Source organism: Aeromonas sp. HMWF017, assembly GCF_003061465.1.
Taxonomy (GTDB): Bacteria; Pseudomonadota; Gammaproteobacteria; order Enterobacterales; family Aeromonadaceae; genus Aeromonas; species Aeromonas veronii.
Genome location: NZ_QAJD01000135.1, coordinates 1 through 40,675, shown reverse-complemented (window position 1 = coordinate 40,675; position 40,675 = coordinate 1). Strand labels below are relative to the sequence as shown.

Genomic DNA, 40,675 nt, shown 5'->3' with positions numbered 1-40,675 from the left:
TTTCCCCATCCCATCCTGCTTATCCAGCATATGCCAGCCACTTTTACTGCCGCGTTTGCTGCTCGTCTCAACGGGTTATGCCAGATTGGCGTCAAGGAAGCGGAAGATGGCGATGTGCTTAAACCAGGGCATGCCTATCTTGCTCCAGGTGGCAAACAGATGCTGCTGGAAGGTCGTGGTGCAGGGGCCCGCATTCGCATCGTGGATGGCAACGACAAGGTAAATTACAAGCCTTGTGTGGACATCACCTTTGCCTCTGCGGCCAAAACCTATGCCGACAAGGTACTGGCGATTGTGCTGACCGGTATGGGCGCAGATGGCCGTGATGGCGCCAGACTGCTGAAAGAGCAGGGATCAACCATCTGGGCTCAGGATGAGGCTTCCTGCGTGGTATATGGTATGCCGCAAGCAGTAGCCAAAGCGGGGATTGCCAGCGAATCACTCCCTCTGGACAAGGTGGCCCAGCGTATTCTGGTTGAGTTGGGGCGCTAATTATGGGCTTGCTCGGTCTGCTCCTGGCATTGGGGGCTATTGCCATTGCGCAACTGTGGCATGGCGGCTCCCTGTTGACGCTGGTGGACGGCCCCGCTTTTTTGATCGTGCTGGGTGGTACCGTTGGTGCCGTCACGTTGCAGACTCCAGCCAAGTACATCCTGCTGGCGTTGCGCCAGCTATTATGGATTTTTACCCCTCCCCACCAAGATCTTGCGACGCAGGCCGAACGATTGCAGTCATGGGCCGTCTTTGCGCGCCAGCAAGGGCTGCTTGCCCTTGAAAATCAGGCCGAGCAGGAGGAAGACAACTTTACCCGTCAAGGGCTCGGCATGATTGTCGATGGGGTCTCCACAGAGGATATCCGTATGCTGCTGGAAGCGGACATCGATATCGAGCAGGAGCGCAATGAACATGCCGCCAGGGTATTTGAAGCCATGGGGGGGTACAGTCCGACCATCGGGATCATCGGTGCCGTGCTGGGCCTGATCCAGGCCATGTTTCATCTCGAAGACCCGTCAGCACTGGGGGCGGGGATCGCAGTGGCATTTGTGGCAACCATCTATGGAGTGGGGTTTGCCAACCTCATCTACCTGCCTATCGCCAACCGGCTACGTGCATTTCACTATCACTACGCACTCTTTCAGGAGATGACCCTGGAAGGGCTGCTGGCTATCGCCCATGGTGAAAACGGCTTGCAGGTTGAACGCCGGCTCAGGGCCTATTTGAAAGGAGAGTAGCCATGCGCAAGCGCTATCGGTTGCACTTGCAGGGTCGCGAGCATCTTGACCGCTGGCTGGTCTCCTATGCCGATTATATGACGCTGATCTTTGCATTGTTCGTGGTGCTCTACTCTGTTGCGCTGGTGAACAAGGACAAGTATCGCGCGGTGATTGATGGTATGAGCCAGGCGTTCAGTGTCATGCAGTCTGGCGGCAATGGCTTGCTTGAAGGGCAGGGTAATTCCCTGCTGGATAACCCGGTATCTGCCTCTCCATCGTTGCTGGAAAGCCCAGCATCCCTCTCTCCTTCACTTGCTCCTATTTCTGGTGTGCCAGTGCTGCAAGATGGCGCGACACTTGCAAAACTCGATATGCAGTTGCAGCAGAGCATGGGCTCGCTGGTGGATGCCGGTATCGTCAAACTGACGCAAGATGAGAATTGGCTGACGGTTGAACTCAGTTCCGGCTTGTTGTTTGGCAGCGGCAGTGCCTTTTTGGGACCAAACGCTGCACCGGTCATTAATACTCTTTCAAGTATTCTCAAACCGGTCGATAACTATGTAAGGGTTCGGGGTTATACCGATAACCAACAGATAAATAATGAAATTTATCGTTCTAACTGGGCGCTTTCTGCTGCTCGGGCCGAAGCGGTACTCAATGGCTTGATTGCTGATGGGATCGCCCCCCAGCGTCTGGCGTTCGAGGCATATGGCGAGTTTTCCCCCTTTGCTGACAACAGCAGCGAGCAGGGCAGACTGCAGAATCGCAAGGTTGTGGTCGCTATCTCCAAATTTGCTTGGGTGCCGCCGGCACCTGTGGTTGCAACACCGACGGTAGTTGCTGAACCGGTTCCTGCTGTACAGCAGGCGGTGGATGCAGGAGAGATAAAGGTGATCACCTTGCCCGGTGGTGGCATACGCATAACAACAAGGCAGGATTGATACAGTGATTGTTTGGACGGTTGCCAACCAGAAAGGTGGTGTGGGTAAAACCACCACAGTGGTCTCGCTTGCGGGGATCCTGGCCCAGCGTGGCCAGCGGGTGCTGTTGATTGATACCGACCCCCATGCTTCGCTGACTGCATATCTTGATTTTGATTCAGATCGCCTGGATGGAACCCTCTATGAGTTGTTTCAAGCTGTCAAACCGACAGCCGAGCTTGTCAATAAACTGACGCTCAAGACCAAGTTCGAAAATATCAACTTACTGCCAGCATCTATTACTTTGGCGACCCTTGATCGGGTGATGGGCAATCGTGAGGGGATGGGACTGGTACTGAAGCGGGCACTGCTGCGCATTCAGGATCAATATGATTACGTGCTGATCGATTGCCCGCCAGTGCTGGGGGTGATGATGGTCAACGCGCTGGCTGCCTGCGATCGCATTCTGGTGCCTGTCCAGACCGAATTTCTGGCCCTCAAGGGGTTGGAGCGGATGATGAAAACATTCGAGATCATGCAGCGTTCCAAGCGTGACAAGTTCCGCTATACCGTGATCCCGACCATGTTCGACAAGCGCACCCGTGCCTCTCTGATGACCTTGAAGTCGATCAAGGATCAATATGGGGATTCAGTATGGAATGCGGTGATCCCTATTGATACCAAGTTTCGGGATGCCAGCTTGCTGCATATCCCCCCGTCTATCTATTCTCCCGGGAGTCGTGGAACCTATGCATATGAAACGCTGCTCAATCATCTTGATGCCCTTGAGCGGCAACGGGTTCATGAGGTGACGGCATGAGAGATACCATTCAAGTTCGGGCGATGGATGACTATTTCCACTCACTGCTGCTCGATGAGCCACTGGTGCTGGATGAGGTGGAAGAGGTTCAATCTGCCCCTGTTTTACAGTTGCAACGTCAGCCCCAAAGCGTCCCTGAGGTAGTCGCCGCACCTTACCTTGAAAGCGATCCACGGCTTGCCCAGCTCGGTGAGCTATTGGCTCAGGTGGGACAAGTCCAGTTTGAGAATGACGCCTTCACCCAGGAAGCGACTCTCACCGCTCCGCTGGAGATTGTGGCGGAGGATTCACTGCTGCCGGTGGAGCCTGAATGGCCTGCGGAGGTTCTGCTTCCCGAGGTTGCGGAGCCCCATACTACTATCCTGACCGAAACGGCGCTGGAGGTTGCTCCGGTAGAGGCCTGTGAACCTGTTGCCTGGGAAAATATTGATACCGGTAAAGAGTTTCAGGCCCTTTTCTTTGAAGTCGCGGGCGTGACGTTTGCGGTGCCGTTGACCGAGCTGGGTGGTATTCATCAGCTGGGTGAAATCACCTCCCTGTTTGGCCAGCCTGGCTGGTACAAGGGGATCATGACCTCTCGCGAGCAGAAGATGAATGTGGTCGATACTGCCCAGTGGGTCATGCCGGGTCAGCATCTCGAGATGGATGATTACAAGTATCTGATTATGCTTGGTGAATCGCCGTGGGGATTAGCCTGCCATCATCTCAAAGGGACTGAATTGTTACACCGTGACCAAGTGAAATGGCGCCATCAGGAGGGCAAGCGCCCCTGGTTGGCGGGCATGGTCAAAGAAAAAATGTGTGCCCTGTTACACGTCCGCGAACTGCTCCTGTTGCTGGAGCGTGGGGTTAACATAGAAGGTCGCTGATAACTTCTGCAATCGAGCTGTTTTATTGCTAGTTTTAGCAGTAGACGTTTTCATAAAAGGAATAAAAACATGACAGAAAAGCGCAATATTGCACAGAATCTGGCCGAAGATGAAGTGCTGCAATGGGTAACCTTCCAACTGGAAAACGAAACCTACGGCATCAATGTGATGCAGGTTCAGGAGGTGTTGCGCTACACCGAAATTGCACCGGTGCCGGGTGCGCCTGAGTACGTACTGGGGATCATCAACCTGCGTGGCAATGTGGTGACTGTCATCGATACCCGTTCCCGCTTCGGTCTGCCTTCCGGTGATGTGAGTGAAAACTCCAGGATCGTGATCATCGAGGCCGAGAAGCAGGTGATTGGCATCATGGTCGACAGCGTGGCAGAAGTGGTTTATCTGCGCTCTTCCGAAATCGATGCGGCACCTGCGGTCGGTACAGAAGAGAGCGCCAAGTTTATTCAGGGGGTGAGCAACCGTGATGGGCAACTGCTGATCCTGGTTGACTTGAACAAGCTGCTCTCCGATGAAGAGTGGGAAGATATCGGTTCCCTCTGATAAGTAAGGTGATGTTTTGATAATCGAGATGGTTGCCTTGGGGATGTCCCTGATTGCCTTGGCGTTTGCCTCTTATATCTGGTTCAAGAGCAAGCGCAGCAAGCAGGAGTCCGAGGCCAGTGTGGCAACCCTGCAAGGTCAGTTGGAAAGCTTGCGCAAGCAGATGATGGAACTCCATACCGGCGCTATTGGCATGGGGCAGCGTCTGCAGTCGGTGGAAGGGGCGATGCAGCAGGTCAATGAGCGCCAGCAAGAGCTGACCATGCAGGACCCCGAACGCAGGCTCTACAGCCGAGCGGCAAAGATGGTCGAACTAGGCGCCGATCTTGATGAAGTCATGAGTGAGTGCGAGTTGCCAAAGGCAGAGGCTGAGCTCTTGATATCGTTGCGAAAAGGTCGCTCTTGATGATTCAGGAAGGCAATTGCCTTCCTGAATTTTATGTCGTGCAGCCGCTTGCCCCCCAGCTGCGTTGAGCGGATGGTTTCTACCGCATTTTCTTTGTGATACCGGTCGCCAGTCAGTTCAATTGTTGCATCTTTGAAAAGACGTATTCCAATACTGTGTTAAGATGCAGACCGCTTCATTTTCTCTGAAAAAATCCCCATGCTGCTTCAAGTTAACAATCTGAGCTGCGTGCGCGAAGATCGCACTCTGTTTGAACTCTTCTCTTTCTCTGTTGCGCCCGGCGATCTGGTGCAAATTGAAGGGCCCAACGGGGTCGGCAAGACCAGCCTGTTGCGGCTGTTGATCGGGCTGTCGCAACCGTTTGCCGGTGAGGTGTGCTGGAATGGGGAGAATATTCGTCACTGTCGTGATGAGTATCATGCCAATCTGCTCTATCTCGGCCATCAGCCCGGTGTCAAAGCGGCGCTGACCCCTTTTGAAAACCTGAAATTCTACCAGCAGTTACATCACCCGCAGCAAACAGAGACTGACTTGTGGCAGATATTGGCCCGGGTAGGGCTGGCTGGATTTGAAGAGAACCCGACCGGGCAACTTTCTGCCGGTCAGCAACGCCGGGTGGCCCTGGCCAGACTATGGCTGTCACAGAAACCGGCACTCTGGATCCTCGATGAGCCCTTTACCGCCATCGACAAGCAAGGGGTCAAGGTGCTCGAGCAGCTTTTTCTGGCCCACGCCGAACGGGGCGGCATGGTGATCCTCACCACCCATCAGGATCTGACCCTGATGCAGGGACGGCTGAAGACTATCTCGTTGACCCCCTTCGCCTCGACATTGCAGGAGTAACGCCATGTTGCGCGCTGTTATGCATCTTATTCACCGTGAACTGCTGATGGCTCTGCGCCAGCGTTCCGATATTCTCAATCCGCTCTGGTTTTTCCTCATCGTCATCACCCTGTTTCCGTTAGGCATTGGCCCGGAGCCCAAACTGCTGGCCCGTATTGCCCCGGGGATTATCTGGGTGGCAGCGCTATTGGCGGCCATGTTGTCGCTGGAGCGACTGTTTCGCGACGACTTTGCCGATGGCGCGCTGGAGCAGATGATGCTGATGCCGCACCCGCTGGGCTTGCTGGCGCTGGCGAAAGTGGTCGCTCACTGGCTGCTGACAGGCTTGCCGCTGCTGCTGATCTCTCCTTTGCTGGCGATTTTGCTGTCGCTGGATATGAACACTTATCTGGCTGTCGTCGCGACGCTGGCACTTGGCACTCCTGTATTGAGTCTGCTCGGCGCGGTCGGGGTCGCGTTGACGGTGGGATTGCGCAAAGGCGGGGTTCTGCTCAGTCTGCTGATCCTGCCGCTCTATATTCCGGTACTGATTTTTGCCACCTCAGCCATCGATGCCGCGGGGATGAGCTTGCCCTATGGCGGGCAGCTTGCCATTCTGGCCGCCATGCTGGTGGGGGCTTTGACACTGACGCCGCTGGCTGTGTCGGCGGCGTTGCGGGTCAGCCTCAACTGATGGCCGTGAGCTGAACCGGATTTGGCTCCGAACGGAGTCTTTTTGCAAAAAATAATGTTGCGATGGATCAAGGAGAGTGCCGCTTATTGCTTTCGGGGTATTTGATGCTGCCCTGTGGTCGGTATGGTAGGCCTCGCCAAACGATTAATAACAAAAAGGTTTTGTGAGCTATGTGGAAATGGTTGCACCCTTATGCCAAACCGGAGCATGCCTATCAGCTGGCAGGCACGCTGTTGCCCTGGTTTGCGGTGATTAGTCTGCTCTCGTTTGTGATCGGTACTGTCTGGGGCCTCGCGTTTGCGCCAGCAGATTACCAGCAGGGAGATTCGTTCCGGATCATCTATATCCACGTGCCTTCCGCCATTCTCTCCATGGGGGCCTACTCCACCATGGCGGTGGCCGCCTTTATCGGCCTGGTGTGGCAATTGCGGATGGCGGACATGACGGTTGCAGCCATTGCGCCGGTCGGCGCCGTATTTACCTTTATTGCCCTCTTTACCGGTGCCGCCTGGGGCAAGCCGATGTGGGGAACCTGGTGGGTGTGGGATGCGCGGCTCACCTCTGAGCTGATACTTCTGTTTCTCTACCTCGGCGTGATAGCCCTCTACAACGCCTTCAGCGACAAGGTGGTCGCTGGCCGTGCGGCCGGCATTCTGGCACTGGTTGGGGTGATCAACCTGCCCATCATTCACTACTCGGTGGAGTGGTGGAACACCTTGCATCAGGGGGCCACCATCACCAAATTTGACAAACCCTCCATTTCACCCGAGATGCTCTGGCCGCTGCTGATCATGATCCTGGCGTTTGCCGCATTTCTCGGGGCCCTGACCCTGATGCGTTTTCGCAATGAACTCCTGATGCGGGAGTGGCATCGCCCCTGGGTCAAAGAGATTGCAGAGCAGGAGAAGTAAGCATGCACTTTGCCTCTTTCAGTGATTTTATGGCGATGGGCGGTTACGCCTTCTATGTCTGGCTCTCTTTTGGCCTGACGCTGGTGTGTCTGGTCGGCATCATCATTTCTACCCGCATGAAAACCCGCAGCCTGCTCGCCGAGTTGCGCAGCAAACAGGCGCGTGAGGCCCGTCGCAAGGCGGCCCAGCAGATGGAGAACACCCTATGAACCCGAGACGCAAAAAACGCCTCACCATCATTCTGGCCATCACCCTGGGTCTGGCGACCGTAAGCGGGCTGGTGCTCTACGCCCTCAGTCAGAATATCGACCTCTTCTATACCCCGAGCGAGCTGGTGGAGGGGAAGGGGCCGGACAAGGTCAAGCCGGAAGAGGGGCAGCGCCTGCGCATCGGTGGGTTGGTCGTGCCGGGATCGGTACAGCGGGATCCCCAGAGCCTCAAGGTTGCCTTCAAGCTGGTGGATAACGGCGGTCATCTGGTGAAGGTCGAGTTTGACGGCATCCTGCCGGATCTGTTCCGTGAAGGGCAGGGGATTGTTGCCCAGGGCACCCTCAAGGATGCCACGACCGTAGAGGCGTTCGAGGTGCTGGCCAAGCACGATGAGAACTATATGCCGCCGGAAGTGGCCGATGCCACCAACGGCATGCACTTCAAGCCGGAGTATACCGAGGCGCAGTTGAAGGGAGCCAAGCAGTGATCCCTCTGGTGTTTGCCTTTTCCGCTTTGCCTGCCGTGCGTGGTGCGGCTGTTGTCACCGTTCAATTGAAAGGAATGCCTTCATGATCCCGGAATTAGGTCAGTTTGCGCTGATCCTGGCCTTTGCCACCGCCCTGCTGCTGGGCAGCTACCCGCTGCTTGGTGCCAGCTGGGGGCGTCTTGGCATGATGTCGGCGGCCCGCCCGCTCGCCTATGCCCAGTTTTTGTTGCTGCTGCTGTCGTTTCTCTGCCTGACCTGGGCCTTTATCGACAACGATTTCACCGTGCAGTATGTGGCCACTAACTCCAACAGCCTGCTGCCGCTCGCCTATCGCATTTCCGCCGTATGGGGCGCCCACGAAGGTTCCTTGCTGCTGTGGGTACTGACCCTGGGTGGCTGGACTGCGGCGGTGGCCATGTTCAGTCGCCGTCTGCCGCTCGATGCTGTCGCGCGGGTACTCGGCGTGTTGGGGCTGATCTCGGTCGGCTTCACTGCCTTCGTGCTGTTCACCTCCGATCCCTTCACCCGCACCTTGCCCTATTTCCCGGTAGATGGTCGTGACCTCAATCCGCTGCTGCAGGATCCGGGTCTTATCTTCCATCCGCCGATGCTCTACATGGGTTATGTGGGTTTCTCGGTGGCGTTTGCTTTTGCCATTGCTTCGCTGATGACCGGCCGTCTCGATGCGACCTGGGCTCGCTGGTCGCGCCCCTGGACCATGGCTGCCTGGGTATTCCTGACCCTCGGCATCGTGCTCGGCTCCTGGTGGGCCTACTACGAGCTCGGTTGGGGCGGCTGGTGGTTCTGGGATCCGGTAGAAAACGCCTCGTTTATGCCTTGGCTGGCGGGTACCGCTCTGCTGCACTCGCTGGCGGTGAGCGAGAAGCGCGCCACCTTCAAGGCGTGGACCGTGCTGCTGGCCCTGTCAGCCTTCTCGTTGAGCCTGCTGGGTACCTTCCTGGTGCGCTCCGGCGTGCTGGTGTCGGTCCATGCGTTTGCCTCCGACCCGACCCGCGGTCTGTTTATTCTCGGCTTCCTGCTGGCGGTGATCGGTTCATCCTTGCTGCTGTTTGCCTTTAAAGGCTCGCAGGTGAAGAGCCACGGCAAACACGAGCTGTGGAGCCGCGAGACCCTGCTGCTTTGCAACAACATCATGCTGGTTGCAGGTCTGCTGACCGTGCTGCTCGGTACCTTGCTGCCGCTGGTGCACAAGGAGCTGGGGCTGGGGAGCATTTCCATCGGTACTCCCTTCTTCAACCACATCTACAGCTGGCTGATCATCCCGTTTGCCCTGCTGCTGGGGATTGGCCCGCTGTTTCGCTGGCGTCGTCAGAAGCTGGGGGAACTCAAAAGCAAGGTGGTCGTGGCACTGGTGCTGAGTCTGGCCGCAGCCTTGCTGTTGCCGCTGCTCTTTGCCGAAACCTTCAAGCCATGGGCGGCGGTCGGGATTGGGCTGGGTGCCTGGATCATCGTCACCAGCGTGCAGGAGACCTGGGCGCGAGCGACCCACAAGCACAGCTTTGCAGTCGGTGTGCGCAAGCTTGGCAACAGCCACTGGGCCATGATCCTCGGCCATGTGGGGTTGGCAGTCAGCATCATAGGTATCGCCTGCACCCAGAACTACAGCATCGAGAAGGATCTGCGGATGCAGGCGGGTGATCGGGTGCACTTTGCCGATTACGAGTTCGTCTTTGCCGGGATCAAGGAGAAGAACGGCCCCAACTACGATGGCTTCAAGGGCGTGCTGGAAGTGCACCGCAATGGCGAGCAGGTCGCCCTGCTCAAGCCCGAGAAGCGGATGTACAAGGTGAGCCGGATGCCGATGACCGAAGCGGCCATCGATGCCGGTATCACCCGCGATCTATATGCGGCGCTGGGGGAACAGCTCGACAACGGAGCCTGGGCGGTGCGGATCTACTACAAGCCGTTCGTGCGCTGGATCTGGTTCGGCGGCGTCTTTATGGCCATTGGTGGCGTGCTGGCGATGCTGGACAAGCGTTACCGTTTCGGCCGTCGTGAGGAGGAGGCCAAGGCATGAACAAAAAGACCTGGTTGTTTTTAATCCCCTTTATCGTCTTTTTGCTGGGGGCGGTGTTCCTGTTCAAGGGACTTTACTCCGATCCGACCAAACTCGAATCGGTGATGGTGGGCAAAGAGGTGCCGGTGTTCACCCTGCAGGACATTTACGATCTAGGCAAACAGCACGATCGCACCATCCTGACCGGTCGCCCCATGTTGCTCAACGTCTGGGCCACCTGGTGCCCGACCTGCTATGGCGAGCACACCTACCTCAAACAGCTGGCGGGGCAGGGTATTCCCATCATCGGCATGAACTACAAGGATGAGCGCGACAAGGCGATCAAATGGCTGGCGGAGCTAGGCAACCCCTATCAGGTCAACCTCTATGATCCGGACGGCATGCTGGGGCTGGACCTCGGGGTATATGGCGCGCCGGAGACCTTCTTTATCGACAGCAAGGGGATCATCCGGTATCGCCACGTGGGGGATATCAACCCCGAGAACTGGGCGTCGACCCTCAAACCCATCTTTGATGCCATGAAGTGAGGGGAGTCTTGATGAGAGTATTTATTGCTTCCCTGCTGCTGTTGCTGGGATGGGTGGTGCAAGCGCCGGCCATGGCCGCTATCGATGTCTACACCTTCGACAACGACAATCAGGAGCAGGTCTTTCGCGAACTGACCAAGGAGCTGCGTTGCCCCAAGTGTCAGAACCAGGATATCGCCGACTCCAATGCGGGGCTGGCCAAGGACTTGCGCGACAAGACCTACCAGATGGTGCGCGAGGGTAAGGATAAAGAGGAGATCGTGGATTACATGGTGGCCCGCTACGGCAACTTTATCCTCTATAACCCGCCCCTGATGGCCTCCACCCTGATCCTCTGGCTCGGCCCGCTGCTGGTGATCCTGATCGGTGGCGCCGTGGTCGTGATGCGCAGCCGCCGACCCCCTGCGGTGAAAAAACAACTGGATAACGCCTTGAGCGAGGAGGAGCAGCGCCGACTGGCCGAGCTGCTCAAAGAGGAAGAGAAACAATGACCGCTTTTTGGATAGTTATTGCGGGCTTGCTGGTGCTGGTGAGTCTGGCGCTCGTCGTGCCGCTGTGGCGTGGTGAAGGCAAACAGAGCATCAGTCGCTCGGCGCTCAACAAACAGCTCTATCGCCAGCGGCTGCTGGAGATTGGCGAAGAGCGCGAGCAGGGTGTCCTGGCTGAGGAGTCCGACTCGCTGGTCGAGCTGCAACGAAGTCTCTTGGATGATATCCCTGATGTGGAGCAGACTGCCCGCAGTGGCAAGAGTCTGATCTGGATCCCGGGTGTGCTGGTGCTGTTGGTGGTGAGTCTGGGGCTCTACTACAAGTTGGGCTCCTGGCAAGAGGTGAGTCGCTGGCAAGATGCCAGCAGCCGTCTTGGCGAGCTGAGCAACCGCATTCTGGTGGAACGCGATGCCCAGGTGACCGAGCAGGATCTGCTGGACTTCACCCTGGCACTGCGTACCCGCCTCAAGGATGAACCGAATGACTACCGCGGCTGGTTGCTGCTGGGACGCTTGGCGCTGGATGGCAATGATCCCGAGATGGCCAGCGAGGCACTGGAGCGGGCCTACACGCTTGCTCCCCAGAAGTCGCTGGTGGCGGTGCCCTACGCGCAGGCGCTGATGATGACGGGGGATGAGGCGCAAGCGGATGCCCTGTTGCAAGCTGCTATCGCGCAGGATCCGGACAATATCGAGGCGCGCTCTGTCTATGCCTTTATGGCGCTGCAAAAAGAGGACTTCCAGACCGCGCTGGCTCGCTGGCAGGCGATGTTGCCACTGATGGAGAAAGGTACCCCCCGTTACGTGATGGTCGAGCGCTCCATGGAGTATGCCCGCGCGCAGCTCAAGCAGCGCGGCATCGAGGTGACGAATTCAGGCGCAGCCAAAGCGGGCGCAGTTGAGGGACAACCGCTCGCGGTGAAGGAGGGGGAATTCCCCATCCACGTCACGTTGGCGGCGGGCATTCAGATGCCGGAAGATGCCCATCTCTTCGTCTTTGCTGTGGTGCCCAACGGGCCGCCCATGCCCATCGCCGTGAAGCGTATCGCAGGGCCAACCCTGCCTGTTACCCTGTCACTCGGGGATGGCGATGCTATGATGGAAGGCAGCAAGCTGGCGGCCTATCCGGAGCTGCAGTTCAAGGCGCGTCTCTCGCGCGGTGGCAATGTGATGAACAAGGAAGGAGCCTTCGAAGGAGTATCCGTGCCGGTCAAGACGGCAGAGATCCCTGCTGCTCCGATTGACATCCGCATCGATCACGCCCTCTAATATGCCTTTGGATAACCCGGCCCCTGGATGGGGGCCGGGTTATCTATACTTCTGATAAATCAAAATAAAACGTCAGGACAATCATATGTATCTTCGTTCAGGAGCCATACTGGCAGCCCTCTTGCTGGCTGGCTGTGCCGGGGGCCCGCCCAAGCCTGGCCCAGAGAGCCTGGATCTCAATTCCGGCATGAATAATCCGGGTGCCACCAGTACGGCGGCCGATCCGCGCGACCCCTTCCAGGGGGCCAACCGGGCCATGTGGGCGGTCAACTATGATGTGCTGGAACCCTATGTGGCACGTCCTGTGGTACATGCCTATGCCCGCTACATTCCGGTAGGGGTGAAGGATGGCATTGCCAACTTTGTTGCCAACTTTGATGAGCCAAGCAGCATGGTGAACCATCTGATCACCGGTGATTTGAAGGGGGCGGGCACCAACCTAGGGCGCTTTACCCTCAACACCACGGTCGGTCTGCTGGGTATCTTCGATGTGGCCAAACATGCCGGCCTCGAGCGCAACAAGCTGGAGATGGACACAGTGCTGGGCAGGGCCGATATCGGTAATGGTGCCTACATCATGGTGCCTGTCTACGGCCCGACTACCACCCGGGAGCTGGTTGGTGATGCGATTGACAGCTTCTACTTCCCCTATGCCCTGTTAACCTTCCCGATGAAGGTTGCACACTGGGCACTGGATGGCTTGGGCACACGTGCCAAGCTTATCGATCAGGAGCGGATCATCGACAACTCCCTCGATCCTTATGCGCTGACCAAGGACTTCTACCTGCAATATAACCAGGGCAAGGTGACGGGCAAGCAGACCGAGCTGAAAGCGTCTCAGCAAGAGCAGGCCGACGATGCCAATCTGGATGAATATATGGACGAGCTGGACCAGTAAGCGGGTCATCTCGATATGTAAAAGGCGCCTGCGGGCGCCTTATTCATTTTCGCAGCCATATCGAGATAAAAAAACGCCCCGCAGTGCGGGGCGTTTTGGCAAGCGAGGCTGATTAGGCAGCCAAATTCTTGGCCACGAATTCCCAGTTAACCAGAGCCCAGAAGGTTTCCATGTACTTCGGACGCAGGTTGCGGAAGTCGATGTAGTAGGCGTGCTCCCACAGGTCAACGGTCAGCAGCGGGGTGGTACCGGCTTCAGTCAGCGGGCAGCCTGCGTTGGAGGTGTTGACGATAGCCAGAGAGCCGTCAGCTTTCTTCACCAGCCAAGTCCAGCTGGAACCGAAGTTGCCGATGGCTGATTTGGTGAAGGCATCTTTGAACTCGGCGAAGGAGCCGAATGCCTTGTTGATGGCCTCAGCCAGGGCGCCAGTTGGCTCGCCACCGCCATTCGGGGAGAGGCAGTGCCAGTAGAAGGTGTGGTTCCAGATCTGGGCGGCGTTGTTGAAGATGCCGCCGTTGGAGGTCTTGATGATCTCTTCCAGAGACTTGCCTTCAAACTCGGTACCCGGCACCAGATTGTTCAGGTTGACCACGTAGGTGTTGTGGTGCTTGCCGTGGTGATATTCCAGAGTTTCCTGGGAGATGTGCGGTTCCAGAGCGTTGATTGCATAGGGCAGAGCGGGAAGTTCGAATGCCATTTTCTACTCTCCATTGGCTGGACCGTGCGAAGGCGACGGTTGCAAGACATTGCGTACTCTTTTCTATATGTGAAAAGAGTTGTTTTTAAAATGATGGGGCTGGGTAGCCCAAAGCCAAGGGATTGTAGCAGTATCAAAGATGGCCTAACAACTCTTGATTGGCGCCATGATCGCGATCAATCCTGTGTGGGTTCTTTGCGCAATTCGAGCCGGGTCACCCCTTTGTCAGTTTGTGCTCGGGCAAGATTGCAGTAGAATGGCCGCCGAAATCGCTCTAGTGAGGCACCTATGGAAACTATTGAAAAGATCAAGCAGCAGCTGGCTGACAACCCCATCATCATCTACATGAAGGGCTCCCCCAAGCTACCCAGCTGTGGCTTCTCTGCCCAGGCCTCCCAGGCTCTGATGTCCTGCGGCGAGCCGTTTGCCTACGTTGATATCCTGCAAAATCCGGATATCCGCGCCGAATTGCCAAAATTCGCCAACTGGCCGACCTTCCCCCAACTGTGGGTTGAAGGTGAGCTGATCGGTGGCTGTGACATCATGATCGAGATGTTCCAGGCCGGCGAGTTGCAGGCTCTGATCAAAGAGACTGCTGCCAAGTACAAGAAAGATGATGCTGCAGCCGAGTAATCGGTTCTGTGTTGTCGAGAGGGAGCTATATAGGCTCCCTTTTTTATTGTCCCGGTTCTGGCAGGCAAGCAACTGATTGCCGGTTGCAAAAAGCAACGCAATTGCCCTGAAAAATCTAATCTTTACGGCTTTGTTTTGGAGTTGTTAATTATATTGTTTGCCAATATATGATTACTTTTTTTAATCCATTTGGATTCAAGTGTTGCTGCCATCACATTTTTTGATAATTTCACCGTAACGCAGTCTCTTTGTAGATTTTTTTGTGTTTATGCTCACATTAATTGCAAGTGATAGAACCTAGTATCGCTTCGCCCTGTGAAATAAAACCCTACAAATTAATAAATAAAAAGAGATTTGCGATGAAGATGTATAGCAATCTGCCCATTGGTCTTCATGATATTACTGAAGCCAAAAAAAGACTGACCAATCATATATACAAGACCGCGCAACTACCCTCTAACTACATCAGCGAACGTTGCCATGGCGAGGTTTACCTCAAGCTTGAAAACATGCAACGTACAGGCTCTTTTAAAATTCGTGGTGCCTTCAACAAACTCAGTTCATTAAGTCTGGAAGACCGACAAAAAGGTGTTGTCGCCTGCTCGGCGGGCAATCATGCCCAAGGTGTATCACTCTCCAGTGCCATGCTGGGAATTGATGCCAAGGTGGTCATGCCTTGTTGTGCCCCCAAATCAAAAATTGCTGCAACCAGTGACTATTCAGCCAAAGTGATCCTCCATGGAAATAGCTTCAATGACACCATTGCCAAAGTCAGCGAAATCGTGGAGATGGAAGGCCGCGTATTTATCCCCCCCTTTGACGATGCAAAAGTGATTGCCGGCCAGGGCACCATTGGCCTGGAAATTATCGAAGATTTGTATGATGTCGATAACATCATAGTACCGATCGGTGGCGGTGGTTTGATTGCCGGTGTTGCCATGGCTATCAAATCTATTAATCCGACCATCAAGGTGATTGGTGTGCAATCCGAGAATGTGCACGGTATGGCGGCCTCTTTCTATGCCGGTACCATGACCAATCACAGAACCAGCAGCACGCTGGCCGATGGCTGTGATGTGGCAAGACCCGGTTCACTGACCTTCGAAATCGTCAAACAATTGGTGGATGATATTGTACTGGTCACCGAGGAGGATATTCGTCATAGCATGGTTGACCTTATTCAACGCAACAAGGTGATTACCGAAGGGGCGGGAGCTCTGGCCTCGGCAGCGCTGCTCAGCGGCAAGCTGAAACATTATGTCGAAGGTAAAAAGACCGTCAGCATTATTTCGGGTGGCAATATTGATCTGACCCGGATCGCCGAAATTATCGAACAGAACAATATTCGTCAATTTAGCCTGTAAGGAATGCAGTCATGATATTAGACAGTGTTGTCACCGGCAGTAAAGAGAATACGCGTGCATGGCGTAAATCGGATACCACATGGGGATTAGGTCTGTTCGGTACTGCTATCGGGGCGGGGGTCTTGTTCTTTCCAATCCGGGCCGGATATGGTGGCCTGATCCCAATATTAATCATGCTGGTGCTGGCTTACCCCATTGCATTTTATTGTCACAGGGCGTTGGCCAGATTATGTCTTTCCGGCAGTAATCCTTCAGCCAATATCACCGAAACCGTCGAAGAGCATTTTGGCAAGATGGGTGGAGTGGTAATTACCTTCCTCTATTTCTTTGCCATCTGCCCACTGCTGTGGATATATGGTGTGACGATCACCAATACCTTTATGGCATTTTGGGAGCATCAACTACAGTTGGTTCCGCTTAATCGAGGTGTGGTTGCACTGGCATTGTTGATGTTGATGGCATTCGTGATCTACTTCGGTAAAGATCTGATGGTCAAGGTGATGAGCTATCTGGTCTTTCCCTTTATTGCCAGTCTGATCGTTATCTCTCTCTCCCTCGTCCCGTACTGGAACAGTGCCGTCTTTGATCAGGTCAATCTGAGCGAGATATCGATGTTTGGTCACGATGGTATTCTGGTCACCGTCTGGCTGGGGATCTCCATCATGGTCTTCTCCTTCAACTTCTCGCCGATTGTCTCCTCTTTCATTGTCTCCAAACGGGAAGAGTATGAGCAGGAGTTCGGTCGTGATTTTACCGAAAAGCGCTGCTCGAAGATTATCTCCGGTGCCAGCATGCTGATGGTGGCCGTGGTGATGTTCTTTGCCTTCAGCTGCCTCTTTACCCTGTCACCGCAAAATATGGCGGAAGCCAAAGCCCAGAATATTCCGGTGCTCTCCTATCTGGCCAACCACTTCTCCTCAATGACGGGCAGCAAGTCTGCGTTTGCCACCACTCTGGAGTATGCGGCGTCCATCATTGCGCTGGTTGCCATCTTCAAATCCTTCTTCGGCCACTATCTGGGGACGCTGGAAGGGTTGAATGGTCTTATCCTCCGCTTTGGCTATCAGGGCGACAAAAGCAAGGTTTCCAGTAAAAAACTCAATATGGTCAGTATGTTGTTCATCATGGGCTCCACCTGGCTGGTCGCTTATGTGAACCCCAACATCCTCGACCTGATTGAGGCAATGGGGGCGCCAATCATCGCTTCCCTGCTCTGTCTGCTGCCTATGTATGCGGTGAGCAAGACACCGGCACTGGCAAAATATAAAGGTCAGGCCAGCAACCTGTTTGTCACCATCATCGGTGTGCTGACCATCCTGAATATAGTTTCCAAGCTGTTCTGAAAAGCTTTTCTGCAAGTCATCAGCCATTCAGGCCCCCCTGGCGGGGTCTGCATGGCGCAGTCAGAAGTGCGCAATAACCTGTTCTTGGTTGGCCACAATTATGTGGGCCCAGGGCAAGGCTATCCGTGATTTGGCCACCACACTCAGTGGTAAATATGTTCTGACTGCAGTGACTCGACATCATAAATATCGAGGCGATGTAATGAAGTTTGATTCGTTGATTCTGGTTATCAATTGCGGCTCTTCGTCGGTCAAATTCTCGGTACTGGACAGTAAAACCTGCGAGGTGGTGATATTCGGTATGGCTGATGGTATTGAGACAGCCCATCCCCAATTGCAAGTGGGTAAAGAGCCCGCAATGTCATTACCTGAAAATAACCACACCTGTGCATTGGCTGCCATCGCGGCGGAGTTGAAAAAACGGGATCTGCTGGATGCCATTGCACTGGTTGGTCATCGAATTGCTCATGGTGGTAGTGAATTTAGTGAAGCCGTGATCATTGATGAACATGTATTGGCCAAAATCAAGCAGGTGTCACCTTTGGCTCCCCTGCACAATCACGCCAATTTATGTGGCGTGATGGCCGCCCGCCAGCTATTTCCCAACCAGCCCCAAATTGCGGTATTTGATACCGGCTTTCACCAGACCCTGAAGCCGGAAGCTTATATCTATGGGCTGCCTTACCAATATTTGCAGGATTACGGCGTGCGCCGCTATGGCTTCCATGGCACCTCCCATCGCTATGTGGCCGAGCAGGCCTGCGTATTTATGGGGCTGGATGAGCAGCATGCCGGTCTGGTTATCGCCCATCTGGGCAATGGCGCCTCTATTTGCGCGGTACAGGATGGCAAGAGCGTTGATACCTCGATGGGGATGACGCCGCTGGAAGGGTTGATCATGGGCAGCCGAAGCGGCGATATCGATTTTGGCGCGCTGGCCTATATCGCCAGCAAGACGGGTCAATCCATCGAGGATATCGAGCGGGTATTGAACAAGCAGTCCGGTCTGCTGGGTATTTCGGGGCTCTCCTCCGATATGCGGGTATTGGAAGCTGCCTATCACGAAGGACATCCCGGGGCAAAATTGGCCATTCACGTTTTTGTCCATCGTATTGCCCGCCATATCGGCGGTCATGCCACCTCATTGCGCCGGCTGGATGCCGTTATTTTCACCGGCGGGATCGGCGAGAACTCGGCCTTTATCAGAAAGCTGGTATGCGAACGACTTCAGGTATTTGGCGTAGCGATCAGCGAGCCGTTTAACCAGCGTCCCAATAGCGAGGGCTGCCGGGTAATTTCGGCGGCAGAATCCATGGTACTGGCGGCGGTTATTCCCACCAATGAAGAGAAAATGATCGCGCTGGATGCCATTCGTCTTGGGCAGCAGATTCGTCAGGCCGAGTGCGTCTGACATATTCCACTGTAGTGTCATGAGTAGTGAATGAGGTTTATTTGATGAAAGTTGATATGCAATTGGATCAGGATAAATTCCGCCTGGCATGGCAAGGGTTTGCCGGTGAAAACTGGAAGCACGAGATCAACGTCCGTGATTTTATCCAGCAGAACTACACCCCCTATGAAGGTGACGAACAGTTTTTAGCGGATGCCACAGAAGCGACCACCACTTTGTGGAACAAGGTGATGGAGGGGATCCGTATCGAGAACGCTACCCACGCACCGGTCGATTTTGATACCAATATTGCCACGACCATTACTGCCCACGGGCCGGGTTATATCGAGCAAGGGCTGGAAAAGATTGTTGGCCTGCAAACCGACAAGCCCCTTAAAAGAGCACTGCACCCATTTGGCGGCGTAAATATGATCCGCAGCTCTTTTGAAGCATATGGCCGGGAGATGGATCCCGAATTTGAATATACCTTCAGCGAATTGCGCAAAACCCATAACCAGGGCGTGTTCGACGTCTACTCTCCCGAGATGTTGCGCTGCCGAAAATCAGGGATTTTGACCGGTTTGCCGGATGGTTACGGCCGTGGTCGCATTATCGGAGATTATCGTCGGATCGCGCTTTATGGCATAGATTATCTTATCCGTGAGCGGGAGCAGCAGTTCGCCGATCTGCAACCGGCGCTCGAGCGTGGAGAGCAGCTGGAGCAGGTGATCCGTCAGCGCGAGGAGCTGGCAGAGCACAAGCGGGCACTGGTGCAGATCAAGCAGATGGCTGCCAACTACGGCTTCGATATCTCAGGGCCAGCACGCACGGCGCAGCAGGCAGTGCAGTGGCTCTACTTTGCCTATCTGGCAGCGGTGAAGTCGCAAAATGGCGGGGCCATGTCCCTCGGTCGTACCGCCACCTTCCTCGACATCTATATCGAGCGGGATCTTAAGGCGGGGCTTATCAGCGAGCAGGATGCCCAGGAGCTGGTTGATCACTTCATCATGAAGATCCGCATGGTACGTTTCCTGCGTACCCCCGAGTTTGACTCCCTCTTCTCCGGCGACCCCATTTGGGCCACCGAGGTGATTGGTGGCATGGGGCTGGATGGTCGTACTCTGGTGACCAAAAACTCCTTCCGTTACCTCCACACCCTCAAGACCATGGGGCCGGCGCCCGAGCCCAACCTCACCATCCTTTGGGCGGAAGGATTGCCGCGGGCCTTCAAGACCTATGCGGCCCGCGTCTCCATCGATACCTCATCCCTGCAGTATGAAAACGATGACCTGATGCGCACCGACTTCGAGAGCGATGACTACGCCATCGCCTGCTGCGTGAGCCCCATGGTGATCGGCAAGCAGATGCAGTTCTTCGGTGCACGCGCCAACCTGGCCAAGACCCTGCTCTATTGCATCAACGGCGGGGTGGACGAGAAGCTGAAGATCCAGGTTGGTCCGAAAGTGGCGCCCATCATGGACGAGGTGCTGGATTACGAGACCGTCATGGCCAGCCTCGACAGCTTTATGGATTGGCTGGCGGTGCAGTACATTAGCGCGCTCAACCTTATTCACTACATGCACGACAAGTACAGCTACGAGGCTTCCCTGATGGCGCTGCACGATCGCGACGTCTATCGCACCATGGCCTGCGGCATTGCCGGTCTGTCGGTGGCGGTCGATTCGCTGGCGGCCATCAAGTACGCCAGGGTCAAGCCGGTGCGCGATGCTGACGGGCTGGCGGTCGATTTCGTGATTGAGGGGGAGTATCCCCAGTACGGCAACAACGACGAGCGAGCCGACTCCATCGCCTGCGATCTGGTCGAGCGCTTCATGAAGAAGATCCAGGCGCTGCCGACCTACCGCAATGCGGTACCGACCCAGTCGATCCTGACCATCACCTCCAACGTGGTGTATGGCCAGAAGACTGGCAACACCCCTGATGGCCGCCGCGCCGGTGCCCCGTTTGCACCGGGAGCCAACCCGATGCACGGTCGGGATCGCAAGGGGGCGGTTGCTTCGCTCGCCTCGGTAGCCAAGCTGCCGTTCAAATACGCCAAGGACGGGATCTCCTACACCTTCTCCATCGTGCCGGGGGCGCTCGGCAAGGAGCCGGCCAATCGTGAGAACAATCTGGTGGGGTTGATGGATGGCTACTTCCACCATGAGCGGGATGTAGAAGGGGGTCAGCACCTCAACGTCAACGTGATGAATCGCGAGATGCTGCTGGATGCCATCGAGAATCCGGACAAGTACCCCAGCCTGACCATCCGGGTCTCCGGTTATGCGGTGCGCTTCAACGCCCTGACCTGCGAGCAGCAGCAGGACGTCATCTCCAGAACCTTCACCAACATGATGTAACTCTCATGCCCGGAGTGAGCAGGTTTGCTCCGGGCCTACTTTTTGTTTGTCAGCACGAGGAAGTAACAGATGCGACAGGTTATCACTACCAAGGCGGCGCCGGGCGCCATCGGCCCCTATGTGCAGGCCACCCGGATTGGCAACATCCTCTACACCTCCGGTCAGATCCCGCTGGACCCGGTGAGCGGCGACGTTGCGGAAGGGATCGAAGCGCAGACCCTGCGCTCCCTGCAAAACGTACAGGCGATTGTCGAGGCGGCAGGCGGCGAGGTGCGCAACATCTTCAAGACCACGGTGTTTGTCTCGGATCTGAACGACTTTGCTGCGGTGAATCAGGTCTACAACGACTTCTTCACCGAGCACGATGCCATGTATCCGGCTCGCTCCTGCGTAGAAGTGGCCCGCTTGCCGAAGGATGTGAAGATCGAGATAGAGGCGATTGCTGCGCTGGAGTCCTGACGCGGCGATCCTTATCAATAAAAAGAGCGGCAGCCCGAGGGCTGCCGCTCTTTTTTCATCAAACCCGCCGTGCGCGCTAAGGGCGCAAGGAGTGGGTCACGCTGGATCAGGCGATCCGTTCGATACGAGCCATGTAGAAGCCGTCGAAGCCGGTCTCGGACGGGCTCACGGTGTGATCGTCACGCAGACGGAAGTTTTCGTTGGCGGTGAGGAACTTGTCCACCTGCTGGCGGTTCTCCTCGGGCAGGATGGAGCAGGTTGCATAGACCAGCAGGCCGCCGACTTTCACCATCTGGCTGTAACGCTGCAGGATCTCTTCTTGCAGCGCGACCAGCACCGGCAGACGCTCGGCGGTATCACGCCACTTGGCATCCGGATTGCGCTTGAGGACGCCCAGACCGGAGCAGGGCACGTCCAGCAGTACACGGTCGGCGCTCTCTTTGAGGCGCTTGACGGTCTTGCTGCTGGTGATGACCCGGGTCTCCACGTTGTGGGCACCGGCGCGACGGGCGCGTTGCTTGAGGTTCTCCAGCTTCCACTCTTCCACATCCATTGCCAGCAAACGGCCTTTGCCTTGCATCATGGCGGCGATATGCAGGGTCTTGCCACCGGCACCGGCGCAGGCGTCTATAACGCGCATGCCTGGGGCAACCTCAAGGGCTGCCGCAACCAGCTGGGAGCCTGCGTCCTGCTGTTCGAAGCAACCATCGGCAAAGGCCTTGGTACGGAACAGGGCGGCGTCAGAGGTGACCTGCAGGGCTGTCTCCACACCTTCAACCGGAATGGTGGTGACATGCTCTTTGGCCAGCATGGCTTGCAGCTCATCACGGGTGCACTTGAGGGTGTTGACCCGCAGGTAACGCTTGGGCATCCAGGCCAGGGCGGCACGCTCGGCAGGCCAGGCTTCACCCAGCTGCTCGCTACCCAGTTTCTCCAGCCAGCTCGGGCAACCATCCATCAATACCGGGTTCTTCTTCGCCTCGGTCAGACGGCGGCGGAATGCCTCTTCATTGAAGCGATCCAGGGTCGGGTGGTTGGGCTGGGCAATTTTGTGGAAGGCATGCCAGCTGTGCAGCAGCGGCCAGACATTCTTTTCGGCCTGACGCACCTGAATACCGGTGAGGAAACAATAGAGGCTGAGACGGCGCAGCAGGTCGCCGGTGACCAGGGCAATCCTTGCCTGTTCTTGCGGTTTGAGTTCGATGCCGGAGAAGTGACGGGCATAAGCGCGGTCGAGGGTAAGACCCTGACCGAGCACATCGTCAACAATGGCAACGACCAGATCCCCGAAACGGGGCAACAGTGGGGATTTGAGCATGAGATTAACCTTGGCCAGATAAAGATGAACCGCACCTTTGTGAAGAGGAGCAGTTCTAAAATTGACAAATCCGCGCAATGATAGGGGTTAGACGGGGTTGGCGCAACACTCCCCATGGGTGAGTGGCTGAAACAGTGGCGCCGGGCTTTTTGATTCGGCGGGATAATGATGCCGGTAATGGTTCAAAAAAGTGCATGACTACAAGGATGACAAAGATGCATGTGAGCAGTAAGTGTTCGTTGGCCTTGTTGGTGGCCAGTTTGTTGGGGTCAACCAGCCTGATGGCCAGCGAGTGGAGTACGGTAGCCGCCAGAGCGACTGCGGAGCAAGGTTATGAGGTGCGGGCCAATCAGTTTCGGGTGGCCAAGGTGCCGCTCGACTATTTTGCCGGGCTGCAAGCCGGGGCGAGTGAGCTGACCCTGCCGCTGCCCGATGGGGGGGAGGTCACCTTTGCTCTGGAAGCCTACGACTTGCTGCCTGCAGATCTCGCCGCCAAGTATCCGCAGATCCGCACCTTCAAGGGTCACAACCCGGCGCATCCGATAGAGACGGGGCGTTTCGATCTGGGGCCGCAAGGTTTCCACGCCATGTTCAGCCATCAGGGCAGGATGGTGTTTGTCGATCCGCTGCGCAATGCCGAAGGCTACGCCGTCTATTACCAGCAGGATGCCCATAGTCGATTGGTAGAGGCTGCAGATGAGGTGATAGGGCCCAAGCTCAGCAAACTGGTGCGCAAGGTGCAAGTGGATGGCAATGTTCGCAAGCGCTACGTCATTGCCATTTCGGCGACAGGAGAATTTACACAATACCACGGTGGCTCCAAAGCGCTTACCATGGCGGCGATTGCGACCTTGCTCAACCGCGTTAATCAGGTCTATCAACGGGATGTGGGCGCCGAATTCGTGCTGGCCAGTGGCAATGACAACCTGATCTTTACCGATCCGGCCAGCGACTTGTTTGCCAATGATAATTCGGATGCGCAGACCAATATCGGGGTACAGGCTTATTACTTTACCAATATGCAGCTCGGTAATTTTGATATCGGCCATGTCCTGAATACCAATGGCGGCGGTCTGGCCGGATTGGCAGTGCTCTGCACCAATCAGAAGTCTGGTGGGATGTCGGGTTCACCCACACCGGTGGGAGATGCCTTCTTCGTTGACTATGTGGCTCATGAAATTGGCCACCAGTTTGGTGCTGATCATACCTTCAACGGCACTACCGGGAGTTGCGGTGCTGGTACCCGGGTTGCGAGTCAAGCCTATGAGCCTGGTAGTGGCAGCTCCATCATGGCCTATGCCGGTATTTGTGGTGATGAGAATATTCAGACTCACAGCGACCCCTATTTTCATAGCAAGTCCATCGAGCAGATGCGTGCGCACATGGCGACCGTATCGACTTGTGGAACCACACTCGCGTTGAGCAATAATGCCCCGCAGGCAGCTGCAGGGGGGGACTATGTGATCCCTGCCAATACGGCCTTTATGTTAAAAGGGGCGGGTGGAGATCTGGATAATGATTCTCTGCTCTACAACTGGGAGCAGATCGATCTGGGTACTGAATCGAGTAGTGCCGCCACCATGATTGACGATGGCTCCCGGCCGCTGTTTCGTTTTGTCTCTCCCACGGCATCGTCGGAGCGGATCCTGCCGAGTTTGCCATCCCTGCTCTCCGGCACACTTGCCAAAGGAGAGGCCTGGCCGACTACCAACCGGGATCTCAATTTCAGACTGACGGTGCGTGATGGTCAGGGTGGCGTTGCCAGTGATGACATGAAAGTGCAAGTGATCAATACCGGTGCGGCATTTCGCATCACCAACCCGTTTTACGGGGTGACTCTCACTCCGGGGGCCAGTCAGGCAGTGGCATGGGATGTGGCGGGCACAACTGTGGCGCCGATCAGTTGCAGCAAGGTGGACATCTCGGTGACCCAGGATGAGGGCGTCAGCTGGACAATGCTCGCCGCCGGACAACCCAATAACGGCGCAGCAACGGTAACGTTGCCTGCCGATCTCACCAGCAGCGTCAGGCTGAAAGTGGCATGCAGCGACAATATCTTCTTTGCCATCAGTCCCCTCAAATTGCCTCTGGTGCAAGGTGGCTCGACTTCAGGTGGCGGCGGTGGTGGCGGGGCGCTCGGATTGTGGACGCTGGCTCTGGCGCTGCTCGGCTGGCAACGGAGGCGCACATGAAGGGAGTCCCTCTGTTGCTGCTTGTCATGCTCGGCGGCTGTCAGGCCGATGCCAGCACGCTGGAACAGGAGCTGAGTGCAAACCTCGCCAGGCAGGATTACCGCCTGATAGTGATAGCCGGGCGGGGAGAGTTCGCCCCCGGTATTGCAGCCGAGCAGCAGGCAGAGGTCAAGGCGCGCTGTGGAAAGCGTTATCTGGATGGATTGGGCGATGTGATAAGGCCCGGTCAGCAAGAGATACATGCCAAGTTGAGTGCTTACGCCAGCGAGTATAACCAGCGTATGCTGATTCATTGCCCAATAGCATCGGGCGCTGGCAAGCAGTAATACACCAACGAACCAATCCAAATGGAGGGGATATTCATCCCCCTATCTATCCGTGAAGGCGCCAATGGCGCCTTCACTTTTTTCCGTTGTTGAATGGGGCCAGTCTGTATTGCCTGAGATGGGGAGCGCGGGTATAGCACGATTTTTCAGCGTGACAGAAGTTTTGTGCGAATTTTCTTTTCTGTCTGTCACGCAGATCGTCAATTGACGCTGCACCATACTTGTTGTCACCAAGGTAGGGCAAGGAGGCTCTATGAAGCATGGCATTGCGGTGATTATCACCAGTTTGTCTGTTCAGGTTGCAGCAGAACCACAGTGGACCTTCATGGATGAAAACTTGGAAAGGGGAGGGGTCTATGATGTGCGAGCTGAAAAGGTCAGAGTGGTGGTTCCTGACAAGCCTTTTGAACCCGGGCATCTCGCCAGTCTATTGACCTTGCCATTGCCGGATGGCACTACGGTGCAGTTTGATGTTCATCCCAATGCCTTGCTCCCGGAGCCTTTGGCCCAGCGCTACCCTTCTATCAATACTTACAGTGGGAAGGCTATCGATCGGGCGGCGGATACAGGCCGATTTGATGTCACCATACATGGTTTTCACGGTATGTTTACCCATCAGGGGCGTACCTTTTATGTCGATCCGCTTCAGGACGGTTTCTCTTATGCCGTTTATGAACAGCAAGATGCCTGGCGGCGACAGGATGTGGATCAGGTGATTGATCCTCATGGTATCGAGCGTGAGCGAGCTGTGCTGGTCGATGGCAATTTGCGCAAGCGCTACACTATCGCCATCTCGGCAACCGGGGAATATACCCAGTATCACGGTGGTACCAAGGTTGCAGCACTCTCGGCGATTGCAACACTGCTTAATCGGGTCAATGAAGTCTATCGCCGTGATGTGGGGGCCGAGTTTCAGCTTGCAGCTGATACGGATAATGTGATTTTCACCGATCCTGCGACGGATCCTTTCACCAACTCGACCCAGGATATCGCCATCAACCAGACCCAACAGGGGGTGTTGCTCAATCCTTCTTTTGATCTGGGCCATCTGCTGGCGACATCAGGCGGCGGGGTGGCGACCCTGAGATCTTTATGCAACCCTTTCAGCCGTTCACGGGGCATGACCGGAGGCTCACAGCCTATCGGTGATGCATTCTTTATTGATTATGTGGCTCACGAATTGGGGCACCAGCTGGGGGCCGAGCACTCCTTCAATGGCATGGCCGACAGTTGTGCAACAGGTCGCAAGGCTAGCTCAGCTTGGGAACCGGGCAGTGGCTCGACCATCATGGCCTATGCCGGGATCTGTGGTGAGGAGAATCTGCAGGTTAACAGCACACCTTTTTTTCACAGCAAGTCGATCGAGCAGATGCGGGCTCTGATGGCCTCTCTGCCCTCCTGCGGCACCGACCTGGCGCTTGCCAATAACGCGCCGGTTGTGGATGCGGGGGGCGATAGGGTGATCCCCGCCAATACGCCTTTCACTCTTGTCGGTAGTGCGCTGGATCTGGATGGTCATCCCCTCAGTTACACCTGGGAGCAGGTTGATCTTGGCAATGCATCCTACAGCGTGGCAACCATGGTGGATGATGGAACCCGCCCGCTGTTTCGCTTTGTTTCACCAACATCGGATCCCCGTAGAACATTGCCCGCCATGAGCTCTCTGATATCGGGTGTCTTGGCTAAAGGAGAGGCGTGGCCTGCGACCAATCGCAATCTCCAGTTCCGCATTACCGTACGTGATGGTCAGGGGGCGGTGAGCAGTGATGAAATGGTGGTTCAGGTGATCAATACCGGCGCGGCATTTGCCATCACAGCTCCGCAGATCGGCGCCATGGTGGCGGGTAGCACTCAGCTAGTGACATGGAATGTTGCCGGGACCGATCAGCCTCCTATCAATTGTCCCAGCGTGGATTTGGCACTGACACAGAATGGTGGTTCTACTTGGACTACGCTGGCAAGCGGGCTTGCCAATAACGGTTCGGCCAGTGTGGTGTTGCCTGCACCGTTGACCAGCACGGCCAGGCTGAAGCTGGCATGCAGCAATAATATTTTTTTCTCTATCAATGGGATAAGAGGTAATGCGTCTGCCACTACGGAAAGTGCAACTGTCATTACCGACAACAATGCGGGTGGCGGCGGTGGTGGTGGTGCAGTGAATCTTATCGTGATCCTCCTGATGGGAGGGATAGCTGGATGGCGCAGGTATTACGGTTAGTCGTCAGTTTGCTGTTTCTGCATATCTGCGTGGCGCCTGTTGTGGCCGCATCACTGACAGAGGCAATAGATGAGAGTCTTGCTGCTCAGGATTATCGGCTCATCGTGCGTGGCGGGCGCGGTGGTATGGCCCCGGGGGTTGTGGAGTCATTGCAAGCAGAAGCGATAACTCGGTGCGGAGTCCGTTATCTGAAAGGGTTCGGTGATGTAATTGAGATGGGCAAGGAGTCGGAGTTTGAGCTGCGGATTGACTATGCCACCCGATATAACCGACAGATGCTGGAAAGGTGCATGCCGGAGGCGATTTCAAGGCCGTAGTGGCTGTTCAACAACGGCGTGTAAATCGGCATGATTGGAGTTATAACTCTAATATTCCAAACATAGTGATAGCCTCATGGGAATGATTCGATGACTCACATATGAGCCCCCATATACTTTTTTGGAGTTTTAACTCTATTAAAAAGAACTGCTGAAAATGCTAACAAAATGAGCTGTTTATAAACTATAACTCACTAACTTTATGATTTTAAATGAAATTAAATTCATTTAATTTTTATTGAAAAAGTTGAATTGTGATTTGCGTCACGTTATTCTCGCCGGCTGTTCAGTCAGGTGATTAATAATGATGAAGTTCACAATAAATGCAATCTCAGTTGTCATCGCAATGTCAGCCAATATCGCGCTGGCATCCCCATGGCATATGGTCGAAGCACACAATAGGCAGGCGGCTGATACAGTCACAACTAGTGCCTATACCAGCTTTAAGGTCGATGAAGAGTTTATTCAAAATCTGCGTGCTGGCGATATGCTGATTACTTTGCCATTACCAAATGGTGGAATGGTGCAATTTGAAGTGCAGCCCTCGTCGGTGTTGCCACCTGCATTGGCCGCCAAGTATCCGGATATCATGACCTTTAAAGGCCATGAAGTGGGCAATGAAAATAATACCGGCAGTTTTGATATTTCCCCACGTGGTTTTAATGGCATGTTTATGCACCAAGGGGAGCAGGTGTTTATTGATGTTCAACGTAGTGGTCTTTATTCTGTTTATTACAAGAAAAATGTAAAGCCGCGGAAAAATGGGCATCATGAAGAGCTGATGCAGAATAATAAAAGTGAGCATGAAAGTGAAAAAAAGCGCTCATTGTTAGATAGTGCAACTAAGCAAGCAGCACAAAAATATAACTTTCCTGGAATAAAAACATATCGAATTGCGATATCTACCACTGGAGAGTACACCACCTCATTTCATGGTAAAATAGGTGCGTTGTCATCTATTGTAACATTGCTGGTTCGAGTCAATGAGATATATGAGCGTGATCTCGGTATAAAATTTATCTTGGCTGATGGCAATGATAATATTATTTTTGACGATCCGGACACAGATCTATTTTTTAATGGAACTAATAAAGACCGCACATTTACCACGCCTACAATAGACCGTGATGATGCACATCGAAATGAGCTTGTTCAACTGTTGGCTCAAAGAGAAACAGATCCTGCGAAAAAGTTAGGTGAGTTTGATATTGGCCACGTGCTGATGACGACCAATTATTCTGGCTTGGCATGGGGGACGCTGTGCGCAGCTCCAAATCTGGATTATTTCGGGAATAAGTCCCTTGGTCGAAACTTGCGATCTAATGCAATGAGTGGAGCCGGTAATGGCAGCTCGGGAGCGGGAATCGCAGAGATCGATGCGATGTTTGTCGATACCTTTGCCCATGAAGTGGGTCATCAGCTCGGTGCAGAGCATATCTTTAATGTCGACCAAGGCGGACGTGTAGCTAATTCCGCTTGGGAGGTTGGTAGCGGTGCGACCATCATGGGTTATCCGGGCAGAGTTGGCATGGGGTCACAAAATCTGCAATCTAAAACGACTGGTTATTTTCATAGCAAGTCCATTGAGCAGATGCTTGCTGTGCTAGCCAGCCGTCCAGATAATTGTGGCGTTGTTGAGCCTATGATCAAGCAAGATATTGATGTGAATATCTCACCAACATCGCAATCAAAAGTTATTCCTGTTAGAACTGCATTTTCACTCACAGGGATTGGTTCTGGTGAAGATGGAATGACCTTTAGCTGGGAACAGGTTGATCTTGGTCGAGCGACAGAGAGTGCATCTGATATATACTATGGGAAATTGAACGATGGACCCTTATATCGTTTTGTGGCGCCTGCAACGTCTCCTGAACGTCACTTTCCTTCTTTGGCTACTCAGCTAAGGGGATATGAACGATTTATGTTGCAACAGCCTGAGCTAATAAAAGATGAAGAGAAGGGCGATCCATGGGTCAATGCACCGCGTACTCTGAATTTCCGTTTGGTGGCCCGTGATGGAAAAGGCGGTGGTGCCTATGATGAGACCTCGGTCGAAGTGGTCGATACAGGTTCACAAACCTTCAAGATATTACCAGCCCCTGACCAGCGTATTCTGGTTGGCAGCCCGACCACAGTGAATTGGCAAGTAGCTGGAACCGACGGTGGCCGCATCAACTGTCAGCGGGTTGATATCAGTTATAGCAACGATGAAGGCAAGAGCTGGCAGCCGCTGGTCAATGGCGTGAACAACAATGGCGCCCATGAGGTGACCATTCCGGCCAATGCTGGCAGCGCTGTTCGCCTCAAGCTGTCCTGTAGCGACAATATCTTCTATGCCATTACGCCAAAACTGGCGACCAAGAGCAGTGATACACCGGCTCCCCAGCCTGAAAGCAATGGCGGCGGCGGTTCGACCGGTCTGTTCGCGCTGTTGGGCCTTGGTATCGCTGTGCTGCTGCGTCGTCGTGAGATCATGAGCTACTAAACCAGATAACCCAAGGGTGAGATTACCCATCTTTGGTACATTGATGACCCAAGCGAAGAGGCGTTAGCCTCTTCGCTTTTTTTGTATGGTTTACAAGGTCGCTTTATCGAGCGCACAATGCCTGCGTCACTCTCTTGATGGTCGTGGAACCATTATTTATTTGAAGGAAAATCAAGATGATGGATGTTGCTGATCTGCGCCGTGAATACTCCCGTGGCGGGCTGCACCGAGCCGATCTGCCGGCCGAGCCGCTGGCGCTGTTCGAGAAGTGGTTGGCGCAGGCTTGTGAGGCCAAACTGACCGATCCCACCGCCATGGTGGTAGCGACGGTGGATGCCGATGGTCAGCCCTGGCAGCGCACCGTGCTGCTCAAGCACTACGACGCCCAGGGGATGGTCTTTTACACCAACATGGGCAGCCGTAAGGCGCAGCAGCTGGAAGGCAATCCTCGTATCAGCCTGCTCTTCCCCTGGCACACGCTGGACAGACAGGTTCATGTGACTGGCCGGGTGGAGAAGATGAGCACCTTCGAGGTGATGAAGTATTTCCACAGCCGCCCCAAGGATAGCCAGATCGCTGCCTGGGTCTCCAAGCAGTCGACCCGCATATCGGCCCGCGGCGTGCTGGAGGCCAAGTTCCTCGAGCTCAAGCAGAAGTTTGCCAATGGCGAAGTGCCGCTGCCGAGCTTCTGGGGCGGATTCCGGGTGGTGATCGAGACGGTGGAGTTCTGGCAGGGGGGCGAGCACCGGCTGCATGACCGCTTCTACTACACCCGCGACGGGGATGGCTGGCATATCGAGCGTCTGGCTCCCTGATCGCGCTGTTCAAATCTGTTTTCACAAGGAGTGTGTATGCGTCTGTATGGTGATCTTCGTTCCGGCAACTGTTACAAGGGGTGGCTGCTGGCCCGCTGGCTGGAGCTGCCCCTTGAGTGGGTAGAGGTCGATATTCAGGCGGGGGATACCCGTACCCCCGCATTTCTGGCCATGAACCCCAACGGCAAGATCCCGGTGCTGGAGATTGGCCAGGGCGATACGCTGGCGGAATCCAATGCCATCCTCTTCTATCTGGGGCAAGGCAGTGCCTTGTGGCCAACCGATCCGCGCCAGCAGGCCGAGGTGCTCAAATGGATGTTCTTTGAGCAGTACAGCCATGAGCCCTACATCGCGGTGGCCCGCTTTATCGTTCACTATCTCGGCCGACCCGAGTCGCAGGAGGCGCGGCTCGACGGGCTGAAAGCCGGTGGCGAGAAGGCGCTGGCGGTAATGGAGCAGCAGCTGAAACAGAGCCCCTACCTGTGCGGTGATGCGCCGACCATCGCCGATATCGCCCTTTATGCCTACACCCACGTGGCAGAGGAGGGGATCTTCTCCCTGCAGGGGTGGCCAGCTATCCGTAGCTGGATCGCCCGTATCGAAGCCCATCCCCGTCACCTGACGCTGCCAGCGGCCTGTCAGGCCAGCTGATGGAACTGCTGATCGAGGCCAGTCTGTGGCAACCGCAGTGGGCTGCGCTGTTGCTGCACTGGCAGCAGCAAGGTCATCGCTGGCAGCTGCTGCTGGGCAAAGAGGCGGCGGCCGCCCTCGATCAAACCGATGCACCCTGGGCGAGCAGCCCTCCAGACGGGGTGCTCTGCCCGGGAGCCCTGCTGGCTGCCTGGCTCGATGGGGATCTGCTGGCGGATTTTCATGTTGATCCCAGCCGCCAGGTTCTGATCAGTGCCTCTACCTCCCTATTGACCCTCGCCAAGGAGCAGGGACTGCTCACCCTTGGCCCTGTGGGGGCCGATCTGCCGCTCACCCCCGAGGCCGATTTGGGCGCCGTGCTCAATCGCCTGCTGGCGCGCCGCGTGACGGTGCCGACCCTGGCTGAGGGGCATTCGCTATCAGGTGTCGTATTGCGACAACTGCAGGCCGACGATGAGCGCGAGATAGTGCGCTACTGCAGCGACGAGGCGCTGGCGCGCTACACCCTCAATATTCCTCACCCCTATCCGCCGGAGGGGGCCCGCGACTGGCTGGCGCTCAGCTGGCGCAAGGCGGGGCTTGGCCTTGGCTGGAGCTGGGCCATCACCTTGCCAGAGGAGGGTGGGGCTGCGCTGGTCGGGGTGATCTCCTTGCACTGGAATGGCGAGCTCGCCTGGTGGGTGGGCGTGCCCTGGCAGAATCGCGGTCTGGCGACCCGGGCCGCCAGCTTGGTCAAGGGGTTCGCCTTTGACCAACTGCAACTGCCTGCGCTGACGGCTCGCCATATGCCAGACAATTTAGCCTCCGGCCGGGTGATGGCAAAAATGGGGATGTACTATCGCGGTCAGCGCCATATCAGCGGTCGTCAGCCGTGCGAGGTGAGTTACTGGCGACTGGATCGTGCCCTCTCCTTGCCAGCCCCCCTGCTTGATGAGGTCACTCGCTGGCTTGAAGATGAGCGGGTCGCCGTGGTGATCCTGTGGGATCCCGCAACGAGCAATCGGCAGAGTGCCAACGGCATGCAGGCTATCTCGCTCTTTGTGGATGAGAGGGGCGCGGGGGAGGAGCCCTACTCTTTGAACTGCCCGCCGCATCTTGAGCGGTTGCTGGCGCTGCACTGTTATCCCGTCGATCTGCTGGCGCAGGCCGAACCGGAGCAATTGTCCCATTTTGGCGGCGTCTTGCTGAAAGACAGGGATGAACAGGGGCTGGCGTGGTTGCTGCAATTGGCCGCGCTGCAGCGGCAGGGATCAGCGCTGCTCAGCCGCGAGGAGCGCGCATCACGGCTCTACTGGTTCAACCAATTGATGGCGCAGGCGCTGGGCGGCAACGGTGACTCGTCGCAGATACGCTATCAGCAGTTACGGCTGCTGGTGGAGCTGCCGGAGCTGGTCGATGAGCTGGATGGCTGTTGGCATCAAACGCCCGAACTGACCTTTGATCGGTTGGCGCGGGAGGCTCCCGCCCTCTGGCTGGCCTACCGCGAGGCGATGAACAGGGTCACTCCGGCTACGCTAACCGCCTTGCAGCAGCAGTTTGCAGCTCGTTTTCCTGAGTGCACCCTCCCATTTTTGGACAAAGGTACTCAGAATGACCAGCCGTTGTGTGGAATAATGCCCGCTCTGCTGTACGAGGAGTAATACCTGATGTTGAGAACCGAGCGCCCCGGTGACATGCTGCCGGTTTATGAGCTGCTGAGTGCCGCCTTCGGTCGTTCCGATGAGGCCGAACTGGTCAACCGCCTGCGCGAATGTGGTGCTGCCGTAGTGACCATGGTCGAAGAGGAAGAGTACGAGTTCATGGGGCACCTGATGCTAAGCCCGATCACCATTAACGGCATGGAAGGGCCCTGGCTCGGTCTGGCGCCGGTCGCGGTTCATCCCGACTGGCAAGGTCAGGGGATTGGCTCGGATCTTATCCGTGAAGGGCTTGATACGGCGCTCGAAATGGACTGGAAAGGGGTGGTGGTACTCGGGGATCCGGCCTATTACAGCCGTTTCGGTTTCCGCCCGGCCAGCGAGTTTGGCCTGCACTGCATCTATGAGGTGCCTGCCGACTGCTTTATGGCGATGGAGCTACAGGAGCACGGTTTTGCGGGTGTGCAGGGAGAGGTGCTCTATCATCCCCTGTTTGATGAACTCCCCGACGAGCTGCCGGACGCACAGGCAGAAGAGTCCCATTTCTAGCGAGACGTTGTTGTAGCAAGAAGTCACAGCGACAAGTCATAACGAAAAAGCCCTCATCGAGGGCTTTTTCAGTTTATATCAGTCCCTGCCGGGCTTATTCGAGCAAATTGATTCAGGCAATGATGTCGAGCTGGGTGCCCTTGCGTTTATCTTCACCCACCATGTTACCCATCTGCTGGGCGAGCGGGCTCTGTTGGAATTGCATGTAGTCGCTCAGATTCTGCTGGCGCTGGTAGCGATTGGCCGCCTGATAGAGTTCAGCAGTGCTCGGGCCCGACTTGCTGTCGGTCTCCTGACCGCTGGCCTCCAGGTAGCGCTCCACCACGGCTTTATCTTGCTGGTTAGCCGTATAAGAGACCGCCAGGGTTCTGCGAGCCGTTGCTTTCTCTTCGCTCTGTGCCTGCAATTCATCCTTCTTGATCAGCGCTTCGTTACGGGCCTGACTGACCTGCTCGGGTGTGACAGCCGGAGAGGAGGGGTATTTGCCGTAATCGGGCAGCGGCATGGGCCGGGAGGTGATTTGCATGGTGGTGCTTCTCTTGTGAACAGGGACGGACGCATGATACCCATCGATCTTAGTTCAATAAATAACCACTTGTCGGTTCATCAAGAGTGGGTTCAGTTTCGCGCATCGATTGTTAATTGAACCACCACTGAGTGACAAAAAAGGCGCCATAAGGCGCCTTTTTATCCTTCGCTTACCGCCGGATCAGTTGAAGAACCAGTAACCACGGTTGACCAGACGGGTCAGCAGTTGCAGGAAACCGGCCTGATCGGCCAGCTCCACCATGTCGGCCTGGGTGATGATGTCCTTGTCGCACAGGAGCGAAATGGCTGCCGCGTCTTCGCTCTGCAGAGTCCAGGCTTCGCCGTCGATGAAGCACTGCTGGCTCTCGCCGCTGAACCAGACGGTGCGCAGACCCGGCACCTTGATGGCGGACTCGCCCTGGGTCAGCAGGTCGGCTACCTCCTCGGCGCTGTAGTCCGGCTCGACCGGATTGACGTCCAGATCGTGCTTGGCCTCGGATATCATGGTGCCGAACCACTCCTTGAACAGGGTCTCGTCATCGAGGGCCTGCTGCATCAGCTCGCGCAGACGGTGCAGCTCGTGGGGCTGGATCTCGCCGTGACGGGCACGAGGCTTGAGATCGGCATCGCCGTAACGCTCGGTACGCACCTCGTTGTCGATCAGATGATCGGCAAAGGAGGAGATAAGCGCCTTGGCATCTGGTGCGCGGAAACCCACCGAGAAGTTCATGGAGGGCTCGATGGCGTAGCCTTCGTGGGGGAATCCGGGCGGAATGTAGAGGATGTCACCCGGCTCCATGATGACGTCGATGATCGCCTCGAACGGCTCGCAGTGCAGCAGGGCGGCGTGGGCGGCGAACTCGTTGAGCGGCTTGGCATCGCCAACCCGCCAGTGGCGTTTGCCCAGACCCTGGGTGATAAACACATCGTAGTTGTCGATGTGGGGGCCGACACCCGCATGGGGGGTGGAGAAGCTCACCATCACATCGTCAAAGCGCCAGCCCGGAATGAACTGGAACGGCACCGCCAGCTCGTTCACCTCGGGGGCCCAGTGGTTGCAAGCCTGTACCAAAATGGTCCAGTTCTCTTCACTCAGATGGTCGTAGGATTCGAAGGGGCCGTGGGCAGCATCCCACTTGCCGTCGAAACGGGTGACGAGGCGGGACTCTACCACCTCCTCCATGGCCAGACCCGCCAGCTCGTCCGGGCTGATGGGATCCTGAAAGTCCTTGAAGCCACCCTTGATAAGGAGCGGGCGCTTCTGCCAGTAGTGCTCAAGGAAGTGAGCGATATCCAGATTGAGTTCGTACATGCTGTTTCTCGTGTCTCGCAAAGAGGTTTTGCCCAAGGCAGGCTTGGGAAAAGCCACTCGGGATCCTGCCGTAGCAGGGAAAATAACAGGGGCCCTGTGGCGTATCGTGCACAGGGCCCCTTCGTCACTGCCGGTTGGCTTACTTCAGCAGATCGACCAGACGCTGGGCGTCGCCAATGTAGTTGGCCGGGGTCAGCTTCTTCAGCTCAACCTTGACCGCTTCCGGCAACTCCAGAGTGTCGATAAAGGTGCGCATCCCTTCAGCATCGACGCGGCGACCACGGGTCAGCTCCTTGAGCTTCTCGTAGGGCTTCTCGATACCGTAGCGGCGCATCACGGTCTGGATCGGCTCGGCCAGCACTTCCCAGTTGGCATCCAGATCGGCGGCCATGGCGGCGTCGTTGGCTTCCAGCTTGGAGATGCCCTTGAGGGTCGCCTGATAGGCAATCAGGGAGTAACCCACCGCCACACCCAGGTTGCGCAGCACGGTCGAGTCGGTCAGATCACGCTGCCAGCGGGAGATGGGCAGCTTGCTCGCCAGATGCTGGAACACGGCGTTGGCCAGACCCAGATTGCCTTCGGAGTTCTCGAAGTCGATGGGGTTGACCTTGTGCGGCATGGTGGAGGAGCCGATTTCACCCGCGATGGTGCGCTGCTTGAAGTGACCCAGGGAGATGTAACCCCACACATCGCGGTCGAAGTCGATCAGGATGGTGTTGAAGCGGGCCATGGCGTCGAACAGCTCGGCGATGTAGTCGTGCGGCTCGATCTGGGTAGTGTAGGGGTTCCAGGAAAGGCCCAGAGAAGTCACAAACTCCTCGGAGAACTGGTGCCAGTCCACATTCGGGTAGGCGCTAAGGTGGGCGTTGTAGTTGCCGACCGCACCGTTGATCTTGCCGAGGATCTCCACCGCCATGATCTGCTTGAACTGACGCTCCAGACGGTAGGCGACGTTGGCCATCTCCTTGCCCATGGTGCTCGGGGTGGCCGGCTGACCGTGGGTACGGGAGAGCAGCGGCATGTCACGGTACTCGTGGGCCAGACGCTTGAGCTCGTTGATCAGCTTTTCGCAATAAGGCTTGATGACCTCTTCGCGGGCAGTTTTCAGCATCAGACCGTGGGAGTTGTTGTTGATGTCTTCCGAGGTACAGGCGAAGTGGATGAACTCGCTGACAGCCGCCAGCTCCGGGTTCACTTCGACTTTCTCTTTGAGGAAGTACTCCACCGCTTTCACATCATGGTTGGTGGTGCGCTCGATCTGTTTGATACGGGCGGCGTCACTCTCGTTGAAGTTGCTGACGATGCCGTCGAGCAGGGCGTTGGCGGCCGCACTCAGGGCTGGGACTTCCGGGATCCCGGCGTGGCTGGCCAGTTTCTGCAACCAGCGAACCTCGACTTCAACGCGAAAACGCAGCAGGCCGAATTCGGAGAAGATAGGGCGCAGGGCATCGGCCTTGTCGCCATAACGACCGTCAATCGGGGAAACAGCAGTCAGCGCGGACAGCTCCATGGGGTGAACTCCTGATGATTTGTGTGGGGGATCCGTATCCACTCGCGCGTGGGGCTGAGTCGTCGTCAGGGCGGATGTGCGGCTGTTCACCCTGATGTTGACCTCGCTTGCCCGCGCGCGAGCCGATGATTAGTAACGTTTGGCCAGCTCCACCATCTTCTTGCGAGCGAAGATGATCTGGGTGCGGCTACCACCGAGCTGGCGCCACAGCACGCAGGCACGAATGCCCGCCAGCAGCAGGGCGCGCACCTTGTGCTGCACCAGCGGTTGCTGCAGGAACAGCGGGGTACCCGCAACCTGGATGCGCGGCCCGATGGGGCTGATAAGATCGCTGTAGATGCTCGCCATGTTGGCCAAAATCTGCTCGTCGAGCAGATCGAAGTGCTGTTGCTGGCGGCCAATCTGGCTGATCCGCTCACCCAGCATATTGAGAATGTCCTTGCGCTTGGCCAGCTTGCGCTCCAGCGCAATCAGGCTCACCACGTAGCGGGTCAGCTCGGCATTCTTCTGGCTGCCGTCGGCACCCAGCTGCTCGACCAGCGCACGGTAGCCGTCGCGAATGGCCAGATGGGTGTTGTTGAACACCTCGAGCGGCTGGCTCGGGTTGGTCACCAGAATGCTGGAGAGGCTCTCGCGCAGGGCGGCCTCGTCACAGCTGCCGTCTCGGGCCACCTTCTGCACCAGATACGCGGCCTGGCAGATGCCGGCAAAGGCCATTGTTCTGTCTTGGAATTTATCGCTCACGTCTGCTGCCTTCTGTTAAGGATTCAAACCGGATGGCTGAAACGCTGTTCGATGATGCCACCGCCCAGACACACTTCCCCGTCGTAGAAGACGGCGGACTGGCCCGGGGTCACCGCAGCCTGTTTCTCGTCGAAGATGACCCGGATGGTCTCGTCGTCGATGGGCTGGATCAGACAGGGAATATCCTGCTGACGGTAGCGGGTCTTGACGGTGCAGCGACGCGGCTCGCGAATGGGGGTGCGATCCACCCAGTGCAACTGGCTGGCAATCAGGCCATCGGAGTAGAGGCGGGGATGTTCGCCCTGCGCCACCACCAGCACGTTGCGCTCGACCTCTTTGTCGACCACATACCAGGCCTCTTCGGTGGCATCTTTGCGACCACCGATACCGAGCCCCTTGCGCTGGCCCAGGGTGTGATACATCAGACCCTGATGCTCGCCGATCACCTTGCCATCCACGGTCTCGATCTTACCGGGCTGGGCTGGCAGGAACTTGGCCAGGAAGTCCTTGAACTTGCGCTCGCCGATAAAGCAGATGCCAGTGGAGTCTTTCTTCTTGGCGGTGATGAGATCGAGCTGCTCGGCGATGCGGCGCACCTCGGGCTTTTCCAGATCGCCAACCGGGAACAGGCTCTGACCCACTTGCTTCTCGCTCAGGGTATAGAGGAAGTAGCTCTGATCCTTGTTGGTATCGAGACCGCGCAGCAGGCGCGGGCGGCCTGTGCTGTCGTCACGGCGCACATAGTGGCCGGTGGCGATGTAGGTGGCACCCAGCTCTTCGGCGGCAAATTCGAGGAACGCCTTGAACTTGATCTCCTTGTTGCACAGGATATCCGGGTTCGGCGTACGGCCTGCCTTGTACTCTTCGAGGAAGTGCTCGAACACGTTGTCCCAGTACTCGGCGGCGAAGTTGATGGTGTGGAGTTTCATCCCCAGCTTGTCGCAGACGGCCTTGGCATCAGCCAAATCCTGGGCGGCAGAGCAGTACTCGTCCGTGTCGTCTTCTTCCCAGTTCTTCATGAACAAGCCTTCGACCTGATAGCCCTGCTGCTGGAGCAGGTAGGCCGAGACGGAAGAATCCACGCCGCCGGACATGCCGACGATCACCTTGATTTGGCTGTTGTCTGTCATTAGTCGAAGTTACCAGTTCGTTTAAACGGGGCGTATTCTACCAGAGTTTTGCGCCCCCGGTCACATATCCATGCCGCAGTTCCCATCAGGAGCCTGATAGCAGGAAATCGTTTTTCTGTTTGTCAGTACCATGATGAAAAAATGGTTCCAAACGATATCGGATAGCCTGTTCACGATCTGTCACGAGAGGCCGTCAGCAAGGTAAAGAGCAGCGCAGGAACCGGAGCGTATATATATACGTGAGGATTCCGAGCAGCACATGAGCCTTGATCACGGCCTCGCAGTAAGAGCGTGGGCAGGCTCTCAGATGAAGGCCTTGAGTGCCGACAGCGGCAGCCGTGTCCCCGCCAGATAATCCTGAATGCACTGCCACACCAGGGGGCTGCGTAGGGCCGGTTTGCACTCGGCAATCTCTTCCAGAGTGAGCCAGTGGCAAGCCAGCACATCGCCGTCAGGATCCTCTGGATGGTGCTGACCCGGCGCTTTTTCAAGGTCGAAGATGATGGCGGTGCGCACATAGGTGGCTTCGCTGTCGGCCGGTTTGAACAGATAGGTACCAAGCCAGGCGGTCGGCGCGGCGGTCAGACCCGTCTCCTCTTTGAGCTCGCGGCAAGCCGCGTCAAGCAGGTTTTCCCCCGGCTCCACATGGCCGGCGGGCTGGTTGAAACGGCGCTGGCCTTTTATCTCCTCTTCCACCACCAGAAAGCGTCCCTGCCACTGCACCAGGGCGGCGACCGTCAGGCGCGCCTCCATGCGGGCGTGGCTGGTGGCCGATTGCTCTGCCTGATTGCTCATCATGACTCCTTGTCGCTGCTATTGGGATTGCCCGTACGGGCGGGTCTGCGTGCCGTTCCTCGCCCGCTGCTGCGGGGTTTGCCGCCGGTCGGGTTCGTGGCTGCGCGCTCGGTTGGGTGAGTGCTGCGGGGACGCTCGTCCCGTCTCGGCTGGCTGACCCGCCGTGGCGCCTCCCCTGCCGGTTTGGCGTTACCGCCTGAACGGGATGAGGAGGGACGCGGGCGGCTGTTGGAGCTCGGCGCCAGCTCGGGGGCGGGCAGGCTGCGGCTCTCGCCGGGTGCCAGACCATCGAGGGTCCAGTCGCCGATGGCGTAGCGAATAAGGCGCAGGGTGGGGTGGCCGATATGGGCGGTCATCCGCCGTACCTGCCGGTTGCGCCCCTCGATAATCTTGATCTCCAGCCAGCTGGTGGGAATCTCTTTGCGCTCGCGAATGGGCGGATTGCGCGGCCACACCGCAGGTTCATCCATGATGCGCGCCCCGGCAGGCAGGGTCATGCCGTCATTGAGCTCCACCCCGGCGCGAAGGGCGGCCAGTTTCTCCTCGCTCGGAATACCTTCCACCTGAACCCAGTAGGTCTTGGGTGTCTTCTCCCCCGGCTGGGTGAGACGCGCCTGCAGCTTGCCATCGTTGGTGAGCAGCAACAGCCCCTCGCTGTCGCGGTCAAGCCGCCCTGCGGCGTAGATGCCGGGCTCTTTGATGTAATCCTTGAGGGTCTCCCGGCCCGCCTCGTCGGTGAACTGGCAGAGCACCATATAGGGCTTGTTCAGCA

Annotated in this window: 41 protein-coding genes; 32 read left to right on the top strand and 9 right to left on the bottom strand. The window is 56.4% G+C overall.

Going from position 1 to position 40,675, the window contains the following annotated elements:
• The 17 genes from DBR30_RS22175 to DBR30_RS13240 all read left to right on the top strand — a co-directional run.
• Positions 1-492 (top strand): chemotaxis protein CheB (locus DBR30_RS22175; RefSeq protein WP_308813273.1); only part of this gene is annotated, 492 nt, incomplete at its 5' end.
• 2 nt (positions 493-494) lie between these two features.
• A complete protein-coding gene (locus tag DBR30_RS13315; protein WP_005334700.1) occupies positions 495-1,232 on the top strand; it encodes a flagellar motor protein in 738 nt (245 codons plus the stop codon).
• A 2-nt stretch (positions 1,233-1,234) separates the two neighbouring features.
• Complete coding sequence (locus DBR30_RS13310) at positions 1,235-2,155, top strand: flagellar motor protein MotB (RefSeq protein ID WP_108588381.1); 921 nt, start codon at positions 1,235-1,237, stop codon at positions 2,153-2,155.
• A gap of 4 nt (positions 2,156-2,159) precedes the next feature.
• Positions 2,160-2,954 (top strand): ParA family protein, encoded by a 795-nt coding sequence (locus DBR30_RS13305; RefSeq protein ID WP_005334696.1) that lies wholly within the window; start codon positions 2,160-2,162, stop codon positions 2,952-2,954.
• Complete coding sequence (locus DBR30_RS13300) at positions 2,951-3,823, top strand: chemotaxis protein CheW (RefSeq protein ID WP_108541344.1); 873 nt, start codon at positions 2,951-2,953, stop codon at positions 3,821-3,823. The genes DBR30_RS13305 and DBR30_RS13300 overlap by 4 nt, the downstream gene beginning before the upstream one ends.
• 69 nt (positions 3,824-3,892) lie before the next feature.
• The gene (locus DBR30_RS13295) at positions 3,893-4,381 is read left to right on the top strand and encodes a chemotaxis protein CheW (protein WP_005298836.1); all 489 of its coding nucleotides are present in this window, start codon (positions 3,893-3,895) and stop codon (positions 4,379-4,381) included.
• 28 nt (positions 4,382-4,409) lie between these two features.
• Positions 4,410-4,787 (top strand): DUF2802 domain-containing protein, encoded by a 378-nt coding sequence (locus tag DBR30_RS13290; protein WP_005334692.1) that lies wholly within the window; start codon positions 4,410-4,412, stop codon positions 4,785-4,787.
• A gap of 198 nt (positions 4,788-4,985) precedes the next feature.
• Positions 4,986-5,630 carry a cytochrome c biogenesis heme-transporting ATPase CcmA gene (gene ccmA / locus DBR30_RS13285; RefSeq protein WP_108541343.1) on the top strand — a complete coding sequence of 215 codons (645 nt, stop codon included), beginning with the start codon at positions 4,986-4,988 and terminating at the stop codon, positions 5,628-5,630.
• 4 nt (positions 5,631-5,634) lie between these two features.
• On the top strand, positions 5,635-6,303 hold the full coding sequence (gene ccmB, locus DBR30_RS13280; protein ID WP_005353658.1) for a heme exporter protein CcmB: 669 nt from the start codon (positions 5,635-5,637) through the stop codon (positions 6,301-6,303).
• A gap of 170 nt (positions 6,304-6,473) precedes the next feature.
• Entirely contained in the window at positions 6,474-7,214 is a 741-nt protein-coding gene (locus DBR30_RS13275) for a heme ABC transporter permease (RefSeq protein ID WP_108541342.1), read from the top strand.
• 2 nt (positions 7,215-7,216) lie between these two features.
• Entirely contained in the window at positions 7,217-7,423 is a 207-nt protein-coding gene (ccmD, locus tag DBR30_RS13270) for a heme exporter protein CcmD (RefSeq protein WP_005353657.1), read from the top strand.
• Positions 7,420-7,911 (top strand): cytochrome c maturation protein CcmE, encoded by a 492-nt coding sequence (gene ccmE / locus DBR30_RS13265; RefSeq protein WP_108541341.1) that lies wholly within the window; start codon positions 7,420-7,422, stop codon positions 7,909-7,911. Before ccmD ends, ccmE begins: the two co-directional genes overlap by 4 nt.
• Positions 7,912-7,993: 82 nt before the next feature.
• Positions 7,994-9,949 carry a heme lyase CcmF/NrfE family subunit gene (locus DBR30_RS13260; protein ID WP_108541340.1) on the top strand — a complete coding sequence of 652 codons (1,956 nt, stop codon included), beginning with the start codon at positions 7,994-7,996 and terminating at the stop codon, positions 9,947-9,949.
• Entirely contained in the window at positions 9,946-10,476 is a 531-nt protein-coding gene (locus DBR30_RS13255) for a DsbE family thiol:disulfide interchange protein (protein WP_108541339.1), read from the top strand. The genes DBR30_RS13260 and DBR30_RS13255 overlap by 4 nt, the downstream gene beginning before the upstream one ends.
• Before the next feature lie 11 nt (positions 10,477-10,487).
• Positions 10,488-10,967 carry a cytochrome c-type biogenesis protein gene (locus DBR30_RS13250; RefSeq protein WP_017788562.1) on the top strand — a complete coding sequence of 160 codons (480 nt, stop codon included), beginning with the start codon at positions 10,488-10,490 and terminating at the stop codon, positions 10,965-10,967.
• Positions 10,964-12,232 (top strand): c-type cytochrome biogenesis protein CcmI, encoded by a 1,269-nt coding sequence (ccmI, locus tag DBR30_RS13245; RefSeq protein ID WP_019444735.1) that lies wholly within the window; start codon positions 10,964-10,966, stop codon positions 12,230-12,232. The genes DBR30_RS13250 and ccmI overlap by 4 nt, the downstream gene beginning before the upstream one ends.
• Positions 12,233-12,317: 85 nt before the next feature.
• Positions 12,318-13,130: an MlaA family lipoprotein gene (locus DBR30_RS13240; protein ID WP_181363574.1), complete on the top strand. Its 813-nt coding sequence runs from the start codon at positions 12,318-12,320 to the stop codon at positions 13,128-13,130.
• 112 nt (positions 13,131-13,242) lie between these two features.
• Here the strand turns inward: DBR30_RS13240 and sodB are convergent, their stop codons facing one another.
• Positions 13,243-13,827, bottom strand: coding sequence for a superoxide dismutase [Fe] (gene sodB / locus DBR30_RS13235; protein ID WP_019444736.1), 585 nt, complete (start codon positions 13,825-13,827; stop codon positions 13,243-13,245).
• A 288-nt stretch (positions 13,828-14,115) separates the two neighbouring features.
• On the opposite strand from sodB, the gene DBR30_RS13230 reads away from it, so the two are divergent.
• The 6 genes from DBR30_RS13230 (at position 14,116) to DBR30_RS13205 (ending at position 21,376) form a co-directional block, all read left to right on the top strand.
• Positions 14,116-14,460, top strand: coding sequence for a Grx4 family monothiol glutaredoxin (locus tag DBR30_RS13230; RefSeq protein WP_005353650.1), 345 nt, complete (start codon positions 14,116-14,118; stop codon positions 14,458-14,460).
• A gap of 359 nt (positions 14,461-14,819) precedes the next feature.
• The gene (tdcB, locus tag DBR30_RS13225; RefSeq protein ID WP_100653290.1) at positions 14,820-15,824 is read left to right on the top strand and encodes a bifunctional threonine ammonia-lyase/L-serine ammonia-lyase TdcB; all 1,005 of its coding nucleotides are present in this window, start codon (positions 14,820-14,822) and stop codon (positions 15,822-15,824) included.
• An 11-nt stretch (positions 15,825-15,835) separates the two neighbouring features.
• Complete coding sequence (gene tdcC, locus DBR30_RS13220) at positions 15,836-17,167, top strand: threonine/serine transporter TdcC (protein WP_019444738.1); 1,332 nt, start codon at positions 15,836-15,838, stop codon at positions 17,165-17,167.
• Positions 17,168-17,297: 130 nt separating this feature from the next.
• Positions 17,298-18,578 carry a propionate kinase gene (tdcD, locus tag DBR30_RS13215; protein ID WP_308810874.1) on the top strand — a complete coding sequence of 427 codons (1,281 nt, stop codon included), beginning with the start codon at positions 17,298-17,300 and terminating at the stop codon, positions 18,576-18,578.
• Positions 18,579-18,622: 44 nt separating this feature from the next.
• Positions 18,623-20,917, top strand: coding sequence for a formate C-acetyltransferase (pflB, locus tag DBR30_RS13210; RefSeq protein WP_108541337.1), 2,295 nt, complete (start codon positions 18,623-18,625; stop codon positions 20,915-20,917).
• 69 nt (positions 20,918-20,986) lie between these two features.
• Positions 20,987-21,376, top strand: a complete 390-nt coding sequence (locus DBR30_RS13205; protein WP_108541336.1) for a RidA family protein — start codon at positions 20,987-20,989, stop codon at positions 21,374-21,376.
• A 106-nt stretch (positions 21,377-21,482) separates the two neighbouring features.
• Here DBR30_RS13205 and DBR30_RS13200 read toward each other — a convergent pair whose 3' ends face one another.
• Positions 21,483-22,694 (bottom strand): RsmB/NOP family class I SAM-dependent RNA methyltransferase, encoded by a 1,212-nt coding sequence (locus tag DBR30_RS13200; protein WP_108541335.1) that lies wholly within the window; start codon positions 22,692-22,694, stop codon positions 21,483-21,485.
• Between the two features lie 215 nt (positions 22,695-22,909).
• Between DBR30_RS13200 and DBR30_RS13195 the strand changes: the two genes are divergently transcribed.
• The 9 genes from DBR30_RS13195 (at position 22,910) to DBR30_RS13155 (ending at position 33,884) form a co-directional block, all read left to right on the top strand.
• The gene (locus DBR30_RS13195; RefSeq protein WP_108541334.1) at positions 22,910-24,886 is read left to right on the top strand and encodes a reprolysin-like metallopeptidase; all 1,977 of its coding nucleotides are present in this window, start codon (positions 22,910-22,912) and stop codon (positions 24,884-24,886) included.
• Positions 24,883-25,212, top strand: coding sequence for a hypothetical protein (locus DBR30_RS13190; RefSeq protein WP_108541333.1), 330 nt, complete (start codon positions 24,883-24,885; stop codon positions 25,210-25,212). Before DBR30_RS13195 ends, DBR30_RS13190 begins: the two co-directional genes overlap by 4 nt.
• Before the next feature lie 253 nt (positions 25,213-25,465).
• Positions 25,466-27,430: a reprolysin-like metallopeptidase gene (locus tag DBR30_RS13185; protein WP_108588380.1), complete on the top strand. Its 1,965-nt coding sequence runs from the start codon at positions 25,466-25,468 to the stop codon at positions 27,428-27,430.
• Positions 27,409-27,747, top strand: coding sequence for a hypothetical protein (locus tag DBR30_RS13180; protein ID WP_108539451.1), 339 nt, complete (start codon positions 27,409-27,411; stop codon positions 27,745-27,747). Before DBR30_RS13185 ends, DBR30_RS13180 begins: the two co-directional genes overlap by 22 nt.
• Positions 27,748-28,051: 304 nt before the next feature.
• Entirely contained in the window at positions 28,052-30,232 is a 2,181-nt protein-coding gene (locus DBR30_RS13175) for a reprolysin-like metallopeptidase (RefSeq protein ID WP_108539449.1), read from the top strand.
• Between the two features lie 176 nt (positions 30,233-30,408).
• Positions 30,409-31,047, top strand: coding sequence for a pyridoxamine 5'-phosphate oxidase (gene pdxH, locus DBR30_RS13170; RefSeq protein WP_005353629.1), 639 nt, complete (start codon positions 30,409-30,411; stop codon positions 31,045-31,047).
• 36 nt (positions 31,048-31,083) lie between these two features.
• Positions 31,084-31,698, top strand: coding sequence for a glutathione S-transferase family protein (locus DBR30_RS13165; protein ID WP_108539446.1), 615 nt, complete (start codon positions 31,084-31,086; stop codon positions 31,696-31,698).
• Entirely contained in the window at positions 31,698-33,338 is a 1,641-nt protein-coding gene (locus DBR30_RS13160; RefSeq protein ID WP_108588379.1) for a GNAT family N-acetyltransferase, read from the top strand. The genes DBR30_RS13165 and DBR30_RS13160 overlap by 1 nt, the downstream gene beginning before the upstream one ends.
• Before the next feature lie 6 nt (positions 33,339-33,344).
• Entirely contained in the window at positions 33,345-33,884 is a 540-nt protein-coding gene (locus DBR30_RS13155; RefSeq protein ID WP_064339718.1) for a GNAT family N-acetyltransferase, read from the top strand.
• Positions 33,885-33,996: 112 nt separating this feature from the next.
• Here the strand turns inward: DBR30_RS13155 and DBR30_RS13150 are convergent, their stop codons facing one another.
• The 7 genes from DBR30_RS13150 to DBR30_RS13120 form a co-directional block, all read right to left on the bottom strand.
• Positions 33,997-34,410 (bottom strand): hypothetical protein, encoded by a 414-nt coding sequence (locus DBR30_RS13150; RefSeq protein ID WP_108541610.1) that lies wholly within the window; start codon positions 34,408-34,410, stop codon positions 33,997-33,999.
• Between the two features lie 183 nt (positions 34,411-34,593).
• Entirely contained in the window at positions 34,594-35,724 is a 1,131-nt protein-coding gene (locus tag DBR30_RS13145) for a ribosomal protein uL16 3-hydroxylase (RefSeq protein WP_108541611.1), read from the bottom strand.
• 139 nt (positions 35,725-35,863) lie between these two features.
• On the bottom strand, positions 35,864-37,234 hold the full coding sequence (purB, locus tag DBR30_RS13140; protein WP_108588378.1) for an adenylosuccinate lyase: 1,371 nt from the start codon (positions 37,232-37,234) through the stop codon (positions 35,864-35,866).
• Positions 37,235-37,363: 129 nt separating this feature from the next.
• Entirely contained in the window at positions 37,364-37,978 is a 615-nt protein-coding gene (hflD, locus tag DBR30_RS13135; protein WP_005334622.1) for a high frequency lysogenization protein HflD, read from the bottom strand.
• Positions 37,979-38,001: 23 nt separating this feature from the next.
• Entirely contained in the window at positions 38,002-39,108 is a 1,107-nt protein-coding gene (gene mnmA / locus DBR30_RS13130) for a tRNA 2-thiouridine(34) synthase MnmA (RefSeq protein ID WP_005353619.1), read from the bottom strand.
• A gap of 303 nt (positions 39,109-39,411) precedes the next feature.
• Positions 39,412-39,903 carry an NUDIX hydrolase gene (locus DBR30_RS13125; protein WP_181363573.1) on the bottom strand — a complete coding sequence of 164 codons (492 nt, stop codon included), beginning with the start codon at positions 39,901-39,903 and terminating at the stop codon, positions 39,412-39,414.
• Positions 39,903-40,675, bottom strand: a 773-nt coding sequence (locus tag DBR30_RS13120; protein ID WP_108588377.1) for a pseudouridine synthase, incomplete at its 5' end; no start/stop codon positions are given. The genes DBR30_RS13125 and DBR30_RS13120, both read right to left, overlap by 1 nt.

Bases quoted from the DNA above. Each gene is read 5' to 3' on its own strand.
- DBR30_RS13315 (WP_005334700.1), top strand. From the start codon at position 495: ATGGGCTTGCTCGGTCTGCTCCTGGCATTGGGGGCTATTGCCATTGCG.
- DBR30_RS13310 (WP_108588381.1), top strand. From the start codon at position 1,235: ATGCGCAAGCGCTATCGGTTGCACTTGCAGGGTCGCGAGCATCTTGAC.
- DBR30_RS13300 (WP_108541344.1), top strand. From the start codon at position 2,951: ATGAGAGATACCATTCAAGTTCGGGCGATGGATGACTATTTCCACTCA.
- DBR30_RS13295 (WP_005298836.1), top strand. From the start codon at position 3,893: ATGACAGAAAAGCGCAATATTGCACAGAATCTGGCCGAAGATGAAGTG.
- DBR30_RS13290 (WP_005334692.1), top strand. From the start codon at position 4,410: ATGGTTGCCTTGGGGATGTCCCTGATTGCCTTGGCGTTTGCCTCTTAT.
- ccmA (WP_108541343.1), top strand. From the start codon at position 4,986: ATGCTGCTTCAAGTTAACAATCTGAGCTGCGTGCGCGAAGATCGCACT.
- ccmB (WP_005353658.1), top strand. From the start codon at position 5,635: ATGTTGCGCGCTGTTATGCATCTTATTCACCGTGAACTGCTGATGGCT.
- DBR30_RS13275 (WP_108541342.1), top strand. From the start codon at position 6,474: ATGTGGAAATGGTTGCACCCTTATGCCAAACCGGAGCATGCCTATCAG.
- ccmD (WP_005353657.1), top strand. From the start codon at position 7,217: ATGCACTTTGCCTCTTTCAGTGATTTTATGGCGATGGGCGGTTACGCC.
- ccmE (WP_108541341.1), top strand. From the start codon at position 7,420: ATGAACCCGAGACGCAAAAAACGCCTCACCATCATTCTGGCCATCACC.
- DBR30_RS13260 (WP_108541340.1), top strand. From the start codon at position 7,994: ATGATCCCGGAATTAGGTCAGTTTGCGCTGATCCTGGCCTTTGCCACC.
- DBR30_RS13255 (WP_108541339.1), top strand. From the start codon at position 9,946: ATGAACAAAAAGACCTGGTTGTTTTTAATCCCCTTTATCGTCTTTTTG.
- DBR30_RS13250 (WP_017788562.1), top strand. From the start codon at position 10,488: ATGAGAGTATTTATTGCTTCCCTGCTGCTGTTGCTGGGATGGGTGGTG.
- ccmI (WP_019444735.1), top strand. From the start codon at position 10,964: ATGACCGCTTTTTGGATAGTTATTGCGGGCTTGCTGGTGCTGGTGAGT.
- DBR30_RS13240 (WP_181363574.1), top strand. From the start codon at position 12,318: ATGTATCTTCGTTCAGGAGCCATACTGGCAGCCCTCTTGCTGGCTGGC.
- sodB (WP_019444736.1), bottom strand. From the start codon at position 13,827: ATGGCATTCGAACTTCCCGCTCTGCCCTATGCAATCAACGCTCTGGAA.
- DBR30_RS13230 (WP_005353650.1), top strand. From the start codon at position 14,116: ATGGAAACTATTGAAAAGATCAAGCAGCAGCTGGCTGACAACCCCATC.
- tdcB (WP_100653290.1), top strand. From the start codon at position 14,820: ATGAAGATGTATAGCAATCTGCCCATTGGTCTTCATGATATTACTGAA.
- tdcC (WP_019444738.1), top strand. From the start codon at position 15,836: ATGATATTAGACAGTGTTGTCACCGGCAGTAAAGAGAATACGCGTGCA.
- pflB (WP_108541337.1), top strand. From the start codon at position 18,623: ATGAAAGTTGATATGCAATTGGATCAGGATAAATTCCGCCTGGCATGG.
- DBR30_RS13205 (WP_108541336.1), top strand. From the start codon at position 20,987: ATGCGACAGGTTATCACTACCAAGGCGGCGCCGGGCGCCATCGGCCCC.
- DBR30_RS13200 (WP_108541335.1), bottom strand. From the start codon at position 22,694: ATGCTCAAATCCCCACTGTTGCCCCGTTTCGGGGATCTGGTCGTTGCC.
- DBR30_RS13195 (WP_108541334.1), top strand. From the start codon at position 22,910: ATGCATGTGAGCAGTAAGTGTTCGTTGGCCTTGTTGGTGGCCAGTTTG.
- DBR30_RS13190 (WP_108541333.1), top strand. From the start codon at position 24,883: ATGAAGGGAGTCCCTCTGTTGCTGCTTGTCATGCTCGGCGGCTGTCAG.
- DBR30_RS13185 (WP_108588380.1), top strand. From the start codon at position 25,466: ATGAAGCATGGCATTGCGGTGATTATCACCAGTTTGTCTGTTCAGGTT.
- DBR30_RS13180 (WP_108539451.1), top strand. From the start codon at position 27,409: ATGGCGCAGGTATTACGGTTAGTCGTCAGTTTGCTGTTTCTGCATATC.
- DBR30_RS13175 (WP_108539449.1), top strand. From the start codon at position 28,052: ATGATGAAGTTCACAATAAATGCAATCTCAGTTGTCATCGCAATGTCA.
- pdxH (WP_005353629.1), top strand. From the start codon at position 30,409: ATGATGGATGTTGCTGATCTGCGCCGTGAATACTCCCGTGGCGGGCTG.
- DBR30_RS13165 (WP_108539446.1), top strand. From the start codon at position 31,084: ATGCGTCTGTATGGTGATCTTCGTTCCGGCAACTGTTACAAGGGGTGG.
- DBR30_RS13160 (WP_108588379.1), top strand. From the start codon at position 31,698: ATGGAACTGCTGATCGAGGCCAGTCTGTGGCAACCGCAGTGGGCTGCG.
- DBR30_RS13155 (WP_064339718.1), top strand. From the start codon at position 33,345: ATGTTGAGAACCGAGCGCCCCGGTGACATGCTGCCGGTTTATGAGCTG.
- DBR30_RS13150 (WP_108541610.1), bottom strand. From the start codon at position 34,410: ATGCAAATCACCTCCCGGCCCATGCCGCTGCCCGATTACGGCAAATAC.
- DBR30_RS13145 (WP_108541611.1), bottom strand. From the start codon at position 35,724: ATGTACGAACTCAATCTGGATATCGCTCACTTCCTTGAGCACTACTGG.
- purB (WP_108588378.1), bottom strand. From the start codon at position 37,234: ATGGAGCTGTCCGCGCTGACTGCTGTTTCCCCGATTGACGGTCGTTAT.
- mnmA (WP_005353619.1), bottom strand. From the start codon at position 39,108: ATGACAGACAACAGCCAAATCAAGGTGATCGTCGGCATGTCCGGCGGC.
- DBR30_RS13125 (WP_181363573.1), bottom strand. From the start codon at position 39,903: ATGAGCAATCAGGCAGAGCAATCGGCCACCAGCCACGCCCGCATGGAG.